Origin of the sequence: Jiangella alkaliphila (genome assembly GCF_900105925.1) — a bacterium.
In the GTDB taxonomy this organism is placed as follows: Bacteria; Actinomycetota; Actinomycetes; order Jiangellales; family Jiangellaceae; genus Jiangella; species Jiangella alkaliphila.
The window spans coordinates 1,915,301-1,969,415 of sequence record NZ_LT629791.1 but is presented as its reverse complement, the minus strand read 5'-3'; the positions used below and the strand labels follow the sequence as shown (position 1 = coordinate 1,969,415).

Below are 54,115 nucleotides of genomic sequence, written 5' to 3'. Positions count from 1 at the left end.
ACGGCGACCTGGGCGCGGCGCTCATCCTGGCCGAGCTGGGCTTCGTCGCCGAACTGCGTGGCGACGCCGACGCGGCACGGTCGCTGCACCTGGACGGCCTCGCGGCGGCGCGGTCGGCCGGCGATCCGCGCGCCGTCGCACTGGCGCTGGAGGGCCTGGCCGGCGTCCACGCGTCGACGGGTGACGGCGCGGGTGCGGCCCGGCTGCTCGGCGCGGCGGCGGCCGCCCGCGACGGGGCCGGAGCGCCGCTCCCGCCCGCCGAACGCGGCGACGTCGACCGCATCACCGCTACGGCCGTCGCCCTCGTCGGCCACGACCGGTTCGCCGCGGAGTTCGCCGCCGGGCCGCTCGACCCCGCCTATCCGCCGGTCAGGCCAGCCGCCGCCACAGGTCCGGGTAGTCGGTGACCAGCCCGTCGCCGTCCACCGTCAGGTCGGCGGTGAAGTCGCCGGAGGAGTACCGGTAGACGTCCGGGCCCAGCCGCTCGTACCGCTGGTCCACCGCGTCCGCGGTCAGGCCTTGGTCGACCTGCACGTAGACGAGCCGTACGTCGGCCGCCACGCCGACGCCCAGGCCCAGCCGGCGGATCGGCAGCGTGTTGGTGAACGGGGTCAGCGCGATGTCGACATCGACGCACCCGGCGAGGTCGGCCCGCCCGGCGCCGTCGCCGTCGAACCAGCGGCCGTCGGCGCGCCGGTCGAGAACCAGGCCGGGCTCGCCGTACGGCGCCAGCGTCAGCCGGCGCACCGTCCAGTCCGGCCCGGCCTCGATGGCGTACGCCAGCCGCGTCGGCCGTCCGTCCAGCGCGACGATGACCCCGTCGGCGCGCACGCCGTCGCCGTCCACCCGCAGCACCAGATGCTCGGTGGCCGGCCAGGCCAGCGCCGACCACATCAGCTCCATGTCACCGGTCATCATGAACGCCAGTTAACGCCGGTATCCGGTGGCTGCGCGACGACCTCCGCGCGGCCGCCGACGGCACCCGCAACGGCAGCAAGCGCTGGTGCCTGATCCGCGGTCGGCCCGGACGGCCGGTCCTGCGGCAGCATCGCCAAGGTGCGCGCGTACGGGGCGCGTCAGGCCGGCGCCGGGTAGCGCACACCCCACCAGGCCGACCACCGGTCGTCCAGCTCGGTGAACGCGGCGTCGTCGAGACCGAACGTGCTGAGCACCGCCATCGCCGAGCCGTCCGGCTTCTCGTCACCGGGCGGGACGAACGCGACCACGACCAGCCCCTCGCCCCACGCGTCGACCGTCAGCCCGAGCTGGTGCGCGGACCGGAACCACACCGAACCGGCGACCTCCTGGCCGGCCAGCGTGGCCCGGTACGCCGACCCGGCCGGCAGCGCGGCGACGTCGACGAGGCCGAGCTCGCCGATCAGCTCCGGCGCGCCGGCGGTCGTGCCGGCGAGGAACGCGGTGCGCCGCGGCGCGTCCGGCTGTCGTTCCAGGTAGAAGCGCAGCTGCTGCAGGAACGTCGTCCAGCCCTCGGTGATGTCGTCGTAGTAGGCGTCCCACTCGGGGCTGACGCCGCGCGGCGCCCTGGTCAGCGTGACCCGGGTGCCGTCGCCGGCCGGCTCGACGACGATCTGGTCGCCCTCCTGCACACCGAGCGTCCGCGCCTGCGCGTCCTCGATGAAGCTCTGGAAGTAGATGAGGTCGATCTCGTCGTCCAGGCCGGGCGTGTCCCAGCCGTGCCAGTGCCTGATGCGGTCCTTCTCGCGCAGCGCGCGCCACACCTCGTCGACGGGCGCGGCGACGGTCACCTGGATGACGGGGCGCTCCTGGTCGGTCATGATGCGGTCTCCTCTGGGGTCTGCGAGGCGGGCGCGGGGTAGCCGCCGGCGACCAGCCGGTGCGGGCGGCCGCCCTCGGTGTCGAACCGGGCGACCACCTGCCGCACGGCCTCGGTCAGCTCGTCGGTGAAGCTGTGCATGTCGCCGGGCGCGGCGAACCGGACCTCGGCCTCGATGGTGAACGTCAGCAGCCGCTGGCCGGCCTCCTCGGCCCGCGCCTGCATGCGGGCGACGTCGCGGACGGTGCCGGCCGCGACGCCGACCAGGTGCTCGGCGGCGTACTGGTCCTGTGCGAGCGCGACCCGCCCATGATCGGCGGACATGACGGCGGGATCGACGACGACCGCGCCCGGCTTGGCCCGCAGGATCCGCTCGACGCAGCCGCGCCGCCGCCGCTCCTCGACCAGCTCGACCAGCCCGGCCGCCTCGAGCACGCGCAGGTGGTAGTTGACCCGCTGCCGCGGCAGGCCGAGCGACGCCGCCAGCTGGGTGGCCGACGCCGGCTCTCGCAGCCGGGTCAGCAGCTCGCGTCGCGGCGGGGCGAGCGCGACCCGCACCTCACCGGGCTCCTCGAGATACGTGATCGCCGCCATGCCCCCATCGTCGAATTGACAATCAGATTTGTCAATAGCCCCCAACCCGCGTTGATCTTGGAGAAACCGAGGAGTTGCCGGGCGAAATGACCGATTGATTCCGCGGTTACTCCAAGATCAACTTCTCGGGAGGGGTGCGGCGGGCGAGCGGGGTGCGGGACCGGGGGTCAGCCGGCGGAGAGGACGGCGCGGTCGGGGACGACCCGGCCGAAGCCGTGCAGCCACTCGTCCGGCGGGTCCGGCCACCAGCGGCCGGAGCGCAGAGCGGCGATCGTGTCGCGGACGGTCGCGACGTCGGCGGCGGCCGGCACGACCCGGTTCGGCGAGGCGCCCGCGAGCACCCCGAACCACCAGTGCCGCCGGGTCTCCGGGAGCGCGTCAGGATCGAGCACGACGTAGTAGTCGGGCAGCGCCGTGGCCTCGGTGCGCAGCGACCGCAGCGCCGCCTCGACCGCGACCTCCAGCGTCCCGGCCGGCACGGTCCGGTCGAAGAACCCCGCCCAGGCGGCGCCGACCTCGGCCAGCGGGTCGACGTCGTGCACGACGTAGGCGGCGTGCGACTGGGCGACGGCCGCGCGGACCCGCAGGTCGGCGTCGTCGCCGGGCGCCCGCGGGACGGCCCGGACATTCGCCAGCCCGTCGAGCCCGGCCACCACCCGCCCGGACTCGTCGCCGACGATCGCCACCACCGTGCTGTTCGGCCGCACCACAGGAATCAACCCTATGCTGCCGTTCGTGAAGTACATGATGCTCATCTACGGAACCGACGAGACCTGGCAGCGCATCTACGACGGCGACAAGGTGGGCGACGACCTCATGCGCGCCCACCACGCACTGACCGATCAGCTGGTCGCGTCGGGCGAGTACGTCGCGTCGTCCGGACTGACCGTCGAGGCGGCCCGCACGGTACGCGTCCGCGACGGCGTGCCGGCGGTCACCGACGGCCCGTTCACCGAGGCCAAAGAGGTGCTGGCCGGCTACTACCTGGTCGACTGCGCGAGCGTGGAGCGGGCGACGGAGATCGCGGCGCTCATCCCGGAGGCCGCGCTGGACCTCGTCGAGGTGCGCCGAGTGCTGGACCCCGCCGACATGTAGGCCGCTACGCGGGCGCCTCCGGGTCGAGGCCCAGCGCCGCCCGCCCGCCGTCGACCGGCACCGTCGCCCCGTTGACGAACGACGCGTCGTCGGACAGCAGGTGCGCGACGACGGCGGCGACCTCGTCGACCCGCCCGACCCGGCCGACGGGGTGCAGCTGGCGCAGCTGCGCCTCGACCTCGGCGGCCGCCGACGGCGACAGCGAGGCGATGAAGGCGTCGTAGCGCTCGGTGGCGATGGACCCCAGCGCGACGGCGTTGGCGCGGATGCCGCGACCGCCGTACTCGACCGCCAGCGCCCTGGTCAGCCCCTCGATCGCCGCCTTGGCCGTGGCATATGGCAGCGAGCCGGGCACCGCCCGCTGCGCCTGGTGCGACGACACGTTGACGATGGCGCCGCCCTGGCCGTGCGCGAGGAAGCGGCGCACCGCCGTGGTGGAGCCCACCACCACGGGGTCGAGGTTGAGCGCGATGAGCCGCGATGTCTCGGCCGCGTCGGTCGTGTGCACCGACGCGTCGCGGAACACCGCCGCGTTGTTCACCCAGCCGGCCAGCGGCGCGGCCGACTCGGCGAGGTCGGCGGCGTGCCAGGCAACGCCGTCGTCGGACGCGCTGCCGGCCACCGCCAGGGCCCGCTTCCCGGCCGGGTGGTCGCGCAGCCAGGCCAGCGCCGTCGGGTCGAGATCGAGCGCCACGACTGTGCCGCCGGCGTCGAGCAGCCGTTCCACGACGGCCCGGCCCACGCCGCGGCCGCCGCCGGTCACCACGTACGAACGATCCATGCCGTCCACCCTGCCACGCGGGTCCGACAGTCCTCGCCCGCTCGATCGTCAGCGCCCCCAGGCCGACAGGACCGCGTCGACGTCGGCGAGCAGCCGGTCGATCAGCGACCCGTCCGGGCGCATCGCCCAATCGACCTGCGCGCCGTGCACCAGCGCCGCCAGCACCCGGGCGGCGACCTCGGGCGACGGCGCCCTGGGCAGCTCCCCCGCGCCCGCGGCGTCGGCCGCCAGCTCCGTGAGGACGCCCCGGACGAGGTCGCGCTGCTCGGCGACGCCCGCTCGCAGCGCCGGGTCGGCGAGGTCGGCGCCGAGCTGGGCCAGGTGGTTGGCGGCGGTCGCGGCGTCGGCGACCTGCTCGGCGCCCACGAGCGCGGCCGCCCGCAAGGCGCCGACCTGCCCGCCGGCCGCACCGGAAGCGCCGGCCGCGCGCGCCGCCGCCCGCATCCGGTCCGCCAGGCCAGCGTTCTCCGTGGTCAGCATCGTCTCGAGCAGCGCCTGCTTGGACCCGAACCGCTCGGCGACGGTGGCCGTCGCGACGCCCGCCTCGTGCGCGACCTGGGCGAGCGTGAAGCGCGGGCCGTACCGCCCGATGGCACGGCCGCAGGCGGCCATCAGCTGCTCGTCGGTGACCTTGCGCGGCCGTCCCATGTCGGTTATTGAATCACAGTTCGGAAACGAGCTACTATCCGAATGTGCATTCGGAAACCAGGCGGAACGCCACCCTGCTCGCCGTGCTCTGCGCGGCCCAGTTCGTGCTGATCATCGACGTCGTCATCGTCAACGTCGCGGTCCCGGCCATCCAGGCCGACCTCGGCATCGCCCCGCGGTCCCTCCAGCTGACCGGCGTCGCCTACACCGTGACGTTCGGCAGCCTGCTGATCCTGGCCGGCCGCCTCGGCGACCTGTACGGACGGCGCCGGCTGCTGGTCGCCGGGCTGGCCGTGTTCACCGCCGCGTCGCTGGCCTGCGCGCTCGCGGAGTCCGGCTGGCAGCTGTTCGCCGCCCGCGCCGCGCAGGGTGTGGGCGCCGCGCTGGTGTCGCCGAACGCCCTGGCCCTCCTGGTCGGCGGCTTCCGTGACGACCGGGAGCGCAACCGGGCGCTCGGTGTCTGGGCGGCGGTCGCGTCGGCCGGCGCGGTCGCCGGGCAGCTGCTCGGCGGCGTGATCACCGAGACGGTGGGCTGGCGCGGCATCTTCCTGGTCAACCTGCCCGTCGGGGCGATCGCGATCGTGGCGATGCTCCGGGTTGTGCCGTCCGTGCGCCCGCCGCGGGGCGACGGCGCCGCGCGGCTGGACGTGGCCGGCGCGGCGCTGCTGACGGTCGTGCTCGGCGGCGTGAGTCTGCTGCTCGCCGACGTGGTCGACCTGCCGGCGGCGGGGCTCGCCGCCGTCGCCGTCGTCCTCACCGCCGCGGTCGCCGCTCTGGTGCGCACCGAGCGGCGCCACCCCGACCCCGTCGTGCCCGGGTTCCTGCTGCGCGCCCGGCCGGTGCTGGTGGCGAACACGTCGTTGCTGCTCAGCGCCGGTGCGCTGGGTGCGACGCTGTACGTCGCGACGCTCGTCATGCAGACGACGATGGGGTACGGGCCGCTGCGGACCGGGCTGGGGTTCGCGCCGATCACCGTCATCGTGCTGCTGGTGTCGCCGCGGGCCGGCGCGCTGATCGAGCGGTTCGGCGCGCCTCGGTTACTGGTTGCGGGGGCGGCACTCGGGGTGGCGGGGACGGGGCTGCTGGCGGTGACCGCGGGCGTTGCCGACGACTACTGGACGGGGGTGCTGCCCGGGCTCACACTGCTGGCGATCGGCAGTGGACTCTCGTACGCGCCGACCTTCGCGCTGGCGACCGCCGTACCGGAGCAGCACCACGGCCGGGCGTCGGGGCTGGTCAACACGTCACAGGAGATCGGGGCAGCGGCCGGCCTGGCCACCCTCGGCGCGCTGGCGGCCGCCGCGGCGACCGGTGGTGCGCTGGTCGATCCCGTCGTCGGCTACGGGGCGGCGGCCGCGGCGCTCGCGGTGGCCGGGCTGCTCGCGCTCACCCTCCGCACCGGTCAGGACGACGGCGGCGCCGGCGGGCGCAGCAGCACGACCGGGATGACGCGGTCGGTGTTGGACTCGTAGAGCCGGTAGCCCTTGTAGGTGGCCAGCACGCGTGGCCACCACACCGCCCGCTCGTCCGGGGTCGCCGTACGTGCCCGGGCCCGCCAGCGGCGACTGCGCACCTGCACGGTGACGTCGGGGTGCGCGACGAGGTTCGTGTACCACTGTGGGTGGTGTGGCCGGCCGCCCCACGACGCGATCACCACCAGCTGCTGGTCGTCGTGCAGGTAGAGCAGCGGGACGGTGTGCCGCCGGCCGCTGCGCGACCCGGTCGTGGTGAGCAGCAGCATGTCGTTGCGCACCAGCCGCCGGCCGAGCACCCCGCGGGTCGCGCGGTAGAGCGCGATGTGCAGGCGGGAGAGCCGGCGGGCCGTGACGTCGCGCACGACTCCGCTACGTCCCCGCGACCTGCTCGAGCGGCACGTCGACGTCGGTGAGCCGCGCGACGTCGACCGGCCGGCCGGACCGGATCAGCGCCTTGATCGGGTCGCCGATGTCCCAGACGTTGACGTTCATGCCGGCGACGACTCGGCCGTCGCGCAGCCAGAACGAGACGAACTCGCGCGCCGCGACGACGCCGCGGTAGACGACGTCGTCGTAGTTGTCCGGCGTGACCAGGCCGAAGAACTCCATGCCGAGGTCGTACTGGTCGGTGTAGAAGTACGGCAGCTCGTCGTAGACGGCGTCGCCGCCGAGCATCGTCGACGCCGCGACCGCCGGCTGGTTGAGCGCGTTGGCCCAGTGCTCGACCCGGATGCCCGGCCCGAGCAGCGGGTGGTCGGCCTCGGCGATGTCACCGGCGACGACGATGTCGGGGTCGCTGCTCTGCAGCCGGGCGTCGACGACGACCCCCGAGTGCACGCGCAGCCCGGCCGCCGCGGCCAGCTGCAGGTTGGGGGCGGCGCCGATGCCGACGACGACGGCGTCGGCCTCGATGCGGCTCTCGTCGCCGAGCACCGCGCCGCTGACGCCGTCGGCGTCGACCGTGAACCGCTCGACGCCGACGCCGGTGCGCAGCGTGACGCCGTGCTCGGTGTGCAGGTCGGCGAAGACGCGGGCCAGCTCGGGGCCGAGCGGGCCGAGCAGCGGCAGCTCCTGCGCCTCGACGATGGTGACCTCGACGCCGGACGTGCGGGCCGCGGCGGCGACCTCGAGACCGATCCAGCCGCCGCCGACGACCAGCAGCCGCCGCACCGACGCGATGGTCGCCTTGATGGCGTCGGAGTCGGGCAGCCGGCGCAGGTAGTGGACGCGGGCGGCGTCGGCGCCGGGGATGGTCAGGCGACGCGGGCTGGAACCGGTGGCCAGCAGCAGCTTGGCGTAGCGCACGGTGCCGCCGTCGTCCTGGACGACGGTGTGCGTGCGCGGGTCGATCTCGACCACCGTGGTGCCCAGCCGCAGGTCGACGTCGTGCTCGGCGTACCAGCCGGCGTCGTGGACGAACGCGCTGTCGCGTTCGGCGTTGCCGAGCAGGTAGTCCTTGGACAGCGGCGGGCGCTCGTAGGGGCGGTCGGGCTCGTCGCCGATGAGCACCAGCGGGCCGTCATATCCCTGGTCGCGGAGCGCCTCGGCGCCCTTGGCCGCGGCGAGTCCCCCGCCGACGATGACGAATGCCTGCTCGGTCACCCTGTCACGCTACCGGTCAACCGCTCGGCCACGACGGCGGTGCCCGGCGCATGTCGGCCACCCGGCCCCGGCCGCACGCTGACCTCGTCGTTCGTCAGCTCGCCGCCGCACCGATCACAGGCGACGACCGGGGTGGTCCGGTGGCCGCAGACGTCGTGGACGAGCAGCATCGGCGGGCCGTCCGGCGCGAGGTGCCGGTCGCCCCACGCCATCAGCGCGACGACGACGCCGTAGAGGTCGTGGCCGGCCTCGGTCAGCCGGTACTCGTGTCGCACCGGCGCCTGCTGGTACGCCGCGCGGACCACCAGCCCGGCGTCGACCAGCCGGTCGAGGCGGTCGGCCAGCACGTTCGTGGCGACGCCGAGGTCGCGGCGCAGCTCGTCGTAGCGCGTCAGGCCGAGGAAGAGGTCGCGCAGCACGAGCAGCGCCCACGGGTCGGCGACGACGCCGGACGCGCGGGCGACGGAGCAGGAGATGGAGGCGAAACGGTCTCTGTCCACCCCGGCAGCCTAGTCGCTTGCGGTTCGCAAGTCGTGAGCTCTAGGGTTACTTGCAAGCCGCAAGCGAGAAGGAGGCGCCGTGTATCACACGATCGTCCGGGCCAAGGTGCGCCGGCTCTGGGAGCGCGTCGCCGAGACCGGTGACTACCAGCTCGCCGTGGCTCAGGCGGCGCCCGACGTCCGGTTCCGCTTCGTCGGCGACTCCTCGTTCGGCGCCGACCTGCGCGGGCGCGACGAGTTCGCCCGCTGGTTCGCCCAGGCGGGCGAGGCGCTGCCCGGCCTCCGGCTGCGGGCCACCGAGATCGTCGTCAAGGGCTGGCCGTGGAACACCACCGTCGTGGTGCGGCTCACCGTCAGCGCCACACTCGCCGACGGCAGCGCGTACACGAACGAGGGCGTGCAGTGGGTCCGGATCCGGTGGGGCCGCATGGTCGATGACTACGTGTTGGAGGACACCGCCCGGCTGCAGGCCGCGCTGGAGCGGCAGCGCGCGGCCGGCGTCGGTCGTTGACGGCGGAAACCCGCGAGACGTTGTCGGACCCGGCTGGTTCACTGCGGGCATGACGACTCTTGACGACACCGCCTCGCGGTTCGGTGCGCTGCATCGGCCGGGCACGCCGCTGCTGCTGCCGAACGCCTGGGACCCCCTCAGCGCCCGGCTGGCGGAGGACGCCGGCGCGGCCGCGGTGGCCACCACCAGCGCCGGCGTGGCGTGGGTGCTGGGCGCGGCCGACGGCGACCACATCGACCGCGACAGCGTGCTGGCCCTCACCCGCCGCGTCGTCGCCGCGGTCGACGTCCCCGTCAGCGCCGACGTCGAGAGCGGGTTCGGCGCCACGCCCGACGACGTCGGCGCCACCATCGACGGTGTGCTGGCCGCGGGGGCCGTCGGAGTGAACATCGAGGACGTCCACCCCGACGACCCCAGCGCGCTGCGCGACCCCGGCGAGCAGGCCGAGCGGCTGGCCGCCGCCCGGGCCGCCGCGGGCGCGTCGTTCTTCCTCAACGCCCGCATCGACACATACCTGCGGTCCGTGGGCGACCCCAGCAGCCGGTTCGCCGACACGGTCGCGCGGGCGCGGACGTACCTCGAGGCCGGCGCCTCCGGCGTCTTCGTCCCCGGCGTCGTCGACCTCCCCACCGTGACGCGACTGGCCGCCGAGATCGACGGCCCGCTCAACGTCCTGGCCGGCGCCGGCGCACCGCCGGTCGGCGAGCTGGCCGCGGCAGGAGTCGCCCGCATCAGCCTCGGCTCGTCCGTCGCCGCCGCTGCCTACGCCGTCGCCCGGCGGGCGGCGCGTGAGCTGCTCGAGGACGGCACGTACACGTCGTTGGAGGGAGGGCTCGACTACGGCGAGGTGAACGCACTGATGTCCTGAGGCCAGGGCCGGGCCCGCCGCCTCAGCGCCGGTACAGCACCGGGTTCTGCGGGCTGGCCGCCACCTCGCCCGGCGCGATCCCCGGCAGCGTCGCCGCGAGGTTGCCCTCCTGGTGGTGGTTGACCGGCTCGGCCGCCAGCATGTCGGCGTCGATGTAGATGATCGTCATGACGCGGCGGGGGTCGGCGGCGACGTTGGGGCCGGCGTGGTGGAAGGTCCAGCCGAGGTGGAAGCTGGCGTCGCCCAGGGCGAACGGCTCGTTGTACACCGGCAGGTCCCGCTCGGCCAGCGCCACCTGCATCGCCGCCTCGGACTCGTCGCTGATCGGCAGGTCGCGGCCGTACTCGAAGCGGTGGCTGCCGACGGCGAACGACAGCGGACCCATCTCCAGCGGCGTCTCCTGCAGCGGCAGCCAGATCGTGCCGCACCGGTCGCTCGACAACGGCCAGTAGTACTGGTCGGCGTGCCACGGGGTGATGCCCCCGCCGGGCTCCTTGTACAGGGCCTGGTCGTGGTAGAGCCGCACGCCCTCGACGCCGAGGAGGTCGGCGGCCAGCCGGGCCAGCCGGCGCGAGAACACCAGCTCACGCACCTGGTCGCTGTGCTTCCACAGGTTGCCGACCTGCAGGAACGCCTTGTTGTACGTCGAGCGCTCCGCCATCGGCAGGTGCATGGTGTTCAGCTCGATCACCTGCTCGGTGATCTCCGGCTCGTACCGCCGAACGACGTCCGGGTCGAGCACGCCGGGCAGGTGGACGAAACCGTCCCGTTCGCACGCGGCGACCCGGTCCGGCGCGAGGTCGTAGGGGGTGTCGAGAGCGGCCGACGTGGTGGTCATGCGGTCCTCCAGGGAAGAACGGTCTCGGGGTGGGCACCCACGTCCATGCTGCTGGCCGGACCGCGGCGCACACCACGCCGCCGATGACCCATTCCGGTACTCTCGCGACCGATCCGAGCGGCCCGGCCGGCACCAGGCGCGCGCACCGTATCGTCGAGCCATGCGCCCGGCCCTGGAGCACGTCGGCACCACGGGCGGCCTGTCCTGGAAGCGGCACCTCTTCCGCAGCTCCGCGTTCGGGTTCAGCTGGCACTTCCACCCGGAGGTCGAGCTGACGCTGATCACCGCGGGCACCGGGACGCGGTACGCGGGCGACAGCATCGAGCCGTACGATCCCGGCCAGCTGACGCTGCTCGGCGCCGGCGTGCCGCACGCGTTCGTGTCCGCCGCACCCGGACGCCACGAGGCGGTCGTGATCCACTTCCGGCCCGACTTCCTCGGCCCGGGACTGTTCGACGTGCCGGAGTTCGGGGCGGTCGGCGGGTTGCTGGCCGCCGCCGGGCGAGGGCTGGAGCTGCCGGCCCCGGAACCGATGATCCGGCGGCTCGTCGAGCTCACCGGCCGGGGCGGCGCCGACGGCACGCTCGGCCTGCTGGACGTGCTGGTCCGGCTGGCCGACGGCGGGCCTGGGCGGGCGCTGGCCAGTCCGCACCACCGCTCGCCGGACCGGCCGAACAGCCGCCGCCGGATGGACGACGTGTTCGGGTTCCTGCACGCCCGGTATGCCGAGCCGATCGTCCTCGGCGACGTCGCCGAGGTCGCGCACCTGTCGCCGGCGGCCTTCAGCCGGTTCTTCCGCCGCGTCACCGGCCGCACGTTCACCGCGTACCTCACCGAACTGCGCGTCGGCGCCGCGTGCCGGCTGCTCGCCGAGAGCGACCGCGCGGTCGCGGACATCGCCGCGTCCTGCGGGTTCGGCAACCTGTCGAACTTCAACCGGCGCTTCCGCGAGCTCAAGGTGATGACGCCGCGCGAATACCGCGCCCGCTTCGGCTGACGCGGCGAGACCGGTCCGTACCGGGTGGACCCGGCGCCGCGCGAGGACGGCGCCCGTCTCGGCCGGGCGGACGTCCGGACGGCGGGAAGCTGTCGGTGCCGGGTGGCACAGTGGAGGTATGTACCGCGAGCGACCGTCCACCATCGCGCACGCGGTGGTCTGGTCGTCGACCGTGACGTCGGCCGAAGAGCACCGCGTGCTGCCCGACGGCTGCCTCGACCTGCTGTGGGCCCATGGACGACTGACGGTCGCCGGCCCCGACACCGTGGCGCACCTTGCGTCGTGGCGGCCGGGCACCCCGTTCGTCGGGCTCCGGCTCGCCGCCGGGGTCGGCCCGCGCGTCCTCGGCCTGCCCGCGCACGAGCTGCGCGACCAGCGGGTCCGGCTCGACACGCTGTGGCCGGGCGCCGAGGTCCGCCGGCTGAGCGAACGGCTGGCCGAGGCGCCCGACCCTGGCGCGCTGCTCGAAGCCATCGCCGAGCGCCGGCTCGGCGACGCGCCGCCGGCCGACCCCGTCGTCGAGCGGGTGGCGTCGCGGCTGGGCCAGGGCGCCGCGGTCGGCGCCGTCGCCCGCGAGGTGGGCCTGAGCGCGCGGCAACTGCACCGGCGCAGCCTCGACGCGTTCGGCTACGGGCCCAAGACGCTGGCCCGCATCCTGCGGCTGAACCGCGCGCTCGAGCTGGGCCGGTCCGGCACGCCGGCGGCCGACGCCGCGTACGCGGCCGGGTACGCCGATCAGGCGCACCTGTCGCGCGAGGCGCGCTCGCTGACCGGCGTCACGATCACGACCCTGGTTGCCTGACCCACGCCGACCGCGAGGTCACCGGCGTCCGATCGTCCCGCAAGGGAAGGAAACTAGGCTCCTGGCAGCGCGGCATAGAAGTCGACGCCGTTGCCGTCCGGGTCGTGCACGACGGCGTAGCGCTGGCCCCAGAAGGCGTCCCACGGAGCGAGGTGGCTCTTCGCGCCGGCCGCGATCATCCGCCCGTAGGCGGCGTCGACGCCGGCCGGGTCGGCGCACTCGAAGGCGAGGCTGCCGTGGCCGCCCGGCTCCGGTGTGAAGCCCGGGTCGAACGCGGCAATGCTCTCGTGCGTGTCGAGCAGCAGCTTCACCCCAGGCGCGAGCGGGATCTCGGCATGCGGGCCGGACTCCGCCCCGTCGGGCACGGCGAGGCCGAGGGCGCGGTAGAACTCCAGCGAGCGGCCCAGGTCGGCAACCGCGAATCCGATGGCGTTGAAACGTGGCTGTGTCATGCGGACTACGTTAAGGCGCAGGTCACACCGTCGTCTTGAAGGATTCGGACGCGGTGGCGACAGCCGGATGACCGCGGCGCGACCACGGTCCGGCCGCTGGATGACATTTCCGTGCCAGGCAATCCCCGGAGGCCGCCACGCCGTAAGTCACGGCAGTCTCCCTATGACGAAAGGACCGCGATGACCCCCGACACCCCGGCCCGCACCGTCCTCGCCCTGACCCGCATAGCCCTCGGCTGGATCTTCCTCTGGACGTTCCTCGACAAGGCGTTCGGCCTCGGCTTCTCCACCCCGTCCGAGCGCGCCTGGATCAACGGCGGCAGCCCCACCGCCGGCTACCTGAGCGGCGTCGACGGCCCGTTCGGCGGGCTGTTCCAGTCGCTGAGCGGCGCCGCCTGGGCGGACTGGCTGTTCATGATCGGCCAGCTCGGCCTCGGGCTGGCGCTGATCCTCGGCATCGGCCTGCGGGTCGCGGCGCTGACCGGTGTGCCGCTGTTGCTGCTCCTCTGGGCGTCGAGCCTGCCGCAGGAGAACAACCCGTTCATGGACGAGCACCTGATCTACGCGCTGCTGCTGGTCGGCCTCGCACTGGGCGGCGCCGGCGACCACCTGAGCCTGAGCGGTCTCTGGCGGCGGACCCCGATCGTCCGGCGCGCGCCGATCCTCGCCTGACCCCGGCGGCCGCTACCGTGGGCGCGTGGCGCACCCGCGGATGTACAGCGACGAAGACCCGTACCTGGCCGAGCTGCGCGCCGCCTGCCTGCGTTTCCCCGAGGCGGCCGAGGTCGAGGCGTGGGGCCGGCCGACGTTCCGGGCGGGGAAGAAGATGTTCGCCGTCTTCGAGGGCAACGACGCCCACCCGTTCGCGGTGATCTTCAAGCCCGACCCGGCGGACCGCCCGGCATTGCTGCAGGACCCGCGCTTCTACGTGCCCGCCTACTACGGCCCCAGCGGCTGGCTGGCCCTCGACTTCACCGCCTCCGACGTCGACTGGGCGGAGGTCGGCGAGCTGCTGGACGGCTCGTATCGGCAGGTCGCGCTGCAGCGGATGCTGAAGGCACTGGACGCCCGCTGAGCCGGCGCCGCACCGGAGGTAGTGTCGAAAGCGTGGCAGTGCGCATCGAGCAGGTCGACCTGCCGGGCATCGGGGTGCGGCACGACGTGCTGACGGGGTCCGGCCGCCGGGTCAGCGTCCTGACGCAACGTTCCGGCGAGCGCACGCTGGCCGTGTTCGACGTCGACGATCCCGACTCCTGCCGCGACCCGATCACGCTCACCGACGACGAGGCCGAGGCGCTGGCCGAGCTGCTCGGCGCGTCGGTCATGCTCGGCCAGCTCGCGGCGCTGCGCGACCACGCCGCCGGGCTCTACACCGAGCAGATCGCCGTCACCGCCGGGTCGCCGTTCGCGGGCCGCCGGCTCGGCGACACCCGGGCGCGCACCCGCACCGGCGCGTCCATCGTCGCGCTGCTCCGCGACGGCGGCGTCCTCCCGTCGCCCGGGCCGGAAGCGCCGCTGCGAGCCGGCGACCTGCTGGTCGCGGTCGGCACCCGCGAAGGCCTCGACACCCTGACGCGTCTCATCGCCGACGGCGCGCGCTGAGCGTCGCGGCCCGATGCCCGACACCACGACGCTGCTGATCGAGATCGGCGCGTTGCTGCTGGGCATGGGGCTGCTGGGCCGCCTGGCCGGTCGCGCCGGGGTGTCGCCGATCCCGCTGTACCTGCTGGCCGGGCTGGCGTTCGGGCACGGCGGGCTGCTGCCGCTGTCGGCCAGCGAGGAGTTCTTCGAGGTCGGCTCCGAGGTCGGCGTCATCCTGCTGCTGGTCATGCTGGGGCTGGAGTACTCTGCCGGCGAGCTGGTCGGCAGCATCCGCCGCTCCGCGTTGGCCGGGCTGTTCGACGCGCTGCTCAACGCGCTGCCCGGCGCGGCGTTCGCGCTGCTGCTCGGCTGGGGCCCGGTGGCCGCGGTCGCGCTGGCGGGGGTGACCTGGGTGTCGTCGTCGGGGGTCGTCGCGAAGGTGCTGCGCGACCTCGGCCGGCTGAACAACCGGGAGACCCCGGTGGTGCTGTCGATCCTGGTCATCGAGGACCTGGCGATGGCGTTCTACCTGCCGGTGCTGTCCGCGCTGGTCGTCGGCGCCGGGCTGGCCGAGGGCGCCCGGACGATGGCGATCGCGGTCGCCGCGGCGCTGGCGATCCTCTATCTGGCGCTGCGGCACGGCGGCGCGATCTCGATGCTGTTCTCGCCGCGGCAGCGCGAGGCGCTGCTGCTGGGCGTGCTCGGGCTGACCATGCTGGTCGCCGGGCTGGCCGAGCGGGTGAACGTGTCCGCCGCCGTCGGGGCGTTCCTGGTCGGCATCGCGATCTCCGGCCCGGTGGCCGAGCACGCGTCCGAACTGCTGACGCCGCTGCGGGACGTGTTCGCGGCGGTGTTCTTCATCTTCTTCGGGCTGACCACCGACCCAGCCGACATCGGCCCGGTGCTGCTGCCGGCGCTCGCGCTGGCGGTCGTCACGATGGCGACAAAGGTGCTCACCGGCTGGCTCGCGGCGCGGCGGGCCGGCATCGCGGAGCCGGGACGGTGGCGGGCCGGGCTGGCGCTGGTGCCGCGCGGCGAGTTCTCCGTCGTGATCGCCGGGCTGGCGGTGGGTGCCGGCGTCGAGCCGACGCTGGCGCCGCTGGTGACGACGTACGTGCTGCTGACGGTCGTGTGCGGGCCGCTGCTGGCGCGGCTGCCGGACACGCCGTGGTTCCGCGACGTCGTGCGGCGGCGGGTGCTCAACCGAGGTCGGGGACGAGTACCGCCGCGCCGGTGACGGCGTCGGCGGCGAGGTCGCTCAGGGCGCGGTCGGCGCGGCCCAGCGGATACGGCGTCGTGGTGACCCGCAGCCGGTGCTCGCCGGCGAAGCGGAGGAACGCCCGCGCGTCTTCGCGGGTGTTGGCGGTGACGCTGCGCAGCTGCCGCTCCTGGAACAGGTGCCGCTGGTAGTCCAGCGGCGGTACGTCGCTGAGATGGATGCCGGCGACGGCGAGCGTGCCCCCGCGGTCCAGCGCGGCCAGCGCCGGCGGCACGAGGTCGCCCACCGGCGCGAACAGGATCGCGGCGTCGAGCGACTCGGGCGGCGGGTCGGCGGCGGCACCGGCCGAGGCCGCGCCCAGCTCGAGCGCCAGCCGTTGCGCCGCCGGGCTGCGGGTGAGGACGTGCACCGTGGCGCCCTGCGCCAGCGCGACCTGGGCGGCGAGGTGGGCGCTGGCGCCGAACCCGTAGATCCCCAGCCTGCCGCCGGGCGGGAGCTCGGCGCGGAGCAGCGCACGGTAGCCGATGATGCCGGCGCACAGCAGCGGCGCCAGCTCGATGTCGTCGTAGCCGGACGGCAGCGGGAGCGCGTAGGCGGCCGGGACGGTCGCGTACTCGGCGTACCCGCCGTCGGCGTCCCAGCCGGTGTAGACCGAGGCCGGGCACAGGTTCTCGGCACCCCGGCGGCAGTACGCGCAGGTGCCGTCGGTGCCGCGCAGCCACGCGATGCCGACGCGGTCGCCCGGCGCGAACCCGGCGCCGTCGTCGCGCACCGTCACGACCTCGCCGACCACCTCGTGGCCGGGCACGACGTGCGGGCGGTGCGCCGGCAGGTCGCCCTCGGCGACGTGCAGGTCGGTGCGGCAGACGCCGCAGGCCAGGACCCGGACCAGCAGCTCCCCGGGGCCGGGACCGGGGATCGGCTCGTCGACGAGCGTCAGCGGCCGACTCTCCATCGGCCCGGGCGACGTCACCCGCCACGCGCGCATCGCGTCGTCAGTCGAACGTCAGCAACGCATCGACGTCGATGGTCACCGGGAACGGCCGCTCGAGCGTGATGACGCCCGAGCCGCGCGCGACCTCCTTGTAGGCACCGCCGACCAGCTCGTAGGCCACGAACCGGCTGTCGTCATCAGCCGCGGGGTCGATGATCCAGTATCCCGGAATGCCGGCGTACTGATAGTCGGCGACCTTCGCGATCCGGTCGGTGCGCCGCGATCCGGGCGAGACGACCTCGACGACCAGCCGCACGTCCACCGGGTCGATTCGCGGCACATCCAGGTGCGCCCGCGCCCGCGGGAACACGACGACGTCCGGGCCACGCTCCGTCGGCGGGAACTGCGCCTCGATGGTCACGCCGATGTGCTGAAGGGCGACCAGGCCGTCGGGTAGCTGCACGTCCAATCGGGTGGCAAGTCGATGCGCTACGAGCTGATGTCCGGCCGACGGGAACGCGTTCATGACGATCGTCCCGTCGACGAGCTCCCAGTACCGGTTGGTGTCGGTCTCCTCCAGTGCATCCCAGTCCTCGATGGTCAGGAGCTCGTTGGGCACCGTGACCGTCGTCATCGGAACCTCCTTTGCTCGATCGTGTTCTGACCTTCGAGTCATACCGTCACGATACGCAGTTCCGCATCTTCACGCACTTGCCCGAATCCGCCGGCGCGGTTGCCCGAACCGGCGGATCGGCGCCTCAGAAACTTGCCCTACTCCTCAACTTCCCAGGCCAACACGCGAACCGGGCAGCAGCACCTCGGCCTTCACCGGCAGGTGGTCGGATGCGTCCGTCGACACCACCGCGGCGGTGCGGGCGATGACGTCGCCGGACGTGAGGACGTAGTCGATGCGGGCGTTCGGGTCCTCGGCCGGATAGGTGTTGCCGTCGCCGACGCCGGCCGCCTCCCAGGTGTCGACGAGGTCGTCGACCAGTTCGCGGATCTCCGGCGACGACGGGACGGCATTGAGGTCGCCGAGCAGCACGACCGACTCGTCCGGCCGGCCCATCAGTTCCTCGATGGCCGCGACCTGCTCGAGCCGCTCGTTGGCGTCGTTGTGCTGCAGGTGCGTGTTGTAGACGGTGACCCAGACGCCACGCACGTTGATGCGGGCACGCAGCAGACCACGCTGCTCATGCCCTTCGTACTTGGGCAGGAAGGTGTTGTCCCACTCGCGGATCGGCCGCTCGCTGAGGATGGCGGTGCCGTACTGACGGCGCGGCTCCCCCGGCTGCGCCGGGTCGAGGTCGAGGTTGGCGCCGTAGACGACGTGCATGTCCAGCTCGTCGGCGAGCCATTCGGCCTGGTCGACGAAGTCGCTGCGATCGCCCCAGTGCCGGTCGACCTCCTGCAGTCCGACGACGTCGATGCCCTCGGTCTTGATGACGTCGGCGACCCGCTGCAGGTTCAGCAGGTTGTCGGTGCCGACGCCGTGGTGGATGTTGAAGCTCATGACGGTGAGCGGCCGGTCGCGGGGCGACGGATCGGCCGACGAAGCGGGCTGAGCGGTCCCGGCCATCAGGCCCAAGACTGCCAGAGCGGCGGGTACAGCGGTGCGGAGGATGCGCATGGTGGGGTCCCTTCGACGTCACGACGCACGTGACGTCGAGCTTTCCCACCGGGGATGACTTGTAGACAAACCTCCCGCAAACGGTCAGTCGAGCAGACCGCCGATCGGCTCGCCGGACCGCACCTGCCACGTCGGCACCCGCAGGACCCGCGTCACTGGCGGCAGCCCCGACTCGGGCACCAGCCCGGTCAGCAGCCGGCGCCGGCGCAGCAACAGCCGCAGGTGCCGGTCGGCGTCCTCGCCCGGCCAGCCGCGGTCCAGCAGCACGGCGGTGCTGCCCGACGGCTTCCGCACGAGCAGGTCGACCCGGTAGCCGTCGACGACGGCGTTGGGCTCGACCTCGGTGTGCCCGGCCGCCGCGAGCCGCGTGCAGAGCAGCTCGACCAGCGGGTCGGTGAAGACGGCGGACTCCAGCGGCGCCGGCGGGTTGGGCCGGACGTGGAAGGAGCGGACGGCGGACATGCGGGCCAGCAGCGCCGGCAGCCCCGCCTGCCGCGTCCAGAACCCGTGCTGCCCGACGGTGACGACGTGCGCCCGGGTGCGCCCGAGCGCGCCGCTCCACAGTGCCGTCTGGCCCTGCGCCCAGCGGACCGTCTGCTCCGGCATCTCCTCGCCGGCCACCAGCGACAGCACGACGGCGTCGCAGTCGACCTGGTCGCCGTCGGCCACGCAGGCCACCGGCACCGGCTCGAACCGGAACAGCGACCGCAGCTCCTCGGCCTGGGCCCGGAAGGGGGTGGCGACGGCGATCGTGGCATCCTCGGGGAGCTGTTCGCGCAGTTCCTTGACCGCCCACACGACGCGGTCGATCTCGGCCTGGTTGCGCCACGACCCGCCGTTGGCGCCGCGTTCGGGCGTGCCGGTGACGTCCTCCCAGAGCAGCAGCGTCGCGTCGCCGGTCTCGGCGTCGTGGGCCCGCGGCAGCGCGCCGACGTCGGTGACGACCGTCAGCCTGCCCTCGTAGAAGTGCTCGTCGACGATGCGGGCGATGCCGGGGTGCGCGCCGTCGTGCTCGTCGAGCAGCAGCGGCTCCTCGACGTTGGGCAGCGCGGCGTCGAAGACGGAGTCGCCGCGGAAGGACAGCCGCCGCTCGGACAGGAAGCCGGCGCTGAGCCCGGCGCCGCGGCGGGCGCGGCGCAGCCGGTGGTCGCTGAGGGCGGGCGCGCGCAGCCCCTGCCGCGGGTCGCCGACGACCAGCGCGCGGCGGGCACGGAACAGCAGCGGCAGCGCGGCGGACACCGGGCAGTGGTGCGCGTCGTCGATGACGACGAGGTCGAACATGCCGGGCTCGAGGGCCAGCTGTCCGGCGTCGTGCGGCGTGACCGCCCAGCCGCCGAGGTGGCTGAGCAACTCGCGGTGGCTGCTCTGCCGATTCCGCCCGCCCGGCTCCAGCGCGATGCGGCGCGCCTCGAGGCGTTCGATCGCGGTGCCGGCCTGCTCGGCGACGGCGACGGTGAGCAGCTCGGCGGACAGTTCGGCCACCCGGCCGGACAGCTCGCGGCCCTCGAGGTCGAGGGCGTCGTCGCTGATGGCGAGCACCTCGCGGCGGTCCTCGCGCAGCCCTTCCTCGGCCCGCGCGAACAGCAGCAGCGAGTCGTAGGCGACGGGGTCGAGCAGCGGCTCGCGGGCGACATCGGAGTCGGCGCCGGCGTCGGCGATGGCGCGCACGAACGCGAGCACCAGGTTGCGCCGGCGCAGCCCGCCCATCAGGTGTGTCTCCGTGAGCGTCCGCGCCCGCTCGATCCAGTCGCTCAGGCCGGTGTCGTCGCCGCGCCAGGCGGCGGCCAGCACCTCGACCGGCGCGCCCAGCCGCTCGGCCGCGGCGGCCCGGGCGGCGGTGGTCTTGCGCAGCAGCGTCTCGAGGTCGTTCCGCTCGGCCAGCCGGACGCGCCAGGCCTGGACCTGTGCCTGGACGGAAGCCAGCTCGGCGGCGACGGTGCCGCGGGTGCGGCCGCGCGACTCGCCCCGCGCCGAGCGGAGCAGCTCGCGGATGACCTGCTTCTCCTCGGCCCGGCTCTGCGCGTCGCCGGTCTTGATCAGCAGGCCGGTGGTGAGCGTGCCGCACCGGTCGGCCAGCCGCTGCAGTGCGGCGTCGTCGGCGGAGGCGACCAGCACCTTCTGGCCGGCGGCGACCGCGGTGGCGACGACGTCGACGATGAGCTCGTCCTTGCCGGTCCCAGGCGGCGCCGTGACGACGGTGAGCGGCCGCGACATGGCCGCCGTCAGCGCCGTCCGCTGGCTCTCGTTCAGCTCCGCGGGCAGCACCGGCGCCGCAGTGCTGCGCGTCGTCGTCCGCAGCCCGACCGGCTTGCCCAGGAACTCCAGGGCGGTGCCGGCCACGTCGGTCAGCCGCTCGCCCAGCTCGGCCAGCTCCGCGGCGACGGCCTGCTGGGCGGCCCGGCCGGACTCGACGTACAGCACGCAGGCGGTGTTGTGGACGCCGGTGCGGTTGGCGGTCTTCTGGTCGACGGCGCCCAGCGCCGCGGGGTCCAGCCGGCCGAGCTCGTCGAGTCCGAGCCGCTTCAGCAGCTGCCGGATCGCCACCAGCAACTGGTCGCGGTCGCCCGGCTTCCAGCTCTGCCGCCAGGTCGCCAGCACGCTGGCCGCCTCCTGGTCGTCGAGGCAGGCCTGCAGGATGCCGGCGTGCGGCAGTACCGGCCCGACGGGGCGCAGCACGGCCGCGCCGCGGGCGTCGACGGTGACCTCGGCGCGGCGGACCAGCAGCGGCGCGACGGTGGACGGTGCCAGCGCATCGCCGGAGTTCCGGCGGCCGGCGCCGGCCAGCGTGACGACCGGGTACCCGTACCAGACGTCGCGCTCCTTCCAGTCGAACGTGTCGACGCCGACGGGCGCACGGGTGGTCGCCTCGGCGCCGCTGAGCAGCAGCTCGGCGCCGTCGGCCAGCGGGAACCAGTCGACGGACTCCGCGCCGCGCACCGGCAGCGCCTCCGGCGACGGGGCCTCGGCCAGGCAGGCGCGGTAGTAGGCGATGACCTCGCGCCAGCCCGGGTCGGCCACTTGGTCGCCGTGGTCGCCGCCCGCCGAGCCGGCGCCGCCGGCCGCGTCCGCGCCGCCCGCAGGCGGGACGGCAACGATGCTGCCCCCCGCGGAGGTGCCGCGGACGTCGCGCCCGGCGTCGCCGTCGAGCAGGCTGAGCGCCCGCACGGCCGACCGCGCGATGACGTGGTTGCCGGTGACGGCGAGCGTCGACGTGGCCGGCAGCTGTTCGGCGGGCACGCCCTGCGCGCTGAACTTGGTGATCAGGTAGGTGGCGAGGTCGTCGGCGGTGACCCACGGCCCCAGGCCGTCCTTCACCCGGCCGGTGCGCAGCCCCTCGACGATCTCGCCGGTGAACCGGGACGTGCCCAGCTGCGGCACCGGCTCGGCCATGGCCGCCGCGGGCTGCGGGGCCGGCGAGGCGGAGATGACGTAGACGCCGGCCGGCTCCAGCATGACCTGGCGGCGCTGGACGGCGAACCGGTCCGTCTCGGGGCCGGGCAGGCAGGCGTCGAGCAGCACGACCTTGCTGGCCGCCCGGCACTCCTGCAGCTGGTCGCGCAGGAAGTCGGCCGGGACGGCGGTGCGCTCGAGGTCGGCGGGGTCGGTGTCGGCGGCGGCGAGATAGAGCCGTCCGTCGGTGCCCGACACCTGCGCGTACCCGGTGAGGTAGACCAGCACGGTGTCGGCCAGCGCGCGCTCCTCGAGGAACGTCTCGACCGCCCGCATGATCTCGCCGCGGCTGCCGTCGGCGACCACCTGGCACGTGTCGACCATGCCCACGTCGGCACGCTCCAGGACCTGCCGCAGCTGCCGCAGCCCGGCCGCGGCCACCGGCAGCAGCGGGTAGCCGCCGTGGTCGTGCACGGCGGTGCCGACGAGCAGCGCGGCGCGGTCGCCGGCCGGCAGCCGGCGGCGGTCCGGGACCGCCGGAGTGGCGGCGGACTCCGTGGCGGACGGGAATCGCAGCGACGCCTCCGGAGTGAGCCGCGGCGGCGCCGGAAGCGTCACCGTGGCGGGGCGGACGGCCACGAATCGGTCCCGGACAGGCTCGGTCCGCACATGCATAGACGGCTCGTTCATCAGGCTCCCTCGCGTGTGGCCTGCCGGTGGTGAACGCCCCGTTCACCTGCGGTTCTCTCGCAGACTAGGTACGCATCGCGACGTATGTCGGATCTTGGAGCAATATGGTCCGAACACCCGATGGAGTACTCGGACGAGAGGATCGTGGTGATCTAGAAAACATTCCCGTATAACCCGCGAGCGCATTCGATCATGGGAATTCGCGGTGTCATACGGAATCCGGACCGGCCAGTCCTCGCACCACCGCCAGCACGCCGGCCTGGAACCGGGTCCGCGCGCCGAGCGTCTCCATGAGGGTCGCCAGCTGCCGGCTCAGGGTCCGCGAGCTGACGCCCAGCTGGCGGGCGATCGCCTGGTCGCCGAGCCCGGCCACCAGCAACGGCAGCAGCGCCGATACGGCCGGGTCCACCTCTCCGGCAGTCTGCGGCTGCGCCGCCTCGAACCCGGTGATCGGCAGCGCGAGGTCCCAGAGCACCTCGAACAGCGACACCAACGCGTCGACCAGCGTCGAGGCGTGCACGACGAGGGCCTGCTCGGCGCTGCGCTCGAAGCTCAGCGGCAGGATCGCGACCGAGGCGTCGGCGATCGCCATCTTCAGCGGCACCACCGGCGAGGTGCGGGCCTCCTCGCCGGCGTCGACCAGCCGGCGCAGCTCGTCGAGGCGGCCGCGTCGCTCCAGTCCCTCCGGCGCGTAGATGCCGCGGCAGCGCACACCGCGGGCGAGCAGGTCGTACTCGCTGTCGTTCGGCTGGTCCAGGGCCTGCGCGTACGGCGGGCGGTCGAGCACAAGCAGCTCATGGGCGACGGTCTGCTCCATCTGCATGAACCGGTGCGCGACGGCCTGACGCCCACGCACGATCTCGATCAGGTCGCCGGACTCCTGCACGTGCTCCACCGTCATCTCCTGCAGCAGGCCATGCGCGGCCTCACGGGCGAGCGCGAGCTCCCGCTGCCGCTGCGCCACGAGGACGTCGACGGCGACGTCCGGCCGCGCGGGCACGAACCGCACCGGTGCCCCGGCCAGCCGGGTGACCAGCCCGAGCTGTTCGAGCCGGCGCACCGACCGGCGGACCGTGGAGGTCGCGTGCCCGCCGGCGTCGGCGAGGTCCTCCAACGTGCTGCGGGGAAACCGCAGCAGCGTCCGATACAGCTCTTCGTCCTGCGCCGTCACTCCGAGGGCCTGCAGCATGGCGAGATGGTGCCATGGCGGCCATTCGCCACGAAACTGCCTGGCGTGCCGCTGCGTCCGTCTCTGACACTGAGCGATCAGCCCCTCTGGTGACAGTGAAGGAGCCGCGGTCATGAGCGGTCGGTCCGGCACATCCAGGCGTCGTCTCCCCGCGATCCTGATCGGCGGGTCGGTCATCGCCACGCTCGTGGCCGCGGCGCCCGGGCACGCCGAGGAGCCGGCCCGCTCCGGCGGCTCGGCCGCGGCATCGGCGGCGGCGTTCGGGACCGAGCCGGACGTCACCTCGGTCACGCTGGTCACCGGCGACCGCGTCCACATCGACCGCACCGCCGACGGCCGCGAGGGCATCACCGTCGACCCCGCGCCGCGGCCGGGTGGCGTGGTTCCGCAGTTCCACGCCACCTCCCGCGACGGCGTCACGCAGGTGATCCCCGCCGACGTCGCCGCGCTGGTGCCCGATCGGCTCGACCCCGCCTTGTTCGACGTCACCGCCCTGGCCGCGCAGGATGCCGGCGACACGCTGCCGCTGATCCTCGACTACGCCGACGACGCCGTGCGCCCGCTGAACACCACGCCGGTGCCCGGCGCCACCGCGACGCTCCAGCTGGCCAGCGTGAACGCCGTCGCGGTCGACGCCGACCCGGCGGCCTTCGGCGCGGCCGTGCTCACGCTCGCCGGCGCCTCGACGGACGCCGCAACGCTCGCCGCCCAGCCGCTGGCGCCGTGGAGAAGGTCTGGCTCGACGCCCGCACCGAGGCCGGGCTGGACCGCAGTACCGGCCAGATCTCGGCGCCGGCCGCCTGGGAGGCCGGCGTCGACGGCACCGGGGTGACCGTCGCCGTCCTCGACTCCGGGGTCGACGACACCCACCCCGACCTCGCCGGTCAGGTGGCGGCCGCGGTCAACTTCACCGAGGATCCCGACGCCGGCGACGGCGCCGGGCACGGCACGCACATCGCCTCGATCGTCGCCGGCACCGGCGCGGCGTCCGACGGCGCGCGGCGCGGGGTGGCGCCGGGCGCGCGGCTGCTGAGCGGCAAGGTGCTGAACCAGGAGGGCGAGGGCTACGTCTCCTGGGCGATCGCCGGCATGGAGTGGGCGGCCGGCCAGGGCGCCCGCGTGGTCAACATGAGCCTCGGGCTCGGGCCCGGCAGCCACGAGGCGCCGCTGCTGACCGGCGCGGTCGAGACGCTCACCGCCGAGCACGGCACGTTGTTCGTCGTCGCCGCCGGCAACAACTACTGCGAGGCCTGCATCGGCAGCCCGGGCGACGCGCCGTCGGCGCTCACCGTCGGCGCCGTCGACCGCGACGAGCGGCTGGCCGACTTCTCCAGCCGCGGCCCGGTGTACGGGGGCCACCGGCTCAAGCCCGAGGTCACCGCGCCGGGGGTGGACATCGCGGCGGCCCGGGCCGGCGGCGGCGACCCGTACGTCGCCTACTCCGGCACGTCCATGGCCGCGCCGCACGCCGCGGGTGCGGCCGCGCTGCTGGCCCAGGCCCGGCCGGAGCTGACCGGGCCGGAGCTGCGGGCGGCGCTGACGTCGACCGCCGTGCCGGCCGACGGGCTCGCGGTGACCGACCAGGGCAGCGGCCGCATCGACGTCGGCCGCGTCCTGGCCAGCCCGGTGCTCGCGTCGGGCGGCGACCTGAGCTTCGGCCTGGTGCCGTTCCCCGGCGACGCGCCCGTGGAGCCGCTGCGGAGCACGGTCGAGTACCGCAACACGACCGCCGCGCCGGTCACCGTCGACCTCGCCGCGGAGGTGCCTGGCGCCGAGGCCGGCGACCTCACGGTGACGCCGTCGACGCTCACACTCGCGTCCGGCGGCACCGGCACGGCCGAGGTGGTGCTCGACGTCGCGGGCGGGCGGCCGGGTGACTACACCGGCTACCTGGTGGCGACGACCGCCGCCGGGCCGGACCCGCTGCGGCTGCCGCTCGGCTACACCGTCGAGGCGGAGCAGTTCGACGTCATGGTCACGGCGATCGCCGCGGACGGCCGTCCGACGCTGCCGCTGTCCACCGGCATGATCGCCTCCCCGCTCGTCGACGTCCGGACCGGCGAGCCGATGCAGGAACTGCCGTGTGCGGACGGGCCGGAGCTGGCCTGGTGCGCGCGCGTGCCGGCCGGGACGTACTCCCTCATGACGTGGGTGGTCACGAAGCCGGCCTGGGCGGACAGCGACGGCCTCCCCTATACGACGACGCCGCTGCACTCGGCGCTGGTGGGCGATCCGGAGCTGACGATCACCGGCGACACCGAGCTGGTCATGGACGCCCGGGAGGCGGTGGAGGTCGAGGTGGCCACGCCGGACCACGAGGACCGGGCGAACCAGGGCGGCGCGGCCGGCTTCAGCTGGGTGCGCACGCCGGCCGACGGCCCGGCCACGGTGGACTACCTGGTGAACGCGCCCGGCGCGCAGCTGGAGGAACGGCTGTTCCTGCAGCCCACCGAGGACGTCACGATCGGCTCGTTCAGCGCGTCGTCCCGGTTCCGGCTGGCCGCGCCCGACATCGCCCTGGACGTCGACGGCCTCGCGCTGGCGCCGTCGTACTACCCGCCCGACCGGTTCAGCGACGTGATCTCGCAGTTCCCGATGCTCGACGGCGAGCTGACGCTTCCCGTCGTCGATGCCGGTGAGGGGACGGCCGCTGACGTCGCCGCCGCCGACCTCGACGGCGCGCTCGCGCTGGTCCGCCGCTCCGACGCCGTCCCGGTCGGCGAGCAGGCGAACCGGGCTGCCGCGGCCGGCGCCGCGCTCGTGGCCGTCTACAACGACGTGCCCGGCTCGAACGACGAGACCGGCCCGGAGGTCGTCCGGCTGGACGTGCCCACGGTGCGGCTGTCGCACGAGGAGGGCCGGGCGCTGCTGGACCGGCTGGCCGCTGGTGCCGTCACGGCGACCGCCACCGGCACACCGTCGAGCCCGTTTGTGTACGACCTGGTGCACACCGAGCGCGGGCGGATCCCGGCCGAGCTGAGCTACGTGGCCGCCACCGACGACCTGGCCGCCGTCGAGCGCGACCTCGGCGTCCAGCTGTCCGGGTCGCTCTCGGAGATGTCCTGGCCCTACGACGGCGACGACGAATTCTCCGCGACGATGTCGATCCCGGTGCCGGTGGCGCCCGCGGCCCGCACCGACTACTACGTCGCCGACCCCGGCACGCTCTGGCAGCACGGCCTGGCCACGCCGCAGGACGCGTACGGCGGCCAGTGGCCCGTGCCGTTCGTCACCCCCTTGCGGCTGCTCTCCCCGCTGCGGCCGGCCGGCGACCCGAGCGCCGGCGAGCACTCCTGGCTGCGCCAGCCGCTGGTCCCCGGGTTCAACGGGGGCAAGCCGATGACCCGCCTCGGCGACCAGCTGATCATCCCCACCGCCGGCTACGTCGACGCCGCCGGCAACTTCGGCGAGGCGTGGGCCGACGGCTTCGGCGCCGGCTACAGCGCGCTGTTCCAGGTCTGGCACGGCGACGAGCTGCTCGGCGAGGCGAGCGGCATCCAGCTGCCGTCCGGCACCATCGCGCTGCCGCCCGGCGAGGAGACCTACCGCATCGACTACTCGATCGAGAACCGGACGCCGTGGGCGGCGCTGTCGACCCAGAGCCGGACGTCGTGGACGTTCGTGTCCGCCACGACGGCCGCCGACGGGCCGCCCGCCGTGGTGCCGCTGCTCACGCTCGACCACGACTTCGGCGCCGACCTCGGCAACCGGCTGCCCGGGCCGCGCGACCGGAACGGGCCGAACGAGATCACCGTCGACGTCGGGCACCTGGCCGGCGCGGACCCGCGGATCACCGGCCTCACCGTCGACGTGTCCTACGACGACGGCGCGAGCTGGCAGCCGCTGCGGGTGCGGCGCTCCGGCGACATGTTCGCGGCGCACCTGCCGAGCCGCCCGCCGCGCGGCCACACCGGGTTCGTCTCGTTCCGGTTCGGCGCCGCCGACGCCGCCGGCAACCGGATCGACCAGGAGATCATCCGGGCTGCCGCGTTGCCGGAGGACTAGGGTGTGTCTCCCAGGTCTCGGCCGTAGCGAGCGGCGTCCAGGTGGATGCCTCGCAAGGCCGAGGAAGGAGACATAGCGGTGCCTATGGCGACTGACGAGAACGCAGCGAGGCGCCGCCTGGGCGTCGCGCAGTAGGCCATGGACTTGGGAGACACACCCTAAGTCAGCGGGCCAGCCAGTCCAGCGTGACGGCGGCGGTCCAGGACTGCTGCAGGCTGCCCAGCGGCTCGCCGGTGAACGGCTCGTAGTACTCGCCGAAGTCGCCGGCGGCGAGCTGCCGCAGCGACGCCGCACGCAGCCGCCGCGCGCCGTCGTCGTCGCCCTGGCGCTCAAACGCCCAGCCGAACAGCCACGACACGATCGGCCAGACCGGGCCGCGCCAGTACGTCCTCGGCCGCATGCCCGGGTCGGCCGGCGACACCGACGGCGGCAGCGGGTGCGCCAGCGCGGGGTGGCCGCACCAGCGCTCGCCCCAGAACAGCGCCCGCTGCGATCCGTCGTCGACACCGCAGAACAGCGGGGCGAAGCCGGCGATCGTCTCGGTCTCGATCCAGCGCCCGGACCGGCGGTCGAGGTCGCGGGCGAGCCCCGTCACCGGCGACACCGTCGAGAGCACACCGGCGCGGAACCGGGCGGCCAGCTCGCGCAGCTCGGCGGCGTCGTCGGCGAAGCCGAACTCGTCGCCGAGGCCGGCCAGCTCGTCGCTGGCGACGGCGAGGATCGCGGACATGAACACGTCGGCGACCCGGAACCCGACGACGTCGCGCGCGGCGGCGTCGTCGTAGCGGACCCGGCGCAGCTGCTCGACGATCCACAGGTACCGGCCGTACTCGGCGTCGGTGGGCCGTTCGCGCACGTCACCGACGTGGTGGACGTCGGTGCGGACGAAGCCGGGCAGGTCGTCGCCGGGGACGACGGCGGCGTATGGCCGGTCCCAGCGCGGCGAGTTGTCCATGCCGCTCTCCCAGCCGTGGTGGATCTCCACCAGGCCGCGGCGGTCGGGGTCGCGCGCGGTGGCCAGCCAGCGGTGCCAGGCCAGCCACGAGCCGAAGGTGTCGCGGACGGACGCCTCGGCCTGGTCGCGGGTCTCGCCGCCGGCGGCGCGGCCGGCGTCGAGGATGCGGCGCACCGCCAGGGCGTGCACCGGCGGCTGGCAGATGCCCGACGTGCGCACCGCCGCGGGCGCGGCCGCCGCCGTCTCCGTCCCCCACCGCTCCGGACCGGGGAAGTAGCCGTCGCCCTCGGAGAACACGATGTGCGGGATCATCCCGGTCGACCACTGGGCGCGCAGCAGCGTGCGCAGCTCGGTGATGGCGCGCGGCACGGACAGCCGGGCCAGCCCGACGGCGATCAGCCCGGAGTCCCAGCTCCACATGTGCGGGTAGAGCCGCGGCGCCGCCGCCGTCATGGAACCGAGGTCGTTGCCGCGCAGGACGTCGGCCGCGCGGTCGCCGAGCCCCACGTCGCTGACCGGGACCCGCACCGCGCCTCCTCCGATGTCGCCGGGATGTCGCCCCATCGACCAGGTTTCGGTATCGTCCTAGTTTTGTCAAATCACTGGACGTAAGGGGTGACCGTGGCGGCGGCCGGCAACTCGCCCGGGTGGCTCCTGCAGCTGATCCGCACGCGCGCCGACTGGACCCGGCGACAGCTGCTGGCCGAGACCGGGCTGTCGCGGATGACGCTGTTCGAGCGCCTGGACGCGCTGTTCCGCGCCGGACTGGTGCACGAGGCGGGCCCGGCCGGGCCGACCGGCGGACGTCCGGCGGCGCTGATCCGGTTCGCCGACCAGGGCCGTGTCGTGCTCGTCCTCGACCTCGACCACCACACCGGGCGCATCGCCGTCACCGACCTCACCGGGCGCAGCCTGCGCGAACGCGAGCTGCCGCTGGACGTCGCCGGGCCGCCGGGCAGGGTGCTGGCGACGGTGTGCGACGCGGGCGCCGCGCTGCTGGCGTCGGGTGCGGACGAGACGCTCGTGGGCGTCGGCGTCGCGCTGCCCGGGCCGGTGTCGCCGGTCACCGGGCTGCTGCGCCCCGCGACCGTCATGCCCGGCTGGGACGGCTTCCCGATCGCCGCGTTCGTCGGCGGGCGCTGGCCGGTCCCCGTCCTGCTGGAGAACGACGCCCGCGCGCACGCGCTCGGCGAGGCGGCCGAGCGGCCCGGCACGACGCCGCTGCTCGCGGTGAAGTACGCGCACGGGATCGGCGCCGGGCTGGTGCTGGACGGCACGCTGCTGAGCGGGTTCGACGGCGCGGCCGGCGACGTCGGGCACATCCGGATGTCTGCCGACGCCGGTGCGCCGGTGTGCCGGTGCGGGCGGACGGGGTGCCTGGCGGCGTACGCGTCGGGCTACGCGCTACTGCGGCGCCGCGGCGTGACGCCGTCGTCGTCGGACGACCTCGCCGTGCGGCTGGCGGGGTCGGCCGGTCTGCGCGACGGCGCGCGGCTGCTCGGCCGGACGCTGGCCGGGCTGGTCGCGCTGGTGAACCCGCAGACCATCGTGCTCGGCGGCGCGCTGGGTCGGCTACCCCCGGTGGTGGACGAGGTGCGCGAGGCCGTGCGGGCCGACGCGCTGGACCGGCTCACCGGCGACCTCGACATCGTGCCGAGCACGGCCCACCACCCGGCCGCCGTCGGCATGGCCGCCCTGGTGGTGGGTCAGGTCTACGCCCCCGCCGCCATCGACGCCCTACTCACCCCACCACCCCGAAGTTGATCTTGGAGTTGTGCGGCCATCTACCCGGACATTTCGCCCCGCAATTGCCGCACAACTCCAAGATCAACTTGGGCGGGCGGGGGCGTCAGGGGGCGAGGGGACGGCGGCGCCGGGTCTGGCGGGCGGCCCAGTGGTCGATGACCGGCCGGGTCCACAGCGGGACCCGCTGGCCCAGCGTCGCGACCGGCGGCGGCATCTGCTGGCGGGCGTGGTAGGCGTTGACGGTGCTCCGGGTGACGCCGAGCAGGCGGGCGATCGACGACGCCGTCAGGAGCGCCGCCGGGTCGAGCTCAGGCGCCCACAGGCCCACCACGACCGCGGACCGCGCCAGGATCTCGTCCACCGGGACGTCCACGGTCGCCGACGCGGGGTCGAGCGTCCCCAGCGGGATGCACCAGCGCAGCTCCGGGCGCGCGTCGGGGCCGTCGACCCAGTCGCGGTCCAGCAGGATGAACTCGCCGTCGTCGCGGGCGGCCCGCGGGGTGCCGCCGTAGCGGCGTCCGAACGTCACGTCCTCGGCGCCCGGGACCGGTCTGCGAGAGGCCGTGTAGACCCAGGTTCCAGCGGTACGTAGGTAGTTGCCGCCACCGGCGACCAGCTCGGCATCGGGCCAGGTCAGAGGGCGTAGCGAGGCCTCCAACTCGGCTCCGGCGTCGAGCACGACGACCTCCCGCCATTACAGCCATCGGTTGTATATCGGGCAAAGCCCGCTTACAGTAGCCGCCGATGACCGCAGACAGGAAGGGCCCCGAGTGACGAGACGATCACTGGGGCCGATCGTGGCCGCAGCCGTGACCGCCGGATGTCTCACCTGGGGAATGACGTCCTCGACGGCAGCGCCCGATCTCCGTGCCGCTTCCACCGTGCCCTCGGTCGAGGAGGCTCAGGCCGACCTCGAGTCCGCGCAGGCCGCGTTCACCGAGGCGCAGGAGGCCGAGGCGGCCGCGCAGCAGCGCGCCGAGCAGGCCAGCCAGGCCGCCGCCGACGCCCGGACCGCCGCCGACCAGGCGACCGCCCGGGCCGAGCGGGCCCGCGGCGAGAGCACCGACGCCGCCGCGTCGGCCGAGGCCGCCCGCGAGACGCTGGGCCGACTGGCGGCGCACGCCTACATGAACAACTCCGAGCTCACCGGGCTCATGCAACTCGGCATCGCCGACCCCGACGAGTTCGAGGCCCGGTCGACCGGCGTCTCCGAGCTGATGCGGGTCCAGGACAGCGTCCTCGCCGAGGCGGCCGAGTCGCGCGCCAACGCCACCGACGCCGCCAGCCGGGCCGACGGCCACGTGGCCGCCGCCGAGGAGTCCGCGTCCACCGCCTCGGAGCTGTCCGAGCAGGCCACCGCCGCCCTCGACGACGCCTCGGCGGCCGCCGCCACCGCCAGCGAGCAGCTGCAGGAGATGCGCGAGGTGCACGCCGCGGCCGAGGAGGCCGAGCGTGAGCGCGAGGCGGCCGAGAACCAGCCCGACCGCGGCGACCGCGACGAGGGCGAGACCGACGCGCCCCCGCCCAGCGGCGACGGCGTCTTCCAGCGCCCGTCCAGCGGCAACATCACGTCGCCCTACGGCATGCGCGTGCACCCGCTGACCGGCGTGTACAAGCTGCACAGCGGCACCGACTTCGGCGCGGCCTGCGGCACCCCGGTGTACGCGGCCTACCCGGGCACGGTCGAGTCCACCGGCTACGAGGGCGCCTACGGCAACCGCATCGAGGTCTCGCACGGCACCGTCGACGGCGTTGACGTCACCACGACGTACAACCACCTGTCGGCGTTCAGCTCCAGCCCCGGTCAGTCCGTGGCGGCCGGCGACCTCATCGGCCGGGTCGGCACCACGGGGTCGTCGACCGGCTGCCACCTGCACTTCGAGGTGCTGGTGAACGGCAACTTCACCGACCCGATGGGCTGGTTGTCCTGAGTGTGGACGTCGGGCAAGCCCCAGCGATCAGCACCGCTCCCTTCGCCGCGCACCGGTGATCTCGAGGAGGCCTCCGGCCCCCTCTCACCACCGGTCTTGCCCGCCCTCCACGGGCTCTCGTAGGACCCGTCAGCCGAGGTCGATCTCGCGCAGCGCGTCCTGAATGCCGCGGTAGATCGTCGGGTAGGCGTAGATCATGTGCCGCAGCTGCTCGACCGGCACCCGGCCGTGCACCGCGACCGCCAGCGCGCCCAGCACCTCGCCACCGGTGGGGCCGGCCGACGTGGCGCCCACCAGGACGCCCTGGCTGGCGTCGGCGACCAGCTTGATGAAGCCCTCGTTGCCGGCCTTGTGGATCCAGCCGCGCGACGTGGACGCCACCTGCGTGCTGCCGGTGCGGACGTCGAGCCCGGCCGCGCGCGCCTGCGCCTCGGTGAGGCCGACGCCGCCGATCTCGGGGTCGGTGAACGTCACCCGGGGCAGCGAGCGGTAGTCGGCCGGCGGGCCGTCCTGGCCCAGGATGTCGCGGCTGACGATGTCAGCCTGGTAGGTGGCCATGTGCGTGAACGCGCCGTGCCCCGCGACGTCGCCGACCGCCCACAGCCGGTCTGCGGCCCGCAGGTAGTCGTCGACCTCGACGAACTCGGCCGACGCGTCGAGCCCCACGGTGTCGACGCCGAGGGCCGCGAGGTCGCACTGCCGGCCGACCGCCACCAGCAGCTTCTCGGCGCTCACCTCGGCGCCGTCGTCGAGCGTGACGGTGAACCGCTCGCCGTCGTGCCGCACCGCATCGGCCCCGGTGCCGGTGCGGACGTCGATGCCCTCGGCCGACAGCACCTGGGCCGCCAGCTCGCCGGACTCGGGCTCCTCGAGGTGGAGCAGCCGCTCGGACCGCTCGACGACGGTGACCCGCACGCCGAACCGGGCGAACGCCTGCGTCAGCTCCAGCCCGACGGGGCCGCCGCCGAGCACGATCATCGACGCCGGCAGCTCCTTGACCTGGACGGCGTCGCGGTTGGTCCAGTACGGCGTGCCCTCGAGGCCGTCGATGGACGGCACGAACGGCGCCGAGCCGGTACCGATGACCACCCCGCGGCTGGCCTCGTACACCGTCCCGTCGACCTCGACCCGGCCCGGTCCGGTCAGCCGCCCCCAGCCGCGGACGAAGTGGCCGCCCTTGCCGGTGAAGCGGTCGACGGCGACCTGGTCGTTCCAGTCGTCGGTGGCCTCGTCGCGGATGCGCGCGGCGACCGGGCCCCAGTCGGGCGTGACCTCGGCGTGCCCGGCCATGCCGTCGACGCGGCGGGTCTCGGCGAGCAGGCCGGCCGCCCGCACCATCATCTTCGTGGGCACGCAGGCGTAGTAGGGGCACTCGCCGCCCACCAGCCGGCCCTCGATGCCGACCACGTTCAACCCCGCCTCGGCCAGCGTCCCGGCGACCTGCTCGCCCCCGACGCCGAGCCCCAGGACGACGACCTCGACCTGCTCGCTCATGGCACCTCCGCTCGTTGCCGCAGAGCCTATGTCGATTCCCGGACGCCTCGTTCGTCAAGGGTGATAGACAGCACCGAGACGGAAGGACGAGGCGTCATGAAGTACATGCTGATGTTGTTCGAGCAGGACACCGACTGGGACGCGGTACCGGCGGAGCAGCGCGACGCGGCGCTCGACGAGCACGGCGCGTTCGTCGCCTACCTGGAGGGCCGCGGCATCGCGTACTCCGGCGAGGCGCTGGACGCGGCGGCGACGGCGACGACGTTGCGCCCCGCCGGCGCCGGCGAGGACATGCTGGTGACGGACGGCCCGTATGTCGAGCTCAAGGAGAACCTCGCCGGCTTCTACATCGTCGAGGCCGCCGACCTCGACGACGCCATCGAGATCGCCCGGCACTGCCCCACCGGGAGCGGCACGGAGATCCGGCCGCTGTGGGACATCGGGAGGTGACCGACGCGGCCGGCCCCATGGCTGTCGCGGTCGCTGCAGTCGCCGACGCGCACCGGCGTGGCTGGGCCCGGGTCCTGGCCACGGTGGTGCGCGTCACCCGCGACCTCGGCGCCGCCGAGGACGCCGTCCAGGAGGCGTTCGCCGCGGCCGTCGAGCTCTGGCCCGCACGAGGCGTGCCGGACGACACCACCGCCTGGCTGACGACCGTCGCACGCAACCGTGCCCTGGACGCCTTGCGGCGAGAACAGACGCTGGCCCGCAAGTTGCCGCTGCTGATCGTGCCCGGCGACGACGACGGGGCGGCGGCTCCGGAGCCTCTAGGTGACGAGCGGCTGCGATTGATCTTCACCTGCTGCCACGCGGCACTGTCGCTGCCCGCCCGGGTCGCGCTGACGTTGCGACTGGTCTGCGGCGTGCCGACGCCGGACGTCGCACGGCTGTTCCTGGTCTCGCAGCCGACGATGGCGGCCCGGCTGACGCGGGCGAAGAGGAAGATCCAGGCCGCCGGCATCCCGTATCGGGTGCCGGCGGAGCACGAGCTGCCGGACCGGCTGCCCGCCGCGCTGGCGGTGGTGTCGTTGCTGCTCACCGAGGGGCACACGGCGTCGCGCGGCGCGTCGCTCGGCCGGCCGGAGCTGGTCCGGACGGCGACCGAGCTGGCGGAGGTGCTGGCCGAGCTGATGCCGGACGAGGCTGAGGTGCTCGGCCTGCTGGCGACGGTGCGGCTGGCCGCGGCGCGAAGTGCGGGGCGGGTGGACGGCGACGGCGGGCTGGTGCTGCTGTCGGCGCAGGACCGGTCCCGCTGGGACCGCGGGCTGATCGAGGCCGGCTGCGAGCTGGCCGCGCGGGCGATGCGGCGGACCACGCCGGGACGGGCCGGGCCGTACGCACTGCACGCGGCGATCGCGGCGGTGCACTCGGAGGCGCCGTCGTACGAGGCGACCGACTGGGCCCAGGTCGTCGCGCTCTACGACCTGCTGCTGGTCGCGGCTCCGTCGCCGGTGACGGAGCTGGCCCGGGCGGCCGCGCGGTCACACGTCACCGGTCCGGCCGCGACGCTGGACGACGTGGCGGTGCTGGCCGCCGACACGCGGCTGGCCGGGTATTACGGGGTGCCCGCGGTCCGGGCCGACCTGCTGCGGCGGCTGGGCCGGAACGCGGAAGCGGCGGCCTCCTACGAGGAGGCCGCCGCCTTGACCGCCAACGACGTCGAGCGGTCCTACTTGCTGGGTCAGGCCGCCGAGCTCGCGCTGTAGCGCCGGCGGAACTTCTCCACCTGGCCCGCGGAGTCCAGGACCCGCGCCTTGCCCGAGTAGAACGGGTGGCTCGCGGACGAGATCTGGACGTCCACGACGGGGTAGGTGTTGCCGTCCTCCCAGTCGACGGTCTGCTCGGTGTGAGCGGTCGAACGGGTCAGGAACGCCAGGCCTGCCTCGGCGTCGCGGTAGACCACCGGCCGGTAGTCGGGGTGGATGTTCTTCTTCACGACAGCCTCCTTCTGATTGTCGTTCTCAACAACACACCGACGCGTCCTGACATTCCCGCCCAAGGCGCCGGCCGGTATCCTCGACGACGTGCCGACCTACGAGTTCCGCTGCCGCGCTTGCGGCTCGACCTTCGACGTCGTCCGCCCGATGGCCGACGCGGGTGCTGCGGCACCGTGCCCGGCCGGGCACGACGACACCGTGAAGCTGCTCACCACCGTGGGCCTGTCCGGACGCGCCGGCGCCGCCCCGTCGGGTGGCGGCGGAGGCTGCTGCGGCGGTGCCTGCGGCTGCGGCTGACCCACCGCGAGAGGTCCAGGCCGGCAACGACGCCGCGCCGAGGGGGGCCGACAGATGAACCTCGACCACAGCGCCATCGTCATCAACTGGGCCGACGAGGCCGAGCGGCTGTGCGCCGCCGTCGCCGACGACGCGGAGTGGTACGCGTCGGTGGCCCGCGAACTGGCCCGCCCGCACGACCGGCTGGCCGTCGACATCGGCTGCGGCGGGGCGGGCATGGCCGTCGCACTGGGTGCCGCACTGCCGCCGGCCGCGTTCGTCGTCGGGGTCGACGGCGACGGCGACGTGCTGGACGCCGCGCGCCGGCGCATCACCCAGACCGGCATCGACGACGGCCACATCAGGCTGCTGCGCGCCGACCTCGACACCGACCTCGCCGTACTGCCCTGGGTGGTCCGCGGCGCGGACATCATCTGGGCGTCGTCGTCGATCCACCACCTCGCCGACCAGCAGGCCGCCATCGACGCGCTGGCGGCGCTGCTGGCACCCGGCGGCCGGCTGGCGCTGGCCGAGGGCGGCCTGCCCGCGCAGCACCTGCCGTGGGACGTCGGGGTCGGCGACCCCGGCCTCGAGGTCCGGCTGGCCGCCGCCGAGGACCGCTGGTTCGCCCGCATGCGCGCCGGCGTCCCGGGCAGCGTCGCGATGCCATACGGCTGGCCCACCGCGCTGCGCCGCGCCGGGCTCGTCGACGTCGCCACCAAGACGTTCACGTTCGAGCGCCCGGTGCCGCTGTGCGAGGCGGACCTGCGCTCTGTACTGCTGAGCCTGCGGCACCGCGTCGACCGCGCCGACGTCGACGGCGAACTGCGGCCGTCGGACACGGCGGCCTGGGACCGGCTGCTCGACCCCGCCGACGACGCCTGGCTCGGCCACCGCGACGACGTGTACTCGCTCAGCGCGCGCAGCGTTCACCTCGGCCACCGCGCCACCGCGTAGAACTGCGGCGCATCGCCCACGGCGAACGCCGGAATTGAGCGTGGTCGACTCAAGTTGTAGCGGTCAGACCTGGTGATCCCAGGTACTTGGACTGACAAGGAGAGTCGCCATGAGCACCACACTCGCACCGTTCGCCGACGTCGACCGCCTGTTCCGCAGCTTCTGGGACGCGCCCGTCACGGCCGGCTCCGTCAAGGGCTTCGCGCCCGCCGCCGACCTCGCTCGCGAGGGCGACGACCTGGTGGCCCGCTTCGACCTGCCGGGCCTGGACCCGGAGAACGACGTCACCGTCGAGGTCGAGGGGCGCCGGCTGGTCGTGCGCGGCGAGCGCAAGGACACCCGCGACGAGAACGCCAACGGCCACCGGGTCCGTGAGGTCCGGTACGGCAGCTTCCGCCGCACGGTGGCGCTGCCGGTCGCGGCCGACCCGAGCGCCGTCAGCGCCGGCTACGACGCCGGTGTGCTGACGGTGACGGTCGCCGGCGTCTACGCGGGCACCTCGCCCACGCGCATCGAGGTGCAGCGCGCCGCCTGACATCGCGGCGAACTCACACCGACGGCCGGGGTGGTCCAGACGGACCACCCCGGCCGTTCGCGTCCCCGGGGTCCCATCGGGGTCGCGGCGGTGTCACCGGGTCATGGCTCGATCGCGACCACGGAGTCGACGCGGAACGGCGTGCCCTGCTGGCAGGTGGTCAGGATGCCCGGCTGCGCCTCGCCGGTGATCTGCACCTCGCGGCCGGACGAGATCAGCTCCTGGTCGCCGCCCATCAGCAGGTAGCCGTCGAGCAGCCAGCAGCCCGACTCGACCCCCGGCGTCGGGAAACCGGACAGCTGGAGCGAGCCGGGCGTGGTGGTGGGCTGCGGCACGGGGGTGTCCGACGGCGGCGTCGTGCCCGGGTCGGTCGGCAGGCCCGACGGATCATCGCTGGGGAGGTCGGTGGGGTCGCCGGTGGGAGTGGTCGGGTCCGTGGGCGACGTCGGGCTGCCGCTGGGATCGCCGGTCGGCGTGACCTCCTCGGTCGGGTCGTCGCCACCCGTCGCCGGCACGTCGTCGCCGCACCCCGCCAGCAGCAGGACCGCCGCCGCCGCGGCAGCCGTCAACACCCGGTTCACCCTCACGATGATCAGACGCCTGGAGCCCGGCCGTGGTTCCGCGACGCGCCCCGGCCGCGGCTAGGGTGACACGGTGATCTGGACCGTCCCCACCGACTTCGGCCCCATCGTCGTGCGGGAGCAGCTGGAGCCTGACGACGAGCCCGGCCTCCTGGAGCTCTTCGCCGCCTGCGACGACTGGTTCGAGGCCGTCAACGGCACCCCGTCCGGGCCCGGTGACGTGCAGAGTCTCTTCTACGCCCTGCCCGAGGGCGCGTCGTTCGAGGACAAGCGGCTGTTCACGATCCGTGACGGCGACAAGATCGTCGGGCTGATCGACGCCGTGCTCGGGTTCCCGCACCGTACGGCCGCCGCCGTCGGCCTGTTCCTCATCGCGCCGTCGCACCGCCGCCGCGGGCTCGGCGTCGCCGTCGCGAAGGTCCTGCTGGCCGAGGCGCGCGAGACAGGCCTCGACACCGTCACGGCGTCGGCGCACGACAGCTGGCCGCAGGGGCAGGAGTTCCTGCGCGCGCTCGGCTTCGCCGTCGGGCCACCGGCCGAGCCGTCCGGCAACCGCGCCGGCGCCCCCGGCGAGGCGCCGGCCCGTCGCGCCACGCTCATACTCCAGTCGTAGCGCAACCAAGGGTTGCGCGTCGCCGCGAATCGTCCTACAGTGATACGCAACCAAACGTTGCGAGAGAACGGGACAGTGCGATGGAGTACGGCAGCATCGAGCGCGAGATCCGCATCGAGGCCGCGCCCGAGATCGTCTACGAAGTCGTCAGCAGGCCGGAGCACCTGCGCGAGTGGTGGCCCGACGACGCCGACCTCGTCCCAGTGCCCGGCGCCACTGGCACTGTCACGTTCGGCGACCCGTCCGCACCGGACGCCAAGGTCCAGGAGATCACCGTCGTCGAGGCCGATCCGCCGCGGCGGTTCGCGTTCCGGTGGGTCTACGACGACGGCGTGGCCCCGGCGCCCGGCACGTCGCTGCTGGTGACGTTCGAGCTGGTGCCGGCCGGCGTGGGCACGCTGCTGCGGTTCACCGAGACGGGCTACCGCGAGCGTGGCTGGGAGGCGGCCGTGCTCGAGGAGACCTACCGCGACCACACCATCGGCTGGGACTACTTCCTGCCCCGCCTCAGCAGCTACCTCGAGCGGCTGGTGTCGGCGCCGTGACCGGCACGATCGACGACGAGCTCTGGTCGGCGGTCGGCGACCCGACCCGGCGGCGGATCATCGACCTGCTGCTGGCCGACGGCGGCGGCACCGCGACGACGCTGAGCGAACGGCTGCCGGTCACGCGGCAGGCGGTGGCCAAGCACCTCGGCGTCCTCGACCGGGCCGGGCTGGCGCACGGCACGCCGTCCGGCCGCGAGCGCCGCTACGACATCGACGAGGCCCAGCTGGCCCGAGCGATCGCGCAGCTGACGTCGGTCGGCGCCACCTGGGACACCCGGCTCGACCGCATCAAGCGCATCTCCGAAGAGATCCAGCGCCGCCGTCAGGCCTGACCGCTCTACGCACCACACCCGCCGTCACGACCGTGGCGGCGTCGCTGAAGCGCGCCCGGAATCCGGGCGTCACCCAGGAAGAAGGTATCGAGATGGTCGACATCTTGCACCGCGTCGGAGTCATCGCCTCGCCCGACGCCGTCTACACGGCCCTGACCACGATCGACGGGCTGTCGGGCTGGTGGACCGAGAAGACCACCAGCGCCGGCGACGACGTCATCCGGTTCCGGTTCGACCGCCCGCAGGGCGAGGACGGCTTCGACATGAAGGTCCTGAAGACCGTGCCCGGCGAGCTGGTCCACTGGGAGGTCGTCGCCGGCCCCGAGGAGTGGATCGGCACGCACGTCCGGTTCCAGCTGAAGCAGGAGGACGACTACACGATCGTGCTGTTCAGCCAGGAGGGCTGGAAGGAGCCGGTCGAGTTCATGTACCACTGCAGCACGAAGTGGGGCACGTTCCTGATGAGTCTCAAGGAACTGGTCGAGACCGGCGCCGGCAAGCCGGCGCCGGACGACGTCCAGATCAGCAACTGGCACTAACCGACCTCCGGGGGACCTTCCAGGCGGCGGTAGCGCAGCAGCGTCGCCCCGCCCGGGAAGGACCTCGGCGGCTCGGCCGGCTCGAACCGTGTGGCCGTCGTGCCCTCGGGAAAGAGCCGCTTGCCCTGGCCGATCACCACCGGATACATCCACAGGTTCACCTGGTCGACCAGGCCCTCGCGGAACAGGGTCCGCAGCAGGTCCCCACTGCCCCACGTGTGGATCTGCTGATGCCGCTCCCGCAGGTCACGGACCCCGGCGGCCGCATCGGTGACCTGGGTGCTGGCGTCCCAGGACAGCTCCGGCGTGCCACGCGACGCGACGTACTTGGGCACCCGGTCGAAGGCCCGGCCGATCTCGTTGGGCTGGCCCGGCCAGTAGGCGCGGAAGATGTCGTATGTCGTGCGACCCAGCAGCAGCGCGTCGGATGCCTGCACGTCGGCGTCCAGTTGCTCGCCGGACTCGTCGTCCCAGTACGGGCGCTCCCAGCCGGCGTACTCGAAGTCCTTGTCCTGCTCGCTAGGACCGCCGTTGGCCTGGATCACGCCGTCGAGCGTGACGTTCATATTGACGTGCAGCTCACCCATGACACCGTCTCCTCGTCGCCTCGTGGGAGCCATTCTGCACGTCGATCCGCACGCCTGCGCCGAGACGCCACAGGCGGTCAGCGACCGGCGCGGGTGAACGTCACGTGCGTGACGCCGCTGGGCGCGGAGGTGGCCTCGACCCGGTAGTCGTTCTCGAGGCCCTCCAGTCCGTCCCAGAGGCGCACGCCCCGGCCGAGCAGGATCGGGACCACCGCGACGTGCAGGTGGTCGATGAGCCTGGCGGCGAGGAAGTCGCGGATCACGCTGGGGCCGCCCCCGATGCGGACGTCCTGGCCGCCGGCGGCCTCGCGGGCGGTCGCGAGCGCCTCGGCCGGCGAGGCGTCGAGGAAGTGGAAGGTCGTGCCGCCCTCCATCTCGATCGACGGGCGCGGGTGGTGGGTGAGGACGAAGACCGGGGTGTGGAACGGCGGGTTGGGACCCCAGGCGCCCTTCCAGTCCGGGTCGTCCTCCCAGCCGGGGTGGCCCCACTTCCCCGCGCCCATGATCTCGGCGCCGATGCCCGGGTCGTGCCGCTGGACGAACGAGTCGTCGACGCCGCCACTTCCGCCGTCGGCGTCCCACCACCGGGTGGCGAACATCCATCGGTGCAGCCGGTCTCCGGCGTGGCCGAAGTGGGCGTCGGCGCTCTGATCCGCGCCGGTGCCGAAGCCGTCGAGGGAGATGGCGAAGTTGTGGACGCGGGCGCGAGACGTGGCTGGTGTGTCGCTCATGCAGCCGATCGTCGTGGCCCCATTTCATGACGTCAAATGCCAAATCTGCCCGGATCTCATCGATAAACTTGATCGATGCTGAACCTGACCCAGCTCAAGGTCCTGGACGCGGTCGCCCGGCACCGGTCGGTGACCGAGGCCGCGAAGGAACTGCACTACTCCCAGCCCTCGGTCAGTCACCATCTGGCCCGGCTGGAGGCCGCCACCGGAGCCAAGCTCATCCAGCGCGTGGGCCGTGGCATCCGGCTCACCCCCGAGGGCGAGCTGCTGGCGCAACGCGCGACCGAGATCCTGGGCCGGCTCGACGCCGCCTCGGCCGAGCTGGCCGCCCGGGTCGGGCTGCGGGCCGGACGGGTCCGGCTGGCCGGCTTCCAGACGGTCCTCAGCACCCTGGTGCCGAAGGCGGCCGCCGAGCTGTCCCGGCGGCACCCGGGCATCGAGCTGAACCTCGTCGACGCCCATCCGTCCGACGGCCTGAAGCTGCTGCGGGCCGGGCAGGTCGACCTCGCGCTGATCTTCCGGCACGCCGACAGCCCGCTGGAGGAGGACGGCATCCGGCTCACCCACCTGCTGGACGACCCCATCTACCTCGTCAGCGACCGGCCCGACCAGCGCCTCGAGGACCACCGCGACTCCGCCTGGGTCGGCGGCTGCGAACGCTGCCGCGCCGCCACCGTCGCTGCCTGCGAGCGGGCCGGCTTCGCGCCACGCTTCGCCTTCTTCTGCGACGACACCGTCATCACCCAGTCGCTGGTGGCCGCCGGCATGGGGGTCGCCATCGTCAACGGACTCGCGCTGCTCGCCCACCAGTCGCCGGGCATTCACGCCGCGCCGCTGACCGGCAACGCCCGCCAGATCTACGCCGCCACGTACGGCGACCCGCCCGACCCGCCCGCCACGACCGCGCTGCTGGAGATCCTGGCCGAGTCCAGCGCGCGGGCCGATCTCTGAGCCGCCTGACGCTCAGAGCTGCAGCGCGCGGGGCGGCGACGCCAGCAGGTCCGCGTCCTCCCAGTCCATGCCCGGCACGTCGACATAGAGCTCGATCTCGTTGCCGTCAGGGTCGGCGATGTAGAGGCTGTGCGTGACGACGTGGTCGGTCGCGCCGAGCACCGTCGCGCCGGCCTCGCGCAGCGTCCGCAGCGCCGCGCGCAGCTCGTCGTCGGACGTGCCGATCTTCAGCCCGAAGTGGTACAGCCCGACCCGGCGCCCGGCCGGCAGCGCGGCCGCGTCCGGGCCCACCTCGATCAGCAGCAGCTCGTGATGGGTCCGTCCGGACGGCGCGTTGAACATGGCGAACGGCATCGGCAGCGGGCCGCCGTCGCCGCCGGCCTTGGGCAGCACCTGCCGCCAGCCGAGCACGTCGCGATAGAACGCCACCGAGCGGCCGATGTCGCGCACATAGAGCACGATGTGCCCCAGCTCCTTGACCTCCACGGCGCCTCCTTCTCGTCTGCCGCCCTCATGGGCGGAAAGTTGAACTCTCAACCATCATCGTATGCTGTGCGCCGTGAAGGTGACACGGTGGCTGACTGACGACGAACAGAAGGTGTGGCGGACCTACCTGCTGGCGAACCAGTTGTTATGGGCGTCGCTGGACCGGCAGTTGCAACGCGACGCCGGCATGCCGCATGCCTATTACATGATCCTCGCCATGCTCTCCGAGGCGCCGAACCGCGAGCTGACGATGTCGCAGCTGGCCCGCATGGTCGCCTCGTCGCCGAGCCGCCTGTCGCACGCGGTGTCGCGGCTGGAACAGACCGGCTGGGTGCGTCGCCGCAAGCACGACACGGACGGCCGCACCACCCTCGCCTCGCTCACCGACGACGGCTTCACGGTGCTGGCCGAAGCCGCGCCAGGACACGTCGAGGAGGTCCGCAGCATCCTGTTCGACCCGCTCACGCCGGAGCAGGTCGAGCAGCTCGGCGACATCGTCGCGGCCATCGTCGCTCCGCATGACGGGCGCGCGCCGCACCTGTGAGATGCTCGCGACGGCGGCAGCCGCGGCCGGCCGACCACGCCCCCGAACCACGCCGACTCGACGCGAGAGAGGGCACCGACCATGCGAGACATCGCCGTGTTCAGTGGCAGCGCCCACCCGGAGCTTGCCGCCGAGATCTGCGCACAGCTGGGCGCCGCCCTCAACCCCGTCCGCATCCAGCGCTTCGCCAACGACTGCCTCGAGGTGCAGCTGCAGGCGAACTGCCGTGAGCACGACGTCTTCCTGATCCAGCCGATCGTCCCGCCGGTCCAGGAGCACCTGGTCGAGCTGTTCCTCATGCTCGACGCCGCCCGGGGCGCGTCGGCCGCGCGGATCACCGTCGTCATGCCGCACTATGCCTACGCGCGGTCGGACAAGAAGGACGCGCCGCGCATCTCGATCGGCGGCCGGCTGATGGCCGACCTGCTGACCACGGCGGGCGCCAACCGCGTGCTGGCGATGACGCTGCACTCGCCGCAGGTGCACGGGTTCTTCAGCGTGCCGGTCGACCAGCTGCACGCGCTGCGCGAGCTGGCGGCGCACTTCCAGGGCCGCGACCTCTCCAACACGATCGTCGTCTCCCCCGACCTCGGCAACGCCAAGCCGGCATCGGCGTTCGCGCGCATGCTCGGCGTCCCGGTCGCGGCCGGTGCGAAGCAGCGTTTCGCCGACGACAAGGTGACCATCACCGCGATCATCGGCGAGGTGGCCGGCCGCGACATCATCGTGCTCGACGACGAGATCGCGAAGGGCAGCACGCTGGTCGAGCTGATGGACCGGCTGCGCGAGCGCGACGCCCGGTCCATCCGCATCGCCTGCACCCACGGGCTGTTCGCCGGCGACGCGCTGCGCCGGCTCGGCGACCAGCCCGACGTCGAGGAGATCGTCTGCACCAACACCGTCCCGCTCGCCGACGGCGCCTCGCACCCCAAGCTGACGGTGCTGTCGGTGGCCCCGCTGCTGGCCGAGGCGATCCGCCGGATCCACAACGGCGAGTCGGTCAGCGCGCTGTTCCACGACGCGTGAGAGGCAGCTCACCCGCATACCCGGGACCAATCCGGGCATTTCCCGGACGGCGGCCGAACCCGCCATCCATACTCAGTGCTCATGACGAGGAGTCAGTTCGACACCATGACGGACTTCGCCGACCCGCTCACCGCGGTCACCCGACGGGGCAAGCTCGTGCTCGCCCAGCGTGAGGGTTTCATCGAGCTCGACGCCGCCGGCGAGCGGTTCGAGCTGCTCGGTCCGTTCGACAACGCCGCCGAGCTGGGCGACGACGTCGAGATCACCGGCGTCGTGGCGCCGCAGGGCCGCGGGGCCCGTGAGACCCCGGCCATGCTGGTGCGGCACGTCCGCCGGCTCTGACCCACCCCTCAGGAGCGAAAGAGCGGGCGGCCGCACGGCCGCCCGCTGCTCGATCGTCTCCTGGTTACTCCGGCAGGCCGGTCTCGACCGGGTGCCCGGCGCGGACCCATGCGTTCGTGCCGCCGGCGACGTTGCGGACGTCGTAGCCCTGCGCGTCGAGGTAGTCGGCCACCTGCGCACTGCGCCCGCCGACCGCGCACACGACGTACACCGTGCGGTCGCGCGGGAGGTCGTCGATCTGCTCGATGACCGAGCCCATCGGGATCAGCTGCACGCCCGGGATGTGCGCCTCGACGTACTCGCCCGGCTCGCGGACGTCGACGATGGCCGCGTCGCCGCTCTTCCACTGCGCCGCGAGCTCGTCGACCGTGACCTCGGCCGCGCTCACGGGACGCTCACGAAGATGTGCGCGGCGTCGGCGGCGGACAGCTCGACGGTCTCGGCGCTGCGCACCTGGACGCCGTTGTCGGTCGTGGTGGCCCGCACGGTACGGCCGGGGATGATCTCGGCCTCGCGCAGGCTGGCCAGCAGCTTCTCGTCGACCTGCAGCGGCTCGCCGATGTGCCGGACGGTGACCTCGGCGCCGTCGGTGGTGCCGGCCTGACGCAGCTGCCGGACGCCGGCCCGGAACTCCTCGACGACCGTGGCGCTGCCCAGCTCGGCCAGGCCCGGGATCGGGTTGCCGTAGGGGTCGGCGGCCGGCTCGTGGAGGAGGTCGACCAGGCGGCGCTCGACCGCCTCGGAGACCACGTGCTCCCAGCGGCAGGCCTCGTTGTGCACCAGCTCCCAGTCGAGCCCGATGACGTCGACCAGCAGCCGCTCGACCAGCCGGTGCTTGCGCATGACCCGCATAGCCAGCAGCCGGCCCTTCTCGGACAGCTCCAGGTGGCGGTCCTCGTCGACGTGCAGCAGGCCGTCGCGCTCCATGCGCGCGACCGTCTGGCTGACGGTGGGACCAGACTGGTGCAGGCGCTCGGCGATGCGCGCGCGAAGGGGGACGATGCCTTCCTCTTCGAGTTCGAAGATCGTCTTGAGGTACATCTCTGTCGTATCGATGAGGTCGCTCACCGGCCGGCTCTCCTCGCATCGTTCACATCTCGCAACCCGCCGGGGTCCGGGTTGATGCTTCGAGCTTATCGCGACCGCGTCTCGTTTCCGGTTTCGCTGAGCTGCCCGGCCAGGGACCGAGACGTCGGCCGTGACTCGTGGGAGACTCACGGAGTGCCGGTGGTCAGCGTTCTGAGCCTCAAAGGCGGCGTCGGGAAGACGTCCGTCACGCTCGGGCTGGCCGGCGCCGCCGCCGCTCAGAGCGTGCGCTGCGTCGTCGTCGACCTCGATCCGCAGGGCAACGCCACCACAGTGCTCGCGCCCGACGGCGTCGAGTTCACCGCCAACGACGTCCTCACCGGCGACCGCCCGGTGGCCATCGGCGACGCCCTCGCGGTCAGCGGCTGGGGCAAGGAGGTCCGCGTCCTGGCCGGTGAGCCCGCACTCGAGCGGCGTAACCATCCGGCCGACGGCGCGCCCGGCCGGCACCACGTGCGCTCCGCGCTCGCCGGTCTGCGCGACGCCGACCTCGTGCTGATCGACTGCCCGCCCAGCCTGGCCGAGCTCACCCGCAACGCGCTGGCGGCCAGCGACACCGCGCTCATCGTCACCGAGCCCACGGCGTTCGCCCTGGCCGGCGCGCAGCAGGCGCTCGACGCCGTCGACGCCGTCCGCAGCGCGCACAACCTGCGGCTGCGGCCGGCCGGCATCGTCGTCAACCGGTTCCGCGCCGGCGCCGCCGAGCACCGGTTCCGGGTCGACGAGCTGATCGCCGCCTACCGCGACCTCGTCATCGACCCCGTCGTGCCGGAGCGCTCGGCCATCGCCCGGGCCCAGGGTGCGGCGGTGCCGATCCAACGCTGGCCGTCCCCCGGCGCCCGCGAGGTCAGCCGCATCTTCGCCGGCTACCTCGCGCTGCTGCTGAGCTCGGCCGGGGCCGGCGCCGGCCCGTTCTCGAAGGGGGCATCCCGATGAGGGCCGGGCAATACCGGCGGGACATCGGGGGCCGGAGGTCCTCGTGGCCCGTCGGTCCAGGCCCGCACGTGACCGGAGGGCGCAAGATGCCGTTGCCCGGTCCGAATCTCGAGGTGTCCCGATGAGGGCCGGGCAATACCGGCGGGACATCGGGGGCCGGAGGTCCTCGTGGCCCGTCGGTCCAGGCCCGCACGTGACTGGAGGGCGCAAGATGCCGTTGCCCGGTCCGAATCTCGAGGTGTCGCTGTGAGCTCGTCCCTGCCCGCGCCGCGGCCTGCCCTGGTCCGCGGCTCCGACGGCACCGTCCGCTCGGCCGCGCCGCACCTCTCCTCGCTGGCCGTCGACGAAGCCGCCGTCGCCAAGGCGGTGAAGAAGCAGAAGAAGAAGGCGCACGCCGTCGACGACGACGCCGACCTCGTCGTGCCGCTGTCCAAGCGCGACCGCAAGCGGCTGCGGCGCCGGGCCGACGGCTACGGCTGGACGGCCGAGGAGGCGGCCGCGCACGTGCTGCGCGCCTGGGCCGACGGATAGGCGGGGCTTCACCGTCCTGCAGATCCCCGTGCCGGCCGTGGAGCCGTTCGTCCGGGGCCGGTTCGAGCACTACGATCCCGCGTACCTCTCGCCTGACCCCGGCTTCACGCACGCGCACCTCACCGTGCTGGCGCCGTTCCTGCCCGCGCCGGACCCGGAGGCGCTGGAGGTGGCGGCGGGCATCGTCGCGCCGACGGCGCCGATCGCGTTCACGCTGCACCGGCTGGAGACGTTCCCGAACGGCGTCATCTACCTCGCACCGGAGCCGGACGACCCGTTCCGGACACTCACCGAGCGGTTCGTCGCGGCGTTCCCGCAGTTTCCGCCCTACGGCGGCGCGTTCCCCGAGATCGTCCCGCACGTCACCCTCGACCAGACTTCGGCCGAGGTGTCGGTCGAGTCGACCCGGTCCCGGCTCGGCCACGCCGTGCCCGTGGCCTGCGTGGCGGACCGGGTCGACCTCGCCTGGTACGAGCCGCACCGCTCCCGGGTGCTGACCAGCTGGCCGCTCGGCAGGCCCGCCGTCAGAGCTGGATCGCCTTGAGCTCGGTGAACTCCTCGACGCCGGCGCGGCCCATCTCGCGCCCGGTGCCGGACTGCTTGTAGCCGCCGAACGGCGCGAGCGGGTTGAACGGCGCGCCGTTGACGTAGACCTGCCCGGCCGCGAGCCGCCGGGCGACGGCCAGGGCATGGTCGCGCTCGCCGAAGACCGCGGCGCCGAGGCCGTAGATCGTCCCGTCGGCGATCTCGACAGCTTCGTTCTCCGAGCCGTACGGGATCACGCTGAGCACCGGCCCGAAGATCTCCTCCTGGGCGACGACCGACCGCGGGTCGACGCCGGCGAAGATCGTCGGCCGGATGAACGCGCCCGACTCGAAGCCGGGGACCCGGCCCGGCCCGCCGAACACGAGGTCGAGGCCGTCGGCGACGCCCCGCTCGATGTAGCCGTTGACCCGCTCCCACTGGGCCTGCGACGCGAGCGGGCCGATGCGGGTGCCCTCGTCCCACGGGTCCCCGACGGTGTAGGCGGCGGCCTCGGCGACCAGCTTCGCGACGATCTCGTCGTGCCGGCCGGCGGGCACCAGCAGCCGGGTCCACGCCCCGCAGGCCTGGCCGCTGTTCGTCCACCCGTACCGGAGTGTCTCGGCGACGGCGTGGTCCACGTCGGCGTCGGGCAGGACGATGTTCGCGGTCTTGCCGCCCAGCTCCAGGGCGACCCGCTTGACCGTGGCCGACGCCGCGACGGCGATCCGCTTGCCGACGGCGGTCGAGCCGGTGAACGAGACCATGTCGATGCCGGGGTGGGTGGTGATCGCCTCGCCGACGACCCCGCCGACGCCGTAGACGATGTTCAGCACGCCGCCGGGCAGCCCCGCCGCGGCGGCCGCCTCGGCCAGCATCGGCGCCGTCAGCGGCGCGGTCTCGGCCGGCTTGAGCACGATGGTGTTGCCGGCCAGCAGCGTCGGGGCGATCTTGGTGATCACCTGCTGGAGCGGGAAGTTCCACGGCGTGATCGCACCGACGACGCCCACCGGCTCGCGGACGACCAGCGAGTTCCCGATCTCCTCGGTCCAGTTGATCCGGTCGGCGAGGCTCGCCACCGCCTCGGTGACGGCGACCGGGAAGCCGGCGTGCGCGGCCCGCGACAGCGCGATCGGCGCGCCGATCTCCGCGGTGACGGCGCGGGCGATGGACTCCCGGCGGGCGGCCAGCTCGCCGGCCAGCCGGTGCAGGACGGCGCCGCGATCGGCCGGGCTGGTCGACGACCAGTGCGGCAGCGCGGCCCTTGCGGCCGCGACGGCGTGGTCGACGTCGGCGGCGGTGCCGCGCGGCACGGTCGCGACGACGGTGCCGTCGACCGGGCTGACGACGTCCATGGTCCCGCCGCCCGTCGTGACGGCGCCGCCGATCCAGTGCCCGGCGATGTCGAGTGCGAGATTCTGAGTGGTCATGCTTCCACCCTCCGCCGGGCCGGGCGGCGAACCATGCTCAGTCAGTCCCCCTCAACGGCCTCCGCGGTGAAGATCGTCAGGACCTGCGACCGGTCCGGGTCGATGAGGTTGTCGCCGCGCACGTCGATGACGCCCAGCTGGGGGTGGACGATCCGCTTCGGCGGGCAGACGGCGTCGGCGACCGGCTGGGTCGCCCAGATCGCGGCGAACTCGGGACTGCGGCGACGCAGCTCGCCCACCAGCGCGGTCGCCGTCGACCGAGGGCCCGCCGCGGCAGAGGCGGCCGCCAGCCCGGCGACCAGCGTCCGGGCGTGCCGGTCGTGGTCGGCGGCCGGGAAGTGCCGCCGGGCGCCGGGGTCGGTGAACCACCGGTAGGCCCGGCTGCGCGCCGGGCCCGCGTACCGCGACTCGTCGCCCAGCAGGGCGGTGGCCGCGGGCGTCTGCAGCAGCGTCCGGCCGAGCGCGTCCGACACCATCGCCGGCACGTCGCCCAGGCGGTCGAGGACCCGGCGCAGGCCGGGCGCGACCTCGTCCGGGCTCTCGGCCCGCGGCGGGGCGGCCCGCCCGGCCAGCTCGAACAGGTACTCGCGCTCGCCGCCGGTCAGCCGCAGGGCACGCGCCATCGAGGCCAGCACCTGGCCGGACGGCACCGGCCCGCGGCGCTGCTCCAACCGGGTGTAGTAGTCGGTCGAGATGCCGCTGAGCAGGGCGACCTCGTCGCGGCGCAGGCCCGGCGTGCGGCGCCGGCTCGCGTCCGGACGCAGGCCGACGTCGCCGGGCCGGAGCGCCGCCCGGCGCGAGCGCAGGAAGTCGGCGAGCTGTGCGCGTTGCATCGCTCTGGTCAACGGCGCACGTGTGGCCGCGATTCCTTTCGGGTGGCGTTCTCGGGCTCAGGCCGGCTGCGCCCCCTGGCTCCCTGCCTCGATGACGAACGAGGCGCCGGTCCGCAGCGGCGCGCCGGGCGTCGACACCTGGTCGAGGATCCGGTAGTCGGCGCGGTAGTTGTCGCGGTCGACCCGGCACGACACGTAGCCGCGGCGGTTGCTGTTGTACCGAAGGTGCGGATTCTCCGGCAGCACCGCGGCGAAGTACGCCGACTGGTCGGTGCCGTTGCCGCCGGACGTGATCGACGTGCACACCAGCTCGGTGCCGATGACCGGCGCGGACTCGTCCTCGAAGTTCTGCCGCAGGTCGGCCATGAAGTGGGCGTGGATGTCCCCGGTCAGCACCACGAAGTTGTCCACCTGCCGGTCCACGACGTAGTCCATGAGCCGCTGCCGGGAGACCCGGTAACCGTCCCAGGAGTCGGTGAGCCCTGCGTCGCGGTTGTCGCCAGGGACCGCGCCGCCGGCCTCCAGGTCGAGGTTGGCGAACAGCACCTGCTGCGGCACGACGTTCCAGACGGCGGTCGACTCCCCGAGTTGGCGCTCCAGCCAGGTCGTCTGCGCTTCGCCGAGGATGGTCGCCGACGGGTCGAAGTCGTCGCCGCACGTCGCCGGGAAGGTGTCGTTGCACGGCTGGTCGGTCCGGAACTGGCGGGTGTCCAGGACGCTGAACCGCGCCGTGTCGCCGTAGCCGAAACCGCGGTAGAGCGGCAGGTCAGGCCCGGTCGCCCGGCGATCCGCGCGCAGCGGCATGTGCTCCCAGTACGCCTTGTAGGCCGCCGAACGGCGCCGGGCGAAGTCCGCGGACGACCCGTTGCCCTGGGCCGGGTCCTGGTTCTCCGGCGTCAGCCCGGCGTAGTTGTTGTCGACCTCATGGTCGTCCCAGGTCACGATCCAGGGCGCGACCAGGTGCGCGGCCTGCAGGTCGGGGTCGGTGCGGTACAGCGCGTGCCGGCGGCGATAGTCCTCCAGGGTCACGATCTCGGGTCCCACGTGCTGACGTACAGCGTTCGGGTTGGTCCGGCCCTCGTAGATGTAGTCGCCGAGGTGGAAGACCACGTCCGGGTTCTCACTGGCCAAGTGGCGATAGGCGGTGAAGTAGCCCTGTTCGTAGTGCGAGCAGGACGCGAAGGAGAAGGAGATCGCCGGCGTCGTGCCAGGCGCCGGAGCGGTCCGGGTGCGCCCGATGGGCGAGACGTGGTCGCCGACGATGAAGCGGTAGTAGTACCACCGGTGCGGCTTCAGGCCGCGCACGTCCGCGTGGACGGTGTGCGCGTCCTCGGCCTTGGCCAGGTCCACGCCCTGGCGGACCGGACGGCGGAAGGTGTCGGTCTCCGAAACCTGCCAGCGCACGGGGACGCTGCGCGGCGTCATGCCGCCGGTGGGTTCGAGCGGCCGCGGCGCGAGCCGGGTCCACAGCACCACGCCGTCGGGGAGCGGGTCGCCGGAGGACACGCCGAGCGTGAACGGGTACTCGACGACGCGGTCGGCGGCAGAGGCGGTCGTGGGGACGAACGCGATGGTGGCGAGCGCGCCGGCGCCGGCGAGCAGCTGCCGGCGGCCGACCAGGAGGCCTTGGGTCATGGGGCACGCCCTTTCGGGGAGGGTGCGCCCGATGCAACCGGCGGGCCGTGACGAGGGCAGCGCCAACTGGTGATCGGCAGACAACCGCCCGGTGAACAGCTCAGGCGGCCGGCCTCTGTCAGGGCGTGGTCCACTCCCCGCGGGCCATGACGGCGTCGACGGCGAGGTCCGCGTCGAGCACGACGAGGTCGGCGTCGAGTCCCGGCGCGAGGGCGCCGGTGCGGCCGTCGATGCCCAGCAGCCGAGCCGGCGTGGCCGACGTCGCGCGGACCGCCTCGGGCACGGTGAACCCGGCCTGCTGGACGGCGAACCGGAAGGCGTGGTCCATGGTCAGCGTGCTGCCGGCGATCGAGCCGCCCTCGACCAGCCGGGCCACCCCGTTCTCGACCCGCACCGCCAGCTCGCCGAGCACGTACTCGCCGTCGCCGATGTCCGTCGCGTCCATGGCGTCGGTGACCAGGGCGATTCGCTGTGGGCCGGCGGCCGCCCGGACCAGCCTGGCGACCGCGGCGTGCAGGTGGACGCCGTCCAGGATCAGCTCCACCGTGACCCGCTCGTCCTCCAGCAGCGCGACGATCGGGCCCGGGTCGCGGTGGTGTACCGGCGCCATCGCGTTGAACAGGTGCGTCGCGACCGTCGCCCCGGCGTCGATCGCTTGTCGCGTGATGTCGTAGGTCGCGTCGGTGTGCCCGACCGCGGCGACGGCGCCCGCGGCGACGACCGCGCGGACCGCGTCCAGGCCGTGGTCGAGCTCAGGGGCGAGCGTGACCATGCGGACGGTGCCGCGCCCCGCTTTGAGCAGGCGATCGACGGCGTCCGGCTCCGGCGGGCGGAGCGCGCGCTCGTCGTGGGCGCCCTTGCGGGCCGGCGAGATCCACGGGCCCTCCAGATGCACGCCGGCGATCAGCCCCTCGTCGGTCAGCTCGGCCAGCGCCCGGACGTCGTGCTCGAGCGCGTCGTACTCGCCGGTGACCAGGCTCGCGACGATCGACGTCGTGCCGTGCCGCCGGTGCGTGGCGACGAACGTGCGGACCGCCTGCTCGTCCGCCCCCACGACCGTGCCGCCGCCCCCGCCGTGGGTGTGCATGTCGACGAAGCCCGGGACCAGCCAGCGCCCGCCGAGGTCGCGGGCCGCCGGGCGCGGCGGAGCGCCCGAGCCCAGCGCGGCGATGCGCCCGCCGTCGACCTCCAGCCAGCCGTCCTCGACCACGCCGTCGGGCGTGACCATCACCGCACCGGCGATCGCCGTCATCCGCGTTCCTCCCGGCCTCGTTCGTGTCGGTCCGCACGGTATCGCGTCGCCCCAAGTCCCTCGAATGTCGTCGGTCCGGGCATGGCTCCACGTACGGTCACCCTGGCTCGGCGCCTTGCACCGACGATCTCAAGGAGGCCTCCGGCCCCCTCTCATCGCCGGTCTGCCCAGCCCTCCTATGCTCGGTCGGCATGACGGTGACAGTGCGGTCCCGGTTCCGCGGTCCCACGACGTCGGGCAACGGCGGGTACGTGGCGGGCGTGCTTGCGGCGCGGCTCGGCGGCGGGCCGGTCACCGTCACGCTGCGCACCCCGCCGCCGCTGGAGACGCCGCTCGCTGTCTCGTCCTCGCCTGACGATGGCGTCTCGCTGATGGACGGCGACACGCTGGTGGCCGTCGCCGCTCCCGCCTCCGACGGTGACCTCGTCGCCGTCCCGCCGGTGCCGGTGGCGGAGGTCGCGGAGATCTCGGCCCGCTACCCCGGCTTCGCGGCGCACCCGTTCCCCGAGTGCTTCGTCTGCGGCCCGGACCGCTCTCCCGGCGACGGGCTCCGGCTGTTCCCCGGCCGCCTCGGCGACGGCCGCACCGCCTGCCTCTGGTCCGTCGGCGACGACGTCGCGGGCGCCCCCGAGTTCGTCTGGGCCGCGCTCGACTGCCCCGGCGGCTGGTCGGCGCCCATCGAGGGCCGCCCCATGGTCCTCGGCCGCATCACCGCCTCGATCGACGACGTCCCCGCATCCGGCGAGTCGTGCCTGGTCATGGGTTCCTTCGTCGGCACCGAAGGCCGCAAGACCTGGACAGACTCCACCCTCTACGCCGCCGACGGCCGGGTGCTCGGCCGCGCCCGCTCCACCTGGATCGCGATCGCCTGACTCGCCCCGACTTGTTCCCGTGTTCACCGGACGGAAAAGGCGTTGCCCTGGGGGCGGAGCGCCGCATAACGTGGGTGGCACACGGAGAGGAGGTGGTCCAGTAGATGAATAGCTATCGGACTTGTGAGGTGGCTGCTCGCTAGCAGCCCTGGTCGTCGCAGGACTTGGGGGTGACCCCCGCGTTCGCCGGCTTGGCAGCTGGCAATAACGAGTAGTCACCCGACTCGTGGGCTCCCGGCGCTGGTCCGTCCGGGCCACATCTGCCGACTGTGTGTCAGCAGAGTGGAAGCAGCCCACGGGTCGTCCCACTT

The 54,115-nt window shown here is 73.8% G+C and carries 62 protein-coding genes (1 of these 62 only partly in view); 32 read left to right on the top strand and 30 right to left on the bottom strand.

Annotated features, from left to right (window positions below):
• On the top strand, positions 1–407 hold the 3' end of the coding sequence (locus BLV05_RS09285) for an ATP-binding protein (RefSeq protein ID WP_046770250.1). It extends 2,761 nt beyond the left edge of the window; 407 of the gene's 3,168 nt are visible here — the last part of the coding sequence; its start codon lies beyond the left edge, outside the window; its stop codon occupies positions 405–407.
• Here BLV05_RS09285 and BLV05_RS09280 read toward each other — a convergent pair.
• The 4 genes from BLV05_RS09280 to BLV05_RS09265 form a co-directional block, all read right to left on the bottom strand.
• Complete coding sequence (locus BLV05_RS09280) at positions 370–918, bottom strand: putative glycolipid-binding domain-containing protein (protein WP_063932591.1); 549 nt, start codon at positions 916–918, stop codon at positions 370–372. The genes BLV05_RS09285 and BLV05_RS09280 overlap by 38 nt on opposite strands.
• 158 nt (positions 919–1,076) lie before the next feature.
• Positions 1,077–1,796: an SRPBCC family protein gene (locus BLV05_RS09275; protein WP_046770249.1), complete on the bottom strand. Its 720-nt coding sequence runs from the start codon at positions 1,794–1,796 to the stop codon at positions 1,077–1,079.
• Positions 1,793–2,389, bottom strand: a complete 597-nt coding sequence (locus tag BLV05_RS09270) for an ArsR/SmtB family transcription factor (protein ID WP_046770248.1) — start codon at positions 2,387–2,389, stop codon at positions 1,793–1,795. Before BLV05_RS09270 ends, BLV05_RS09275 begins: the two co-directional genes overlap by 4 nt.
• A gap of 167 nt (positions 2,390–2,556) precedes the next feature.
• A complete protein-coding gene (locus tag BLV05_RS09265) occupies positions 2,557–3,099 on the bottom strand; it encodes a hypothetical protein (RefSeq protein WP_046770247.1) in 543 nt (180 codons plus the stop codon).
• A 34-nt stretch (positions 3,100–3,133) separates the two neighbouring features.
• On the opposite strand from BLV05_RS09265, the gene BLV05_RS09260 reads away from it, so the two are divergent.
• A complete protein-coding gene (locus BLV05_RS09260; RefSeq protein ID WP_152690882.1) occupies positions 3,134–3,484 on the top strand; it encodes a YciI family protein in 351 nt (116 codons plus the stop codon).
• A 4-nt stretch (positions 3,485–3,488) separates the two neighbouring features.
• On the opposite strand, the gene BLV05_RS09255 is transcribed toward BLV05_RS09260, so the two are convergent.
• Positions 3,489–4,265: an SDR family NAD(P)-dependent oxidoreductase gene (locus BLV05_RS09255; RefSeq protein ID WP_046770339.1), complete on the bottom strand. Its 777-nt coding sequence runs from the start codon at positions 4,263–4,265 to the stop codon at positions 3,489–3,491.
• 48 nt (positions 4,266–4,313) lie between these two features.
• The gene (locus tag BLV05_RS09250; RefSeq protein WP_046770246.1) at positions 4,314–4,913 is read right to left on the bottom strand and encodes a TetR family transcriptional regulator; all 600 of its coding nucleotides are present in this window, start codon (positions 4,911–4,913) and stop codon (positions 4,314–4,316) included.
• A 44-nt stretch (positions 4,914–4,957) separates the two neighbouring features.
• Here BLV05_RS09250 and BLV05_RS09245 point away from each other — a divergent pair, with 44 nt between their 5' ends.
• A complete protein-coding gene (locus BLV05_RS09245; protein WP_046770245.1) occupies positions 4,958–6,385 on the top strand; it encodes an MFS transporter in 1,428 nt (475 codons plus the stop codon).
• On the opposite strand, the gene BLV05_RS09240 is transcribed toward BLV05_RS09245, so the two are convergent.
• From BLV05_RS09240 to BLV05_RS09230, 3 genes are read right to left on the bottom strand one after another with little or no spacing between them, the layout of a single operon-like run.
• The gene (locus BLV05_RS09240; RefSeq protein WP_046770244.1) at positions 6,316–6,750 is read right to left on the bottom strand and encodes a nitroreductase/quinone reductase family protein; all 435 of its coding nucleotides are present in this window, start codon (positions 6,748–6,750) and stop codon (positions 6,316–6,318) included. The genes BLV05_RS09245 and BLV05_RS09240 overlap by 70 nt on opposite strands.
• A gap of 7 nt (positions 6,751–6,757) precedes the next feature.
• Positions 6,758–7,990 carry an NAD(P)/FAD-dependent oxidoreductase gene (locus BLV05_RS09235; protein WP_046770243.1) on the bottom strand — a complete coding sequence of 411 codons (1,233 nt, stop codon included), beginning with the start codon at positions 7,988–7,990 and terminating at the stop codon, positions 6,758–6,760.
• Complete coding sequence (locus tag BLV05_RS09230; RefSeq protein WP_046770242.1) at positions 7,987–8,490, bottom strand: winged helix-turn-helix transcriptional regulator; 504 nt, start codon at positions 8,488–8,490, stop codon at positions 7,987–7,989. Before BLV05_RS09230 ends, BLV05_RS09235 begins: the two co-directional genes overlap by 4 nt.
• Positions 8,491–8,569: 79 nt before the next feature.
• Here BLV05_RS09230 and BLV05_RS09225 point away from each other — a divergent pair, with 79 nt between their 5' ends.
• Together BLV05_RS09225 and BLV05_RS09220 are read left to right on the top strand one after the other, a co-directional pair.
• A complete protein-coding gene (locus BLV05_RS09225) occupies positions 8,570–9,001 on the top strand; it encodes a nuclear transport factor 2 family protein (protein WP_052762704.1) in 432 nt (143 codons plus the stop codon).
• A 49-nt stretch (positions 9,002–9,050) separates the two neighbouring features.
• Entirely contained in the window at positions 9,051–9,869 is an 819-nt protein-coding gene (locus BLV05_RS09220; RefSeq protein ID WP_046770241.1) for an isocitrate lyase/PEP mutase family protein, read from the top strand.
• Positions 9,870–9,891: 22 nt separating this feature from the next.
• On the opposite strand, the gene BLV05_RS09215 is transcribed toward BLV05_RS09220, so the two are convergent.
• Positions 9,892–10,707, bottom strand: a complete 816-nt coding sequence (locus BLV05_RS09215) for a phytanoyl-CoA dioxygenase family protein (RefSeq protein WP_046770240.1) — start codon at positions 10,705–10,707, stop codon at positions 9,892–9,894.
• 160 nt (positions 10,708–10,867) lie between these two features.
• Here BLV05_RS09215 and BLV05_RS09210 point away from each other — a divergent pair, with 160 nt between their 5' ends.
• Both BLV05_RS09210 and BLV05_RS09205 read left to right on the top strand, forming a co-directional pair.
• Positions 10,868–11,704, top strand: a complete 837-nt coding sequence (locus BLV05_RS09210) for an AraC family transcriptional regulator (protein WP_052762703.1) — start codon at positions 10,868–10,870, stop codon at positions 11,702–11,704.
• A 118-nt stretch (positions 11,705–11,822) separates the two neighbouring features.
• Entirely contained in the window at positions 11,823–12,506 is a 684-nt protein-coding gene (locus BLV05_RS09205; RefSeq protein ID WP_046770239.1) for a helix-turn-helix domain-containing protein, read from the top strand.
• A 53-nt stretch (positions 12,507–12,559) separates the two neighbouring features.
• Here the strand turns inward: BLV05_RS09205 and BLV05_RS09200 are convergent, their stop codons facing one another.
• Positions 12,560–12,958: a VOC family protein gene (locus tag BLV05_RS09200; RefSeq protein ID WP_046770238.1), complete on the bottom strand. Its 399-nt coding sequence runs from the start codon at positions 12,956–12,958 to the stop codon at positions 12,560–12,562.
• Between the two features lie 180 nt (positions 12,959–13,138).
• Here BLV05_RS09200 and BLV05_RS09195 point away from each other — a divergent pair, with 180 nt between their 5' ends.
• Genes BLV05_RS09195 through BLV05_RS09180 form a run of 4 tightly spaced genes read left to right on the top strand, consistent with a single transcriptional unit; the run spans position 13,139 to position 15,776 of the window.
• Positions 13,139–13,630: a DoxX family membrane protein gene (locus tag BLV05_RS09195; protein WP_046770237.1), complete on the top strand. Its 492-nt coding sequence runs from the start codon at positions 13,139–13,141 to the stop codon at positions 13,628–13,630.
• 40 nt (positions 13,631–13,670) lie between these two features.
• Entirely contained in the window at positions 13,671–14,033 is a 363-nt protein-coding gene (locus BLV05_RS09190; protein WP_082155462.1) for an MmcQ/YjbR family DNA-binding protein, read from the top strand.
• A gap of 32 nt (positions 14,034–14,065) precedes the next feature.
• The gene (locus BLV05_RS09185; protein ID WP_046770235.1) at positions 14,066–14,560 is read left to right on the top strand and encodes a cation:proton antiporter regulatory subunit; all 495 of its coding nucleotides are present in this window, start codon (positions 14,066–14,068) and stop codon (positions 14,558–14,560) included.
• 13 nt (positions 14,561–14,573) lie between these two features.
• Complete coding sequence (locus BLV05_RS09180) at positions 14,574–15,776, top strand: cation:proton antiporter (RefSeq protein WP_046770234.1); 1,203 nt, start codon at positions 14,574–14,576, stop codon at positions 15,774–15,776.
• On the opposite strand, the gene BLV05_RS09175 is transcribed toward BLV05_RS09180, so the two are convergent.
• From BLV05_RS09175 to BLV05_RS09155, 5 genes are all read right to left on the bottom strand, one after another.
• Positions 15,739–16,746 carry a zinc-binding alcohol dehydrogenase family protein gene (locus BLV05_RS09175; RefSeq protein ID WP_046770233.1) on the bottom strand — a complete coding sequence of 336 codons (1,008 nt, stop codon included), beginning with the start codon at positions 16,744–16,746 and terminating at the stop codon, positions 15,739–15,741. The two genes, BLV05_RS09180 and BLV05_RS09175, sit on opposite strands and share 38 nt — an antisense overlap.
• Positions 16,747–16,753: 7 nt before the next feature.
• Positions 16,754–17,326, bottom strand: coding sequence for a Uma2 family endonuclease (locus BLV05_RS09170; RefSeq protein WP_046770232.1), 573 nt, complete (start codon positions 17,324–17,326; stop codon positions 16,754–16,756).
• A 144-nt stretch (positions 17,327–17,470) separates the two neighbouring features.
• A complete protein-coding gene (locus tag BLV05_RS09165; protein ID WP_197683596.1) occupies positions 17,471–18,271 on the bottom strand; it encodes an endonuclease/exonuclease/phosphatase family protein in 801 nt (266 codons plus the stop codon).
• 135 nt (positions 18,272–18,406) lie between these two features.
• The gene (locus tag BLV05_RS09160; RefSeq protein ID WP_152690871.1) at positions 18,407–22,351 is read right to left on the bottom strand and encodes an AAA domain-containing protein; all 3,945 of its coding nucleotides are present in this window, start codon (positions 22,349–22,351) and stop codon (positions 18,407–18,409) included.
• A gap of 259 nt (positions 22,352–22,610) precedes the next feature.
• Entirely contained in the window at positions 22,611–23,591 is a 981-nt protein-coding gene (locus tag BLV05_RS09155; protein ID WP_046770229.1) for a winged helix-turn-helix transcriptional regulator, read from the bottom strand.
• 112 nt (positions 23,592–23,703) lie between these two features.
• On the opposite strand from BLV05_RS09155, the gene BLV05_RS36505 reads away from it, so the two are divergent.
• Both BLV05_RS36505 and BLV05_RS09150 read left to right on the top strand, forming a co-directional pair.
• The gene (locus BLV05_RS36505; protein WP_052762702.1) at positions 23,704–24,423 is read left to right on the top strand and encodes a hypothetical protein; all 720 of its coding nucleotides are present in this window, start codon (positions 23,704–23,706) and stop codon (positions 24,421–24,423) included.
• Positions 24,315–27,596 (top strand): S8 family peptidase, encoded by a 3,282-nt coding sequence (locus BLV05_RS09150; RefSeq protein ID WP_052762701.1) that lies wholly within the window; start codon positions 24,315–24,317, stop codon positions 27,594–27,596. The genes BLV05_RS36505 and BLV05_RS09150 overlap by 109 nt, the downstream gene beginning before the upstream one ends.
• Positions 27,597–27,759: 163 nt before the next feature.
• Here the strand turns inward: BLV05_RS09150 and ggh are convergent, their stop codons facing one another.
• Positions 27,760–29,079: a glucosylglycerate hydrolase gene (ggh, locus tag BLV05_RS09145; RefSeq protein WP_046770228.1), complete on the bottom strand. Its 1,320-nt coding sequence runs from the start codon at positions 29,077–29,079 to the stop codon at positions 27,760–27,762.
• A gap of 87 nt (positions 29,080–29,166) precedes the next feature.
• Between ggh and BLV05_RS09140 the strand changes: the two genes are divergently transcribed.
• Entirely contained in the window at positions 29,167–30,315 is a 1,149-nt protein-coding gene (locus BLV05_RS09140; protein WP_052762700.1) for an ROK family transcriptional regulator, read from the top strand.
• An 85-nt stretch (positions 30,316–30,400) separates the two neighbouring features.
• Here BLV05_RS09140 and BLV05_RS09135 read toward each other — a convergent pair whose 3' ends face one another.
• Positions 30,401–30,976 (bottom strand): helix-turn-helix transcriptional regulator, encoded by a 576-nt coding sequence (locus BLV05_RS09135; RefSeq protein ID WP_046770227.1) that lies wholly within the window; start codon positions 30,974–30,976, stop codon positions 30,401–30,403.
• A 202-nt stretch (positions 30,977–31,178) separates the two neighbouring features.
• Between BLV05_RS09135 and BLV05_RS09130 the strand changes: the two genes are divergently transcribed.
• Complete coding sequence (locus BLV05_RS09130) at positions 31,179–32,228, top strand: M23 family metallopeptidase (protein WP_052762699.1); 1,050 nt, start codon at positions 31,179–31,181, stop codon at positions 32,226–32,228.
• 129 nt (positions 32,229–32,357) lie between these two features.
• Here BLV05_RS09130 and BLV05_RS09125 read toward each other — a convergent pair whose 3' ends face one another.
• Positions 32,358–33,722 (bottom strand): dihydrolipoyl dehydrogenase family protein, encoded by a 1,365-nt coding sequence (locus BLV05_RS09125; RefSeq protein WP_046770226.1) that lies wholly within the window; start codon positions 33,720–33,722, stop codon positions 32,358–32,360.
• A gap of 96 nt (positions 33,723–33,818) precedes the next feature.
• On the opposite strand from BLV05_RS09125, the gene BLV05_RS09120 reads away from it, so the two are divergent.
• Both BLV05_RS09120 and BLV05_RS09115 read left to right on the top strand, forming a co-directional pair.
• Positions 33,819–34,172, top strand: a complete 354-nt coding sequence (locus BLV05_RS09120; RefSeq protein WP_046770225.1) for a YciI family protein — start codon at positions 33,819–33,821, stop codon at positions 34,170–34,172.
• A 17-nt stretch (positions 34,173–34,189) separates the two neighbouring features.
• A complete protein-coding gene (locus BLV05_RS09115; RefSeq protein ID WP_046770334.1) occupies positions 34,190–35,428 on the top strand; it encodes an RNA polymerase sigma factor in 1,239 nt (412 codons plus the stop codon).
• On the opposite strand, the gene BLV05_RS09110 is transcribed toward BLV05_RS09115, so the two are convergent.
• A complete protein-coding gene (locus BLV05_RS09110) occupies positions 35,404–35,658 on the bottom strand; it encodes a type B 50S ribosomal protein L31 (protein WP_046770224.1) in 255 nt (84 codons plus the stop codon). The two genes, BLV05_RS09115 and BLV05_RS09110, sit on opposite strands and share 25 nt — an antisense overlap.
• Before the next feature lie 88 nt (positions 35,659–35,746).
• On the opposite strand from BLV05_RS09110, the gene BLV05_RS09105 reads away from it, so the two are divergent.
• The 3 genes from BLV05_RS09105 to BLV05_RS09095 all read left to right on the top strand — a co-directional run bounded on the left by BLV05_RS09105 (position 35,747) and on the right by BLV05_RS09095 (position 37,427).
• Positions 35,747–35,956: an FmdB family zinc ribbon protein gene (locus BLV05_RS09105; protein WP_046770223.1), complete on the top strand. Its 210-nt coding sequence runs from the start codon at positions 35,747–35,749 to the stop codon at positions 35,954–35,956.
• A 54-nt stretch (positions 35,957–36,010) separates the two neighbouring features.
• Complete coding sequence (locus BLV05_RS09100) at positions 36,011–36,892, top strand: methyltransferase (RefSeq protein ID WP_046770222.1); 882 nt, start codon at positions 36,011–36,013, stop codon at positions 36,890–36,892.
• Positions 36,893–37,001: 109 nt separating this feature from the next.
• Positions 37,002–37,427: an Hsp20/alpha crystallin family protein gene (locus tag BLV05_RS09095; protein ID WP_046770221.1), complete on the top strand. Its 426-nt coding sequence runs from the start codon at positions 37,002–37,004 to the stop codon at positions 37,425–37,427.
• 101 nt (positions 37,428–37,528) lie between these two features.
• Here the strand turns inward: BLV05_RS09095 and BLV05_RS09090 are convergent, their stop codons facing one another.
• Positions 37,529–38,008 (bottom strand): hypothetical protein, encoded by a 480-nt coding sequence (locus tag BLV05_RS09090; RefSeq protein ID WP_052762698.1) that lies wholly within the window; start codon positions 38,006–38,008, stop codon positions 37,529–37,531.
• Between the two features lie 73 nt (positions 38,009–38,081).
• Here BLV05_RS09090 and BLV05_RS09085 point away from each other — a divergent pair, with 73 nt between their 5' ends.
• The 4 genes from BLV05_RS09085 (at position 38,082) to BLV05_RS09070 (ending at position 40,040) form a co-directional block, all read left to right on the top strand.
• Positions 38,082–38,621 (top strand): GNAT family N-acetyltransferase, encoded by a 540-nt coding sequence (locus tag BLV05_RS09085; protein WP_052762697.1) that lies wholly within the window; start codon positions 38,082–38,084, stop codon positions 38,619–38,621.
• Between the two features lie 80 nt (positions 38,622–38,701).
• Complete coding sequence (locus BLV05_RS09080) at positions 38,702–39,166, top strand: SRPBCC domain-containing protein (RefSeq protein ID WP_046770220.1); 465 nt, start codon at positions 38,702–38,704, stop codon at positions 39,164–39,166.
• Positions 39,163–39,501 (top strand): ArsR/SmtB family transcription factor, encoded by a 339-nt coding sequence (locus BLV05_RS09075; protein ID WP_046770219.1) that lies wholly within the window; start codon positions 39,163–39,165, stop codon positions 39,499–39,501. The genes BLV05_RS09080 and BLV05_RS09075 overlap by 4 nt, the downstream gene beginning before the upstream one ends.
• Positions 39,502–39,593: 92 nt before the next feature.
• Positions 39,594–40,040, top strand: a complete 447-nt coding sequence (locus tag BLV05_RS09070; protein WP_046770331.1) for an SRPBCC family protein — start codon at positions 39,594–39,596, stop codon at positions 40,038–40,040.
• On the opposite strand, the gene BLV05_RS09065 is transcribed toward BLV05_RS09070, so the two are convergent.
• Together BLV05_RS09065 and BLV05_RS09060 are read right to left on the bottom strand one after the other, a co-directional pair.
• Positions 40,037–40,627, bottom strand: a complete 591-nt coding sequence (locus BLV05_RS09065) for a dihydrofolate reductase family protein (protein WP_046770218.1) — start codon at positions 40,625–40,627, stop codon at positions 40,037–40,039. The two genes, BLV05_RS09070 and BLV05_RS09065, sit on opposite strands and share 4 nt — an antisense overlap.
• Before the next feature lie 77 nt (positions 40,628–40,704).
• Positions 40,705–41,358 carry a dihydrofolate reductase family protein gene (locus BLV05_RS09060; RefSeq protein ID WP_046770217.1) on the bottom strand — a complete coding sequence of 218 codons (654 nt, stop codon included), beginning with the start codon at positions 41,356–41,358 and terminating at the stop codon, positions 40,705–40,707.
• Between the two features lie 75 nt (positions 41,359–41,433).
• On the opposite strand from BLV05_RS09060, the gene BLV05_RS09055 reads away from it, so the two are divergent.
• Positions 41,434–42,309: a LysR family transcriptional regulator gene (locus tag BLV05_RS09055; protein ID WP_046770216.1), complete on the top strand. Its 876-nt coding sequence runs from the start codon at positions 41,434–41,436 to the stop codon at positions 42,307–42,309.
• Positions 42,310–42,321: 12 nt separating this feature from the next.
• On the opposite strand, the gene BLV05_RS09050 is transcribed toward BLV05_RS09055, so the two are convergent.
• Complete coding sequence (locus BLV05_RS09050) at positions 42,322–42,795, bottom strand: VOC family protein (protein ID WP_046770215.1); 474 nt, start codon at positions 42,793–42,795, stop codon at positions 42,322–42,324.
• 73 nt (positions 42,796–42,868) lie between these two features.
• Here BLV05_RS09050 and BLV05_RS09045 point away from each other — a divergent pair, with 73 nt between their 5' ends.
• From BLV05_RS09045 to BLV05_RS09035, 3 genes are all read left to right on the top strand, one after another.
• Entirely contained in the window at positions 42,869–43,339 is a 471-nt protein-coding gene (locus BLV05_RS09045) for a MarR family winged helix-turn-helix transcriptional regulator (RefSeq protein WP_197683594.1), read from the top strand.
• Between the two features lie 81 nt (positions 43,340–43,420).
• Complete coding sequence (locus tag BLV05_RS09040) at positions 43,421–44,365, top strand: ribose-phosphate diphosphokinase (RefSeq protein ID WP_046770213.1); 945 nt, start codon at positions 43,421–43,423, stop codon at positions 44,363–44,365.
• An 81-nt stretch (positions 44,366–44,446) separates the two neighbouring features.
• Complete coding sequence (locus tag BLV05_RS09035) at positions 44,447–44,707, top strand: hypothetical protein (RefSeq protein WP_152690869.1); 261 nt, start codon at positions 44,447–44,449, stop codon at positions 44,705–44,707.
• 64 nt (positions 44,708–44,771) lie between these two features.
• On the opposite strand, the gene BLV05_RS09030 is transcribed toward BLV05_RS09035, so the two are convergent.
• Positions 44,772–45,095 (bottom strand): rhodanese-like domain-containing protein, encoded by a 324-nt coding sequence (locus BLV05_RS09030; protein ID WP_046770211.1) that lies wholly within the window; start codon positions 45,093–45,095, stop codon positions 44,772–44,774.
• Positions 45,092–45,775 carry a metal-dependent transcriptional regulator gene (locus BLV05_RS09025; RefSeq protein ID WP_046770210.1) on the bottom strand — a complete coding sequence of 228 codons (684 nt, stop codon included), beginning with the start codon at positions 45,773–45,775 and terminating at the stop codon, positions 45,092–45,094. The genes BLV05_RS09030 and BLV05_RS09025 overlap by 4 nt, the downstream gene beginning before the upstream one ends.
• 159 nt (positions 45,776–45,934) lie before the next feature.
• Between BLV05_RS09025 and BLV05_RS09020 the strand changes: the two genes are divergently transcribed.
• The 3 genes from BLV05_RS09020 (at position 45,935) to BLV05_RS09010 (ending at position 47,804) form a co-directional block, all read left to right on the top strand.
• A complete protein-coding gene (locus tag BLV05_RS09020; protein WP_197683593.1) occupies positions 45,935–46,729 on the top strand; it encodes a ParA family protein in 795 nt (264 codons plus the stop codon).
• A gap of 246 nt (positions 46,730–46,975) precedes the next feature.
• A complete protein-coding gene (locus tag BLV05_RS09015) occupies positions 46,976–47,260 on the top strand; it encodes a hypothetical protein (RefSeq protein WP_046770208.1) in 285 nt (94 codons plus the stop codon).
• 37 nt (positions 47,261–47,297) lie between these two features.
• Entirely contained in the window at positions 47,298–47,804 is a 507-nt protein-coding gene (locus BLV05_RS09010; protein ID WP_197683592.1) for a 2'-5' RNA ligase family protein, read from the top strand.
• Here BLV05_RS09010 and BLV05_RS09005 read toward each other — a convergent pair.
• The 4 genes from BLV05_RS09005 to nagA form a co-directional block, all read right to left on the bottom strand.
• Positions 47,785–49,212, bottom strand: a complete 1,428-nt coding sequence (locus tag BLV05_RS09005) for an aldehyde dehydrogenase family protein (protein ID WP_046770206.1) — start codon at positions 49,210–49,212, stop codon at positions 47,785–47,787. The genes BLV05_RS09010 and BLV05_RS09005 overlap by 20 nt on opposite strands.
• Positions 49,213–49,253: 41 nt before the next feature.
• Entirely contained in the window at positions 49,254–50,045 is a 792-nt protein-coding gene (locus BLV05_RS09000; RefSeq protein ID WP_046770205.1) for a helix-turn-helix transcriptional regulator, read from the bottom strand.
• Between the two features lie 57 nt (positions 50,046–50,102).
• Positions 50,103–51,680, bottom strand: coding sequence for an alkaline phosphatase D family protein (locus BLV05_RS08995; protein ID WP_046770204.1), 1,578 nt, complete (start codon positions 51,678–51,680; stop codon positions 50,103–50,105).
• A 118-nt stretch (positions 51,681–51,798) separates the two neighbouring features.
• Complete coding sequence (gene nagA / locus BLV05_RS08990) at positions 51,799–52,932, bottom strand: N-acetylglucosamine-6-phosphate deacetylase (protein ID WP_046770203.1); 1,134 nt, start codon at positions 52,930–52,932, stop codon at positions 51,799–51,801.
• Positions 52,933–53,123: 191 nt separating this feature from the next.
• Here nagA and BLV05_RS08985 point away from each other — a divergent pair, with 191 nt between their 5' ends.
• Positions 53,124–53,804 carry a hypothetical protein gene (locus BLV05_RS08985; RefSeq protein ID WP_046770202.1) on the top strand — a complete coding sequence of 227 codons (681 nt, stop codon included), beginning with the start codon at positions 53,124–53,126 and terminating at the stop codon, positions 53,802–53,804.
• Positions 53,805–54,115 lie beyond the last annotated feature (311 nt).

Excerpts from the sequence above, each read along its gene's own strand:
- BLV05_RS09280 (WP_063932591.1), bottom strand. The coding sequence starts at position 918 with ATGATGACCGGTGACATGGAGCTGATGTGGTCGGCGCTGGCCTGGCCG.
- BLV05_RS09275 (WP_046770249.1), bottom strand. The coding sequence starts at position 1,796 with ATGACCGACCAGGAGCGCCCCGTCATCCAGGTGACCGTCGCCGCGCCC.
- BLV05_RS09270 (WP_046770248.1), bottom strand. The coding sequence starts at position 2,389 with ATGGCGGCGATCACGTATCTCGAGGAGCCCGGTGAGGTGCGGGTCGCG.
- BLV05_RS09260 (WP_152690882.1), top strand. The coding sequence starts at position 3,134 with ATGATGCTCATCTACGGAACCGACGAGACCTGGCAGCGCATCTACGAC.
- BLV05_RS09255 (WP_046770339.1), bottom strand. The coding sequence starts at position 4,265 with ATGGATCGTTCGTACGTGGTGACCGGCGGCGGCCGCGGCGTGGGCCGG.
- BLV05_RS09250 (WP_046770246.1), bottom strand. The coding sequence starts at position 4,913 with ATGGGACGGCCGCGCAAGGTCACCGACGAGCAGCTGATGGCCGCCTGC.
- BLV05_RS09220 (WP_046770241.1), top strand. The coding sequence starts at position 9,051 with ATGACGACTCTTGACGACACCGCCTCGCGGTTCGGTGCGCTGCATCGG.
- BLV05_RS09215 (WP_046770240.1), bottom strand. The coding sequence starts at position 10,707 with ATGACCACCACGTCGGCCGCTCTCGACACCCCCTACGACCTCGCGCCG.
- BLV05_RS09210 (WP_052762703.1), top strand. The coding sequence starts at position 10,868 with ATGCGCCCGGCCCTGGAGCACGTCGGCACCACGGGCGGCCTGTCCTGG.
- BLV05_RS09205 (WP_046770239.1), top strand. The coding sequence starts at position 11,823 with ATGTACCGCGAGCGACCGTCCACCATCGCGCACGCGGTGGTCTGGTCG.
- BLV05_RS09200 (WP_046770238.1), bottom strand. The coding sequence starts at position 12,958 with ATGACACAGCCACGTTTCAACGCCATCGGATTCGCGGTTGCCGACCTG.
- BLV05_RS09195 (WP_046770237.1), top strand. The coding sequence starts at position 13,139 with ATGACCCCCGACACCCCGGCCCGCACCGTCCTCGCCCTGACCCGCATA.
- BLV05_RS09190 (WP_082155462.1), top strand. The coding sequence starts at position 13,671 with ATGTACAGCGACGAAGACCCGTACCTGGCCGAGCTGCGCGCCGCCTGC.
- BLV05_RS09180 (WP_046770234.1), top strand. The coding sequence starts at position 14,574 with ATGCCCGACACCACGACGCTGCTGATCGAGATCGGCGCGTTGCTGCTG.
- BLV05_RS09175 (WP_046770233.1), bottom strand. The coding sequence starts at position 16,746 with ATGCGCGCGTGGCGGGTGACGTCGCCCGGGCCGATGGAGAGTCGGCCG.
- BLV05_RS09170 (WP_046770232.1), bottom strand. The coding sequence starts at position 17,326 with ATGACGACGGTCACGGTGCCCAACGAGCTCCTGACCATCGAGGACTGG.
- BLV05_RS09165 (WP_197683596.1), bottom strand. The coding sequence starts at position 18,271 with ATGGCCGGGACCGCTCAGCCCGCTTCGTCGGCCGATCCGTCGCCCCGC.
- BLV05_RS09155 (WP_046770229.1), bottom strand. The coding sequence starts at position 23,591 with ATGCTGCAGGCCCTCGGAGTGACGGCGCAGGACGAAGAGCTGTATCGG.
- BLV05_RS36505 (WP_052762702.1), top strand. The coding sequence starts at position 23,704 with ATGAGCGGTCGGTCCGGCACATCCAGGCGTCGTCTCCCCGCGATCCTG.
- BLV05_RS09125 (WP_046770226.1), bottom strand. The coding sequence starts at position 33,722 with ATGAGCGAGCAGGTCGAGGTCGTCGTCCTGGGGCTCGGCGTCGGGGGC.
- BLV05_RS09120 (WP_046770225.1), top strand. The coding sequence starts at position 33,819 with ATGAAGTACATGCTGATGTTGTTCGAGCAGGACACCGACTGGGACGCG.
- BLV05_RS09115 (WP_046770334.1), top strand. The coding sequence starts at position 34,190 with ATGGCTGTCGCGGTCGCTGCAGTCGCCGACGCGCACCGGCGTGGCTGG.
- BLV05_RS09100 (WP_046770222.1), top strand. The coding sequence starts at position 36,011 with ATGAACCTCGACCACAGCGCCATCGTCATCAACTGGGCCGACGAGGCC.
- BLV05_RS09095 (WP_046770221.1), top strand. The coding sequence starts at position 37,002 with ATGAGCACCACACTCGCACCGTTCGCCGACGTCGACCGCCTGTTCCGC.
- BLV05_RS09080 (WP_046770220.1), top strand. The coding sequence starts at position 38,702 with ATGGAGTACGGCAGCATCGAGCGCGAGATCCGCATCGAGGCCGCGCCC.
- BLV05_RS09070 (WP_046770331.1), top strand. The coding sequence starts at position 39,594 with ATGGTCGACATCTTGCACCGCGTCGGAGTCATCGCCTCGCCCGACGCC.
- BLV05_RS09065 (WP_046770218.1), bottom strand. The coding sequence starts at position 40,627 with ATGGGTGAGCTGCACGTCAATATGAACGTCACGCTCGACGGCGTGATC.
- BLV05_RS09060 (WP_046770217.1), bottom strand. The coding sequence starts at position 41,358 with ATGAGCGACACACCAGCCACGTCTCGCGCCCGCGTCCACAACTTCGCC.
- BLV05_RS09055 (WP_046770216.1), top strand. The coding sequence starts at position 41,434 with ATGCTGAACCTGACCCAGCTCAAGGTCCTGGACGCGGTCGCCCGGCAC.
- BLV05_RS09040 (WP_046770213.1), top strand. The coding sequence starts at position 43,421 with ATGCGAGACATCGCCGTGTTCAGTGGCAGCGCCCACCCGGAGCTTGCC.
- BLV05_RS09035 (WP_152690869.1), top strand. The coding sequence starts at position 44,447 with ATGACGAGGAGTCAGTTCGACACCATGACGGACTTCGCCGACCCGCTC.
- BLV05_RS09005 (WP_046770206.1), bottom strand. The coding sequence starts at position 49,212 with ATGACCACTCAGAATCTCGCACTCGACATCGCCGGGCACTGGATCGGC.
- BLV05_RS09000 (WP_046770205.1), bottom strand. The coding sequence starts at position 50,045 with ATGCAACGCGCACAGCTCGCCGACTTCCTGCGCTCGCGCCGGGCGGCG.
- BLV05_RS08995 (WP_046770204.1), bottom strand. The coding sequence starts at position 51,680 with ATGACCCAAGGCCTCCTGGTCGGCCGCCGGCAGCTGCTCGCCGGCGCC.
- nagA (WP_046770203.1), bottom strand. The coding sequence starts at position 52,932 with ATGACGGCGATCGCCGGTGCGGTGATGGTCACGCCCGACGGCGTGGTC.
- BLV05_RS08985 (WP_046770202.1), top strand. The coding sequence starts at position 53,124 with ATGACGGTGACAGTGCGGTCCCGGTTCCGCGGTCCCACGACGTCGGGC.